General features: G+C 55.9%; 44 protein-coding genes, 2 tRNA genes and 1 pseudogene (1 of these 47 cut by a window edge). 32 read left to right on the top strand and 15 right to left on the bottom strand.

From position 1 onward, the window contains the following. Positions 1 to 260: 260 nt before the first annotated feature. The 3 genes and pseudogenes from puuE to ACMWKK_RS17825 all read right to left on the bottom strand — a co-directional run bounded on the left by puuE (position 261) and on the right by ACMWKK_RS17825 (position 2666). Positions 261 to 1160: an allantoinase PuuE gene (puuE, locus tag ACMWKK_RS17835; protein ID WP_223239944.1), complete on the bottom strand. Its 900-nt coding sequence runs from the start codon at positions 1158 to 1160 to the stop codon at positions 261 to 263. Then, positions 1078 to 1950 (bottom strand): annotated as a pseudogene (gene hpxA, locus ACMWKK_RS17830) (allantoin racemase). The gene puuE and the pseudogene hpxA overlap by 83 nt, the downstream one beginning before the upstream one ends. After that, positions 1950 to 2666, bottom strand: coding sequence for a GntR family transcriptional regulator (locus ACMWKK_RS17825; protein ID WP_045326883.1), 717 nt, complete (start codon positions 2664 to 2666; stop codon positions 1950 to 1952). The pseudogene hpxA and the gene ACMWKK_RS17825 overlap by 1 nt, the downstream one beginning before the upstream one ends. A gap of 144 nt (positions 2667 to 2810) precedes the next feature. Here ACMWKK_RS17825 and ACMWKK_RS17820 point away from each other — a divergent pair, with 144 nt between their 5' ends. Together ACMWKK_RS17820 and guaD are read left to right on the top strand one after the other, a co-directional pair. After that, positions 2811 to 4307 carry an NCS1 family nucleobase:cation symporter-1 gene (locus tag ACMWKK_RS17820; RefSeq protein WP_112781175.1) on the top strand — a complete coding sequence of 499 codons (1497 nt, stop codon included), beginning with the start codon at positions 2811 to 2813 and terminating at the stop codon, positions 4305 to 4307. Positions 4308 to 4406: 99 nt separating this feature from the next. After that, positions 4407 to 5726: a guanine deaminase gene (gene guaD / locus ACMWKK_RS17815; RefSeq protein WP_045326881.1), complete on the top strand. Its 1320-nt coding sequence runs from the start codon at positions 4407 to 4409 to the stop codon at positions 5724 to 5726. Here the strand turns inward: guaD and uraH are convergent. Then, positions 5706 to 6029: a hydroxyisourate hydrolase gene (uraH, locus tag ACMWKK_RS17810; RefSeq protein ID WP_112781176.1), complete on the bottom strand. Its 324-nt coding sequence runs from the start codon at positions 6027 to 6029 to the stop codon at positions 5706 to 5708. The genes guaD and uraH overlap by 21 nt on opposite strands. Then, positions 6026 to 6526 carry a 2-oxo-4-hydroxy-4-carboxy-5-ureidoimidazoline decarboxylase gene (gene uraD, locus ACMWKK_RS17805; RefSeq protein ID WP_045326879.1) on the bottom strand — a complete coding sequence of 167 codons (501 nt, stop codon included), beginning with the start codon at positions 6524 to 6526 and terminating at the stop codon, positions 6026 to 6028. The genes uraH and uraD overlap by 4 nt, the downstream gene beginning before the upstream one ends. A 239-nt stretch (positions 6527 to 6765) precedes the next feature. On the opposite strand from uraD, the gene hpxO reads away from it, so the two are divergent. From hpxO to ACMWKK_RS17760, 9 genes are all read left to right on the top strand, one after another. Beyond that, positions 6766 to 7920 carry an FAD-dependent urate hydroxylase HpxO gene (gene hpxO, locus ACMWKK_RS17800; RefSeq protein ID WP_045326878.1) on the top strand — a complete coding sequence of 385 codons (1155 nt, stop codon included), beginning with the start codon at positions 6766 to 6768 and terminating at the stop codon, positions 7918 to 7920. Between the two features lie 17 nt (positions 7921 to 7937). Then, on the top strand, positions 7938 to 8972 hold the full coding sequence (gene hpxD, locus ACMWKK_RS17795; RefSeq protein ID WP_112781177.1) for a molybdenum cofactor-independent xanthine hydroxylase subunit HpxD: 1035 nt from the start codon (positions 7938 to 7940) through the stop codon (positions 8970 to 8972). A gap of 11 nt (positions 8973 to 8983) precedes the next feature. After that, positions 8984 to 9919, top strand: coding sequence for a PDR/VanB family oxidoreductase (locus ACMWKK_RS17790; RefSeq protein WP_112781178.1), 936 nt, complete (start codon positions 8984 to 8986; stop codon positions 9917 to 9919). Between the two features lie 890 nt (positions 9920 to 10809). Next, the gene (locus ACMWKK_RS17785) at positions 10810 to 11121 is read left to right on the top strand and encodes a LuxR C-terminal-related transcriptional regulator (RefSeq protein ID WP_181663669.1); all 312 of its coding nucleotides are present in this window, start codon (positions 10810 to 10812) and stop codon (positions 11119 to 11121) included. A 61-nt stretch (positions 11122 to 11182) separates the two neighbouring features. Continuing rightward, a complete protein-coding gene (gene ecpA / locus ACMWKK_RS17780) occupies positions 11183 to 11761 on the top strand; it encodes a common pilus major fimbrillin subunit EcpA (RefSeq protein ID WP_045330800.1) in 579 nt (192 codons plus the stop codon). A gap of 63 nt (positions 11762 to 11824) precedes the next feature. Beyond that, entirely contained in the window at positions 11825 to 12502 is a 678-nt protein-coding gene (locus tag ACMWKK_RS17775) for a hypothetical protein (protein WP_045330710.1), read from the top strand. A gap of 8 nt (positions 12503 to 12510) precedes the next feature. After that, positions 12511 to 15045 (top strand): TcfC E-set like domain-containing protein, encoded by a 2535-nt coding sequence (locus ACMWKK_RS17770; RefSeq protein WP_161656520.1) that lies wholly within the window; start codon positions 12511 to 12513, stop codon positions 15043 to 15045. Continuing rightward, a complete protein-coding gene (locus ACMWKK_RS17765) occupies positions 15035 to 16648 on the top strand; it encodes a fimbrial protein (RefSeq protein WP_112781180.1) in 1614 nt (537 codons plus the stop codon). Before ACMWKK_RS17770 ends, ACMWKK_RS17765 begins: the two co-directional genes overlap by 11 nt. Positions 16649 to 16653: 5 nt before the next feature. Beyond that, entirely contained in the window at positions 16654 to 17355 is a 702-nt protein-coding gene (locus ACMWKK_RS17760) for a fimbria/pilus periplasmic chaperone (protein ID WP_045330714.1), read from the top strand. Positions 17356 to 17359: 4 nt separating this feature from the next. Here the strand turns inward: ACMWKK_RS17760 and ACMWKK_RS17755 are convergent, their stop codons facing one another. After that, positions 17360 to 17992 carry a LuxR C-terminal-related transcriptional regulator gene (locus ACMWKK_RS17755; RefSeq protein ID WP_112781181.1) on the bottom strand — a complete coding sequence of 211 codons (633 nt, stop codon included), beginning with the start codon at positions 17990 to 17992 and terminating at the stop codon, positions 17360 to 17362. 445 nt (positions 17993 to 18437) lie between these two features. Continuing rightward, positions 18438 to 18525: transfer RNA gene (locus ACMWKK_RS17750), tRNA-Ser, on the bottom strand. 277 nt (positions 18526 to 18802) lie between these two features. On the opposite strand from ACMWKK_RS17750, the gene ACMWKK_RS17745 reads away from it, so the two are divergent. From ACMWKK_RS17745 to ACMWKK_RS17720, 6 genes are all read left to right on the top strand, one after another. Further along, the gene (locus tag ACMWKK_RS17745) at positions 18803 to 19939 is read left to right on the top strand and encodes a D-alanyl-lipoteichoic acid biosynthesis protein DltD (protein WP_112781182.1); all 1137 of its coding nucleotides are present in this window, start codon (positions 18803 to 18805) and stop codon (positions 19937 to 19939) included. Continuing rightward, the gene (locus ACMWKK_RS17740) at positions 19936 to 20058 is read left to right on the top strand and encodes a hypothetical protein (RefSeq protein ID WP_256371422.1); all 123 of its coding nucleotides are present in this window, start codon (positions 19936 to 19938) and stop codon (positions 20056 to 20058) included. Before ACMWKK_RS17745 ends, ACMWKK_RS17740 begins: the two co-directional genes overlap by 4 nt. Positions 20059 to 20067: 9 nt before the next feature. Next, positions 20068 to 21186: an MBOAT family O-acyltransferase gene (locus ACMWKK_RS17735; RefSeq protein WP_045330721.1), complete on the top strand. Its 1119-nt coding sequence runs from the start codon at positions 20068 to 20070 to the stop codon at positions 21184 to 21186. Beyond that, the gene (locus ACMWKK_RS17730) at positions 21183 to 22616 is read left to right on the top strand and encodes an AMP-binding protein (RefSeq protein ID WP_112781183.1); all 1434 of its coding nucleotides are present in this window, start codon (positions 21183 to 21185) and stop codon (positions 22614 to 22616) included. Before ACMWKK_RS17735 ends, ACMWKK_RS17730 begins: the two co-directional genes overlap by 4 nt. Before the next feature lie 17 nt (positions 22617 to 22633). Further along, a complete protein-coding gene (locus ACMWKK_RS17725; RefSeq protein ID WP_045330727.1) occupies positions 22634 to 22852 on the top strand; it encodes an acyl carrier protein in 219 nt (72 codons plus the stop codon). Between the two features lie 156 nt (positions 22853 to 23008). Then, entirely contained in the window at positions 23009 to 23845 is an 837-nt protein-coding gene (locus ACMWKK_RS17720; RefSeq protein WP_112781184.1) for an alpha/beta fold hydrolase, read from the top strand. A gap of 128 nt (positions 23846 to 23973) precedes the next feature. On the opposite strand, the gene ACMWKK_RS17715 is transcribed toward ACMWKK_RS17720, so the two are convergent. Then, a tRNA-Ser gene (locus ACMWKK_RS17715) sits at positions 23974 to 24061 on the bottom strand. 130 nt (positions 24062 to 24191) lie between these two features. Continuing rightward, complete coding sequence (locus ACMWKK_RS17710) at positions 24192 to 25820, bottom strand: ABC transporter substrate-binding protein (RefSeq protein WP_112781185.1); 1629 nt, start codon at positions 25818 to 25820, stop codon at positions 24192 to 24194. 269 nt (positions 25821 to 26089) lie between these two features. Between ACMWKK_RS17710 and yccA the strand changes: the two genes are divergently transcribed. Further along, positions 26090 to 26749, top strand: a complete 660-nt coding sequence (gene yccA, locus ACMWKK_RS17705) for an FtsH protease modulator YccA (RefSeq protein ID WP_045330736.1) — start codon at positions 26090 to 26092, stop codon at positions 26747 to 26749. A gap of 55 nt (positions 26750 to 26804) precedes the next feature. Here yccA and ACMWKK_RS17700 read toward each other — a convergent pair whose 3' ends face one another. Together ACMWKK_RS17700 and ACMWKK_RS17695 are read right to left on the bottom strand one after the other, a co-directional pair. Continuing rightward, positions 26805 to 27281 carry a hypothetical protein gene (locus ACMWKK_RS17700; protein ID WP_112781187.1) on the bottom strand — a complete coding sequence of 159 codons (477 nt, stop codon included), beginning with the start codon at positions 27279 to 27281 and terminating at the stop codon, positions 26805 to 26807. Further along, positions 27278 to 27985: a winged helix-turn-helix domain-containing protein gene (locus ACMWKK_RS17695; RefSeq protein WP_223239935.1), complete on the bottom strand. Its 708-nt coding sequence runs from the start codon at positions 27983 to 27985 to the stop codon at positions 27278 to 27280. The genes ACMWKK_RS17700 and ACMWKK_RS17695 overlap by 4 nt, the downstream gene beginning before the upstream one ends. A gap of 373 nt (positions 27986 to 28358) precedes the next feature. Between ACMWKK_RS17695 and ACMWKK_RS17690 the strand changes: the two genes are divergently transcribed. The 6 genes from ACMWKK_RS17690 (at position 28359) to tusE (ending at position 34595) form a co-directional block, all read left to right on the top strand. After that, positions 28359 to 29102, top strand: coding sequence for a fimbrial protein (locus tag ACMWKK_RS17690; RefSeq protein WP_045330745.1), 744 nt, complete (start codon positions 28359 to 28361; stop codon positions 29100 to 29102). Positions 29103 to 29177: 75 nt separating this feature from the next. Continuing rightward, a complete protein-coding gene (locus tag ACMWKK_RS17685; protein ID WP_045330748.1) occupies positions 29178 to 29684 on the top strand; it encodes a CS1 type fimbrial major subunit in 507 nt (168 codons plus the stop codon). A gap of 74 nt (positions 29685 to 29758) precedes the next feature. Beyond that, entirely contained in the window at positions 29759 to 32461 is a 2703-nt protein-coding gene (locus ACMWKK_RS17680) for a TcfC E-set like domain-containing protein (protein ID WP_112781188.1), read from the top strand. Between the two features lie 15 nt (positions 32462 to 32476). After that, positions 32477 to 33634: a CfaE/CblD family pilus tip adhesin gene (locus ACMWKK_RS17675; protein WP_112781189.1), complete on the top strand. Its 1158-nt coding sequence runs from the start codon at positions 32477 to 32479 to the stop codon at positions 33632 to 33634. Positions 33635 to 33644: 10 nt separating this feature from the next. After that, positions 33645 to 34196, top strand: coding sequence for a LuxR C-terminal-related transcriptional regulator (locus ACMWKK_RS17670; RefSeq protein ID WP_112781190.1), 552 nt, complete (start codon positions 33645 to 33647; stop codon positions 34194 to 34196). Positions 34197 to 34265: 69 nt separating this feature from the next. Beyond that, positions 34266 to 34595 (top strand): sulfurtransferase TusE, encoded by a 330-nt coding sequence (gene tusE, locus ACMWKK_RS17665; RefSeq protein ID WP_045330802.1) that lies wholly within the window; start codon positions 34266 to 34268, stop codon positions 34593 to 34595. Here tusE and yccX read toward each other — a convergent pair. After that, positions 34592 to 34873, bottom strand: a complete 282-nt coding sequence (yccX, locus tag ACMWKK_RS17660) for an acylphosphatase (protein ID WP_112781191.1) — start codon at positions 34871 to 34873, stop codon at positions 34592 to 34594. The genes tusE and yccX overlap by 4 nt on opposite strands. Before the next feature lie 92 nt (positions 34874 to 34965). Between yccX and rlmI the strand changes: the two genes are divergently transcribed. Next, a complete protein-coding gene (gene rlmI, locus ACMWKK_RS17655) occupies positions 34966 to 36156 on the top strand; it encodes a 23S rRNA (cytosine(1962)-C(5))-methyltransferase RlmI (RefSeq protein WP_112781192.1) in 1191 nt (396 codons plus the stop codon). A gap of 60 nt (positions 36157 to 36216) precedes the next feature. Further along, positions 36217 to 36534, top strand: a complete 318-nt coding sequence (gene hspQ, locus ACMWKK_RS17650) for a heat shock protein HspQ (protein ID WP_112781193.1) — start codon at positions 36217 to 36219, stop codon at positions 36532 to 36534. 37 nt (positions 36535 to 36571) lie between these two features. Here hspQ and ACMWKK_RS17645 read toward each other — a convergent pair whose 3' ends face one another. Continuing rightward, on the bottom strand, positions 36572 to 36985 hold the full coding sequence (locus tag ACMWKK_RS17645) for a CoA-binding protein (protein WP_008499920.1): 414 nt from the start codon (positions 36983 to 36985) through the stop codon (positions 36572 to 36574). A gap of 173 nt (positions 36986 to 37158) precedes the next feature. Here ACMWKK_RS17645 and csgI point away from each other — a divergent pair, with 173 nt between their 5' ends. Beyond that, positions 37159 to 37821: a curli synthesis inhibitor gene (csgI, locus tag ACMWKK_RS17640; protein WP_112781194.1), complete on the top strand. Its 663-nt coding sequence runs from the start codon at positions 37159 to 37161 to the stop codon at positions 37819 to 37821. 80 nt (positions 37822 to 37901) lie between these two features. Next, positions 37902 to 38360, top strand: a complete 459-nt coding sequence (mgsA, locus tag ACMWKK_RS17635; protein ID WP_045330803.1) for a methylglyoxal synthase — start codon at positions 37902 to 37904, stop codon at positions 38358 to 38360. A gap of 56 nt (positions 38361 to 38416) precedes the next feature. Here the strand turns inward: mgsA and helD are convergent, their stop codons facing one another. Beyond that, positions 38417 to 40471: a DNA helicase IV gene (helD, locus tag ACMWKK_RS17630; RefSeq protein WP_112781195.1), complete on the bottom strand. Its 2055-nt coding sequence runs from the start codon at positions 40469 to 40471 to the stop codon at positions 38417 to 38419. Positions 40472 to 40594: 123 nt separating this feature from the next. Between helD and ACMWKK_RS17625 the strand changes: the two genes are divergently transcribed. Then, the gene (locus ACMWKK_RS17625; protein ID WP_045330768.1) at positions 40595 to 41041 is read left to right on the top strand and encodes a YccF domain-containing protein; all 447 of its coding nucleotides are present in this window, start codon (positions 40595 to 40597) and stop codon (positions 41039 to 41041) included. Between the two features lie 19 nt (positions 41042 to 41060). Beyond that, on the top strand, positions 41061 to 43223 hold the full coding sequence (gene yccS / locus ACMWKK_RS17620) for a YccS family putative transporter (RefSeq protein ID WP_045330770.1): 2163 nt from the start codon (positions 41061 to 41063) through the stop codon (positions 43221 to 43223). Here yccS and ACMWKK_RS17615 read toward each other — a convergent pair. Further along, positions 43180 to 43806: a TfoX/Sxy family DNA transformation protein gene (locus tag ACMWKK_RS17615; protein WP_045330773.1), complete on the bottom strand. Its 627-nt coding sequence runs from the start codon at positions 43804 to 43806 to the stop codon at positions 43180 to 43182. The two genes, yccS and ACMWKK_RS17615, sit on opposite strands and share 44 nt — an antisense overlap. A gap of 217 nt (positions 43807 to 44023) precedes the next feature. Here ACMWKK_RS17615 and sulA point away from each other — a divergent pair, with 217 nt between their 5' ends. Further along, the gene (gene sulA, locus ACMWKK_RS17610) at positions 44024 to 44533 is read left to right on the top strand and encodes an SOS-induced cell division inhibitor SulA (protein ID WP_112781196.1); all 510 of its coding nucleotides are present in this window, start codon (positions 44024 to 44026) and stop codon (positions 44531 to 44533) included. A 354-nt stretch (positions 44534 to 44887) separates the two neighbouring features. Next, a protein-coding gene (gene ompA / locus ACMWKK_RS17605) for a porin OmpA (protein WP_112781269.1) crosses the window boundary here: on the top strand, positions 44888 to 45422 show its 5' portion. It continues 521 nt past the right edge of the window; the window shows 535 of its 1056 coding nt (coding positions 1-535); it begins with the start codon at positions 44888 to 44890; the stop codon falls past the right edge of the window.

Here is a 45422-nt window from a genome sequence, read left to right as displayed (position 1 = left end):
GGGATAACGCTTGCGTACTACGACCGAAAAACCCAGAGTGTGATCCGGATAGACTAAAAGTGTTACCTATGTTCCCGGTCTGATCTGTCACCTATGTATCCGGTCATACAGCAGCGCCACCGGGCAAAACATCGCACAATTATGTCTGAAACGGTTTGCTTGTGACGGCACAGGTGAGTTTGATGGTGTAACACCGCCGGGAATACGAGATTCCGTAGGCCGGGTAAGGCGCAGCCGCCACCCGGCAAAACACGGCTCAATTATTTCTGAAACGGATGCACCTCCCGCCAGTGGTCCGCAATCTGCTGGCGGGTACAGACCCACACCCGCTCGTGCTGCTGCACGTAATCCAGGAACCGCTGCAGCGCGCGAAAACGCCCCGGCCGCCCCAGCAGGCGGCAGTGCATGCCGATGGACATCATTTTCGGCGCGCGTTCCCCCTCCTCATACAGCACGTCAAAACTGTCTTTCAGATACGTATAAAACTGCTCGGCGGTGTTGAACCCCTGCGCGGTGGCGAAGCGCATGTCGTTCGCATCCAGCGTGTAGGGCACTATCAGGTGCGGTTTACGGGTGCCGTCGCTGCAGGCCACTTCCGTCCAGAAAGGCAGGTCGTCGCCATAGTAGTCGCTGTCGTAGTCGAAGCCGCCGTGCTCCACCACCAGCTGGCGGGTGTTGGGGCTGTCGCGGCCGGTGTACCAGCCCGTCGGCGGCTTGCCGAACAGGTCGGTCAGCACCTGCACCGCTTTATGCAGGTGTTCGCGCTCCTGGCTGATATCCATGCTCTGATAATGGATCCAGCGCCAGCCGTGGCTGACCACGTCGTAATCCGCCGCCCTGATTGCCTCGACGATCTCCGGGTGACGCGCCAGCGCCATCGCTACGCCGAAGACCGTCAGCGGCAGGCCGCGCTTCTGGAATTCATTGTGGATCCGCCAGAACCCGGCGCGGCTGCCGTACTCGTAGAGGGAGTCCATCGACATGTGTTTGTCCGGGTAGCTGGCCGCGCCGATGATGTCCGACAGGAACTGCTCGGAACCGGCATCGCCGTGCAGAACGTGGTTTTCCGCACCCTCTTCATAATTGAGCACAAACTGTACGGCGATGCGCGCCTGATTCGGCCAGCGCGCGTGCGGCGGGCTGCCCGCGTAGCCGCGCAGATCCCGCGGGTAATCCTGATCAAAAAGCCCCATTGCCACCCCCAAAAAATTAAAATGGATTCAGTGCCTGAAACTGCCCGCTTAACGGTTTGTTCTCCGGGAACGCCAAATCCCCGTGCTTGCTGGTCGACAGCCCCAGCGCCACCAGCGATTCCACCATCTTCACCGCCGCGCTGACGCCGTCGATCACCGGCACGCGCAGCTCGCGCGTTAGCTCCTGCGCCAGGGTCGCCATGCCGCCGCAGCCCAGCACGATGGCGCCGCAGCCGTCCTCTTTCAGCGCCTGGATACAGCGCGCGCGCACTTTTTCCTGCGCCTGACCGCTGCCGTCCTCCAGCGCCAGTACCGGAAGGTCGATGGCGTGCAGCGCCGCGCAGCGATCGTGAAAGCCGTACTGATGCAGCAGATGACGGGCAATAATCAGCGTGCGCGGCAGCGTGGTGACCACCGAAAAGCGCGTCGCCACCAGCGTCGCCATATGCATCGCGGCTTCGGCGATGCCGATAACCGGCCCCTGCGCCAGCTCGCGCGCCGCCAGCAGGCCCGGATCGCCAAAGCAGGCGATGACGTGACCGTCCACGCCCTGCTCCCTGCCTTTTTTGATCTGCTCCAGAACACCGACGGCGGCGATGGCCTCGTCAAAGTGGCCTTCTATAGACGGCACGCCCGCGGTTGGGCAGACGGCGATGATTTCGGTTCCCGGCGCAGCGATCGCGCGGGCCGCCGCGCCGATGGTTTCCGTCATCGCGATGCTGGTGTTGGGGTTGATCACTTGTATACGGACGGACATTACGACTCCTTGTGGCCGGCAAACAGCCGGGCAAAATCAGGCAGACACTCGCCCGCCCGCTCAAAGCAAAGGCTGGCAACAATATGTTCAAAATGGTGCATGAGGGCATCGCTTAATGGCTCAAGCGCCTTCTGGCGCAGCAGATCCACCAGCTGTTCGTGATCGTTGCAGCGGCAGCCCTGCCGCCAGGGCGCGCCCCAGGTGGCAATCACCAGCGACGAGCGCTGGCTCAGGCCGGTCACCATCTCGGTGAGCACCTGGTTGCCGGAGATGGCCTGCAGCTGAATATGAAAACTGGCGGAGTGGCGGATCGCCGCCGGGCCGTCGTACGCCTCGTGCGCCTGCTGCTCCTGGCGAATAATGGCCTCCAGCGCGGCAAGGTGCGGCGGCTGGCAGTGGGCCAGCACGTCCGGCAGGTTGGCGACCTCCAGCAGGGCGCGGGTGCGGAAGATGTGCCGCGCCTCTTCTACCGTCGGGCTGGCGACGTGTGCACCACGCCTGGGCGATAAGGTGACCATTTGCACTGCGGCGAGTCGTTGAAGCACCTTGCGGATGCCCGTGCGGCTCACGCCAAAGACCTCGGCCAGCGCCTCTTCCGGCAGTTTGCTCCCCGGCAGCAGCTGATGTTCGACAATCGCGGTCATCAGCGCCTGAAAGATCGATTCGTCTTTGTCATGCAGGTCTGGCGCGGTCTGCAGGGCATTTAGGTTGTTCATTTAACACTCCATATTTAACTTCGCGTTATCGAATCGTATACATAAAAATAAAATATTGCATACAAGATTTATTATTTTGGCCTGGATCCTGCAACCCCCTCTGCACGCCCACTCAAGGGGTTTTCATTCACAGGAGCAGGTTTCATGCCAAACAGTCAAAACGCGCAGCAGGGTACGGCCGCTGATTCCGATGCGGCTTACAGCCCACGTCTTTGCAATGAGGATCTGGCACCGACGCGTGACCAGAACTGGAGCTGGTACAACATCTTTTCGTTCTGGATGTCGGACGTGCACAGCATGGGAGGATATGTTGTCGCCGCGAGCTTCTTTACGCTCGGGCTGGCAAGCTGGCAGGTCCTGCTCTGCCTGCTGGTGGGGATTTGCATCGTGCAGCTATGCGCCAACCTGGTGGCAAAACCGAGCCAGATGGCGGGCGTGCCCTATGCGGTGATCAGCCGTCAGGCGTTTGGCGTCTTCGGCGCCAATATTCCGGCGGTGATCCGCGGGCTGATTGCCTTCGCGTGGTACGGCATCCAGACCTATCTGGCCGCCAACGCCCTGATGCTGGTGGCGCTGAAGTTCTGGCCGTCACTCTCTTCGCTCACCACCGGCGCGTTCCTCGGCCTGTCGCATCTGGGCTGGATCTGCTTTGCCATTATGTGGGTTCTGCAGGCGATGGTCTTCTGGCACGGCATGAGCGCCATCAAGCGCTTTATTGATATCGCCGGTCCGGCGGTCTACGTGGTGATGCTGGCCCTCGCAGGCTGGATTGTATACAAGACCGGTTTCGACGGCATCTCCTTTACCCTCGCCAGCAAATCCCTGAGCGTGGGCGAGCAGACCTGGCAGATGATCACCGCGACCGCGCTGGTGGTCTCCTACTTCTCCGGCCCGCTGCTCAACTTTGGCGACTTCTCCCGCTACGGCAAAAGCATGGGGGAGATCCGCCGCGGCAACCGCTGGGGGCTGCCGTTTAACTTCCTGCTGTTCTCCATCGTCACCGTGGTGATTGTCTCCGGCACGCAGTCGCTGTTTGGCCGCATGATCACCGACCCTATCGAAACCGTCAGCCGCGTGGGTAACGATCTGGCGGTGGCGATTGGCCTGCTGACGATGATCACCGCCACCATCGGGATTAACATTGTGGCGAACTTCGTCTCACCGGCCTTTGATTTCTCTAACTGCTCGCCGCAGAAAATCAGCTTCCGCACCGGGGGGATGATTGCCGCCGTCGGCTCGATCCTGCTCACCCCGTGGAACCTGTTCAACTCGCCGGAGCTTATCCACTACACCCTGGACGTGCTCGGGGCATTTATCGGCCCGCTGTTCGGCATTCTGATTGCCGATTTCTACCTGATTAAGCGCGGCAAGGTGTCGGTGGACGATCTGTTCGACGACACGCCGAAGGGCAAATACTGGTATCGCAACGGCTTTAACCCAAAAGCCATCGGCGCGCTGATCCCCTCCGTTGCCGTGGGCCTGGTCATTAGCTTTATCCCGGCCCTGCATGAGGTGGCAAACTTCAGCTGGTTCATCGGCGTCTTCCTCGGCGGCGTGACCTACCGCTGGCTGGCGCGGGAAGATCGCGAGACGGCAGGTGCGACGACGTTCAGCTCCCGCGTAGCGACGCAAAAAGAGTAACCCTCCCCCTCGGGCCGCAGCGTAACTGCGGCCCGTTCATTCTGGCACCGTTCTTGCTGAGCCTTCTTACCCCGCTACGCAAACACCAAGGCAGGAACCATGATGGAATACCAGACTGCGATACGCGGTGCATTTTTTGACATTGCCCAGGTCTGCGACAGCGCGGACGCGATCGCCGAACACGCGCGCTACCTTGAGGACGGGCTGCTGTTTATCCAGAACGGCACCATTCTGGCGCACATGCCGTGGCAGGAGGGCGAGCAGTATCTTGACCCTCACAAGGGCTACACCGATATGCGCGGCAGGCTCCTGCTGCCCGGTTTTATCGATACCCACGTCCATTACCCGCAGACGGAGATGATCGGCGCCTTTGGCGAGCAGCTGCTGGAGTGGCTGACCACCTACACCTTTCCGGTGGAGAGCCAGTTTGCCGATGAGGCCTACGCGACAGAGATCGCCGAATTTTTCATTAACCAGCTGGTGAGCAACGGCACCACCACCGCGCTGGTGTTCTGCACGCTGCATCCGGAATCGGTCGAGGCGCTGTTTGCAGAGGCGCTGCGCCTTAACATGCGCCTTATCGCCGGAAAGGTGATGATGGACAGACACGCGCCGGACTACCTGAGCGAAGACGCGAAGCAGAGCTACCGGCAGACGCGGGCGCTGATCCAGCGCTGGCATCATCGCGGGCGTCTGGGATACGCCATTACACCGCGCTTTGCCCCGACGTCATCCCCCGAGCTGCTTGCCGCGGTCAGCCTGCTCAGAGAGGAGTTTCCGGATACCTGGCTGCAGACCCACCTGAGCGAAAACCCCAACGAAGTGGCCTGGGTGAGCGACCTCTGGCCGGAGCACGAGCGCTATCTGGACGTGTATCACCACTACGGCCTGACCGGCGAGCGCAGCATGTTTGCCCACGCGATCCATCTTCACCACAGCGAGTGGCAGTGCCTGCATGATACCGGCTCGGCGGTGGCGTTTTGCCCCACTTCTAACCTGTTCCTCGGCAGCGGGCTGTTTCGCCTGCCCGCCTGCTGGCAGCACAGGGTGCGGATGGGCATCGGCACCGACGTCGGGGCGGGCACCACCTTCAGCATGCTGCGCACGCTGGGGGAAGCCTACAAGGTCGGCCAGCTTCAGAGCTACCGCCTGCGCGCCAGCGAGGCGTTTTATCACGCCACGCTGGGCGGCGCGCACGCCCTCCGCCTGGACGATAAGATTGGCAACTTCACGCCCGGCAAAGAGGCGGATTTCGTCGTCATCGACCCGGACGTGACGCCGCTGCAGCGCCTGCGCAATCGCCGCTGCCAGGATATCTACGAGCAGCTTTTTGTGCTGATGACCCTCGGTGACGAGCGCAACATCAGCGAAACCTGGGTCAACGGCGAGCGGGTGTGGTCAACTGCCCCGGTAGGTTGACCACCCGCCGGGCGCAATCACAAACGGCAGATGAAAGTGCTCGTCTGCCGCTCCTCCCGTCACAAAATCAATCTGCGCGCAGGGATAGATCGTGTCGCGGCCACTGTTGCTAAACCATTGGCCGATCTCCGCCACCAGCCGGTAGCGGCCTTTTGGCAGAGCGGGCACGAAGGCGGCAATGCGCCCCTGCGCGTTGGTGACGCCCGTGGCCAGCGTGTTCCCGTCCTGCTGCAGGTGAACCGTCACGCCCTCTGCGGGCTTGCCCGTCGAAATATCAAGAATATGGGTGCTGAGCGTGCTCATTCGCCAATCACTCCTTCCAGCCTTAGCAGCGTGATGTCCCGCAGCTGTTCCAGCGCGGCGTGTACCTCCTGCGCATCGCTGTTCTCCAGCCGCGCGTGCAGGGCCTGTAAAATCTCCTCGCCGCTGCGCCCCTTCGCGCGGATCAAAAAGACGCGTCCGAAGCGGGCCTCGTAGCGGGCATTGCCCTCACGCAGCGCCCGGGCAAGGGCAGCATCGCGATCGTTCACCGCCCCCTGCTCCTGGCGCGACAGCGCCGCCTCCGCCTGTGAGCCCGTTGGCTTTTCTCCGATGCGCGGATGGGCGCTCAATGCTTGCGTTAATGCCGCGTTGTCCCAGGTTTGCGTCAGCGATTTTGCCGTACTGAACAATTCGTCCCGGCTGGCGTAAGGCCGCCCGCGAACCAGCGCATCGGCCCAGTCGGGTAGCGCCACGCAGGGGTGAACCAGCGCGAACGCCTTTTCGTGGGAAAGATGATTGAAGTCGTGCAGTCCGATCATAGCGTCTCCTTTATTGTCCTTCTCCGGGGTATTGCACAAACCACGCCACTCTGAGCGAGGACGTGAAACAGTCGATTCCGCATAGCTCAACGGGAAATTTTTGATTCAAGAAAAGGCACGCTCACGGCGTTTTCGCACCTTAGCAGTGCAAACGCCTGCCCCACAATGCCGTTTTCGCCACTCTGCAGCCTGGTACGCAAATTGCTGAATGTCTTTACACCCTGCAAAAGGAGAGAAGCATGAGAGCAATCGTTATTGGCGCGGGTATTGGCGGCCTGAGCGCCGCCGTCGCGCTGAAGAAAGCGGGCATCGACTGTACCGTATTTGAAGCCGTGAAGGAGATCAGGCCCGTCGGGGCAGCCATCTCCATCTGGCCGAACGGCGTGAAGTGCATGCAGCACCTCGGCATGGGCGACATCATCGAGACCTACGGCGGCCCGATGCGTTTTATGGCCTACAAGGATTACCGGCGCGGCGAGACCCTGACCCGCTTTAGCCTTGCCCCGCTGGTCGAACGCACCGGCGGGCGTCCCTGCCCCGTCTCGCGCGCCGAGCTTCAGCGCGAAATGCTGGACTTCTGGGGCCGCGACAGGGTGCAGTTTGGCAAGCGCGTCGAACGCGTCCGTGAAGACGACGCGGGCGTGAGCGTCACCTTTACCGACGGCACCACGGCAACCGGCGATTTCCTGATTGCCGCCGACGGCAGCCACTCTGCGGTTCGCCCGTACGTGCTGGGGTACACGCCGGAGCGCCGCTACGCCGGGTACGTGAACTGGAACGGGCTGGTGAAGATTGATGAAGAGATCGCCCCGGCGCACCAGTGGACCACCTTCGTTGGCGAAGGCAAACGCGTGTCGCTGATGCCGGTTTCCGGCGGTCGCTTCTATTTCTTTTTTGACGTGCCGCTCCCCGCCGGTCTGGCGGAAGATCGCACCACCCTGCGCGCCGATCTCACGGGCTACTTCCGCGGCTGGGCCCCGCCGGTGCAAAAGCTTATCGCGGCGCTCGACCCCGACACCACCAACCGGATTGAGATCCACGACATCGAACCGTTCGACACCCTGGTACGCGGCAACGTCGCGCTATTGGGGGATGCCGGGCACAGCACCACGCCGGATATCGGTCAGGGCGGCTGCGCGGCGATGGAAGATGCCGTGGTGCTGGGCGAATGCCTGCGTGAAAACCACAGCATCACGCTGGCGCTGCGGCAGTACGAAGCGCTGCGCTGCGACCGGGTGCGCGACCTGGTGCTGAAGGCGCGCAAGCGCTGCGACGTCACCCACGGGAAAGACATGGCGTTGACCCAGGCCTGGTATCAGGAGCTGAAAGAGGAGACCGGGGAGCGCATCATTAACGGTCTGTGCGAGACCATTCAGGGCGGCCCGTTAGGCTGAACGTAAGAGGGACAACGATGAAAAGAGAACCGACTCCACCCGCCCACTGCACGTTTGAGCCAGAGGACTGGCTGCGCCTGGCGAAATGCTGGCATCCGGTCGCCCGCGCCTGCGACGTCGGCCCGGCGCCGGTCAAGGCGACCCTGCTGGACGAACCGCTGGTGATTTACCGGATTAATGACCAGGTCGTGGTCGCCCGTGACGTCTGCCCGCACCGCGGCGTGCCGCTGACGCTCGGCTTTCATGACGAGCACGGGATTATCTGCCCTTACCACGGCTTACGTTTCGGAGAGGACGGGCGCTGCAACCGAATCCCCTCCAGCCCCGACCAGCCCGTGCCGGCGAAGCTGAACCTGATTAACTACGCCGTAGAGGAACGCTTTGGCCTGATCTGGACCTGCCTGGCCTTTGACCCGGAAAATCCCGTGCCGCTGCCCACCATGCCGCACTGGGATGATGACGGATTTCAGCAGATCAACTGCCCGGCGTTTGAGGTGAACGGCTTCGCCGGGCGTCAGGTGGAAGGGTTTCTGGACGTGGCGCACTTCGCCTGGATCCATACCGATACCTTTGCGGATCCGGATAACCCGCTGGTGCCCCACTATCAGCCGCAGGAGACGCCGTTTGGGTTTGTAGCCGATTACTGGAGTTCCGTCAGCAACTATCCCGCCAGTTCACCCGTGCAGGCGCCGGAAGGCTTCCAGTGGCTGCGCCATTTTGAAATGCATCTGCCGTTTACCGCCACCCTGACGATCCATTTCCCGGGGGAATCCCGGCTGGTGATTATGAACGCCGCGTCGCCGGTGTCCTCGCGGGTAACCCGAATGTTCGCCCCTATCGCCCGCAACTTTGATCTGCATATTCCGGTAGAGGACGTGCATGCCTTCAATCTGCGGATTTTTGAAGAGGATCGCCTGATGGTCGAAACCCAGCGTCCGGAAAGCCTGCCGCTGGATCTGACGCTGGAGGCCCATATTCCCGCGGATAAAAGCTCGATTGCCTACCGTCGGGGGCTGAAAAAAATGGGCTTTGGCGAATTTTTCCTGGTATGACGGAGGCCGATATGCAGAGCGTAATTGTTGACGGGCTGTGGCGCGAGGGCGACAGGAGCCTCGCCGTCAGGCTGGTGGCTGAAAACGGTGAAACCCTGCCGCGGTGGCAGCCGGGGGCACATATTGACGTGCATCTGCCCTGCGGCGTGGTGCGCCAGTATTCCCTGACCGGGGCATGTGAGGACGACGGGTATCTTATCTGCGTGGGGCGGGAAACCGCCTCGCGCGGCGGGTCGCGCTACGTTCACGAGACGCTGCGGCCCGGGCAGAAGCTGACAATCTCGGCCCCGCGCAATTTGTTCCCGCTTCAGCAGGCAGAGCGTGTGCTGCTGCTGGCGGCGGGGATCGGCATCACGCCGCTGTACGCCATGGCCCTGCAGCTGAAGGCTGCCGGAACGCCGTTTACGCTGCACTACTACGTTAAACACCGGGAAAGCGCGGCGTTTGTTCGGGAACTTTCACAGTTCGGTGAGTGCACTATTCATACCGACAGCCCGCGCGCCGCGCTGGCAGAGCATCTTCCGATAGCGCAGGCGGGGCTTCACGCCTGGGTCTGCGGCCCGGCGGGCTTTATGGAAAAAGCGCGCGAGCTGGCAACCGCGAAAGGGTGGGATGATGCCCAGCTTCACAGCGAGGCGTTTCAGCCCGTGGCCCCGGTCACAAGCGGCGTCGCGGGCGAGATCTTTATGGTCAAACTGGCCTCTACCGGGGACCGCTGGCCTGTCCCTGCGGATAAAACCATCGCCCAGGTCCTGCTGGAAAATGGCGTGGCGGTTCCGCTCTCCTGCGAGATGGGGATCTGCGGGGCCTGCCTGACGCCGGTGATTGACGGCGTGGTGGATCACCGGGATAGCGTACAGTCTGAGGCGGAAAAAAACGCGCCGGAGCAGCAGGTGGCGCTGTGCTGTTCGCGGAGCCATTCCGGGGAGCTGGCGATCGGGCTGTAGAGTGAAAAATCCTGCGATAGCCCTATCGCAGGGTTATCGTTGAGCATTTGTGAACACCTCAGTCGGCGCGTGAATCTTTCACAGGTCGTTAACGTTTGGTGCCTCTCGCCAGGGGGATTTCTGCAGCAAATCTCTGCACGAGATCAATTATTGAACGTCAATCCTTCCAGCGGAATTTGTTTAACCCCACCCTTTCGCGTCAAATTAAACCATTTAAATACGCATATTTAACAAATAAATAACCAAAAAATCACAACCCAAAAACAAACATCGTGCTCTTGATTCTTTTTTTGATTAATCGTGCTGTTTTTTTTTAACCAATTGCCTCACTGAGAAAGCGAAAATTCCTATATGAATGCGTAAAATTCCTGGTTCATTTCAAGAACAAAAAACCACCAATTAAGACAATTCTCATATAAAATAGCCATTTAGCCATTTCTCATCGTCTAAGAAAATCCAGGAATATACAGATATTTATTTGTGGACACATTTAGAAATTAAAGTTGTCACATTTTTACGCTAGCCATAATATAACGACATCACAGGACAACAGGGTAAATAACAACAAGGAAATAAATCGGCATATGCCATCGCAGAAATATGAAAAAGTATGCTGTATGAGTTGTCATTATCATTGCGAGCTTAGACCACAGCCCACGATAAAGATGATAAATTGCATTGAAAATCAATACTGCTTATGGCCCGACAAAAATACGTATTTGAAGACAGGGATTAAGCTTGCCCTCGTGAATACGCATTATAATTTTGTTCATGCCGGGTTCATTTTCGTTGATTTTTCTCGCTATAACGTCAGATTGTTTACTAACAGTAAGTGGATTGAGTACCTGACTCAATCAGGATTACGATTAATACTCATCTCTGACAGATCAATGCAACCGCTGGCCTTGTACTGGAAAAAGCGTTGTCAGGAGATATTTTCCGTTATTAGCACCAGCGATACCAAAGCTGAAATAGAAAAGAAAATAAACGTTTCTTTTCTCGGGCATCGGGATGAGCGCTCACATCGTAAAAGGCTCAATGATAAAGAGGTGCGTGTTTTAGATCTTATGCTCGCCGAGAAAAGCGTTAAAGAAATAGCAAAAACATTGTCAGAGACTGAAAGGAAAGTCTACGCAATAAGACTCAGCCTGCAAAATAAGATGGGAGGCAGAGGGAGATTAAATACCATAATCTCCGGATAGAAAGTAAACATCGCAGTAACTCCATTAATGGAACTAACTTTATACTTTTAGGAAAATGAAAATGAACAAAATCGTATTAGCGGGTATTGTGGCAGCTGCTCTTATTTCTTCCAATGCAATGGCTGATATTACAGCCTCTGCCACTGCAAGCTGGGATGCGAGCGCAACCAAAGACACCACCAGCGCACTGGTTGTTACCCCTCTTAAATCGCTGACATTCCAGTATGCAGAGGGAATTAAAGCGTTTAACACTCAAAAAGGCGCATTTGATATCACCATCGAAGGCCAGTCCGGCGCGACTGACTTCATGCTGACCTCTCAGATCGTGAGCAACACCCTGAGCCGCACCACTGATGCCTCCACTCTGGATGTTGGCGTGAACTGGAACGGCAACGCGCTGAGCAAAACGGCTCCGGTCACCATGATCGACACGGCAAACAACATTTCCGCCGGTCTGGATGCACTGGCGGTGAGCACCGCGTACGCCGGTAGCGACCGTACCAGCGCCCAGGGCAACTTCGATTTCAACATCGAATCAGCCACCTCTGACGGCAGCACCACCGCTCAGTTTAGCGATCTGACAGACGGTTACTGGAGCGGCGACGTTCGCGTGCAGTTTACCGCAGTCTGGACCGTTTAATTCCCGGATTGTAAACCCCCGGGCATCTGCAGGAGGCTTCGGCCTCCTGATAAGGACACACTTATGAAGCTCAATCCCCTGCTGATCTCACTCCCTTTGCTGGCTCTATCACTCTCCACCCAGGCGATTAATGTCGGTGACGTCACTGCCATTATGGGGCCTGAATCAACAAGTTTGTCGAAGGAAATAGCCAATACCACGGATACTGCTCGTTACGTTAGCGTGAGCGTAGAACGCCTTTCCTCTCCCATGGCGGATGGAACTATTATACCGCTCGAGACGAAATCAGAATTATTATCCACGCCTGCAAGTTTAATTTTACCCGGACATGCCAAAGAGAACTTTCGGTTCTTTTACAAAGGGCCGCAAGATGATAAAGAGCGTTATTATCGGATATCCTGGACTGATGAACCGGTAACCGAATTTGGCGCAAGTAAAAATAGAAAACAGGGTGAGGCCACCACCTCAGCCATTATCGGTACAATTCTGGTGGTAGCGCCTCGCAATGAGAAGTTTGATTACCGCCGTAGTAATGACACCGTCACCAATACAGGAAATGCCTCTTTTCGTGTTATTTCCTACGGACCGTGCAGGGACAAAACCAAAGATACCGGACAGGGTTGCCGGGAGCGCTATTACCTGATGCCCGGTGTTAGCGTAAAAATAAAACACACCGACCTCACCAACAAAAAGACACGCATTGGGATCTGGCATGGTGAGACCTATATTAATGTAAACTGAGAACCATTATGGATAATCTGGATTATGTCAAAGGGACGTTGCTTGCTGGATTATTGCTGTCGATAAACCATGGTTGGGCCGCCAGTTCTGCAATGCCCCTTCGCGTCAGCAATTATGTTATCCCTCCCGTATTCGCCAATGCATTATATCAAGGTATGACCGTCCCTGTTTTTATCCGCTATGAAGGTGACTACAGCACTCAGCGCAGCCAGCAAAAAATCGCGGATGCCATTTTGACGGTTAAGGATAATGAATTTCGCGTTACCCAAATTACCCTGAGCGAGTTACCGAACCGTACCGAGCTGTCACCGCAAATCAAATCACTCCTGGCGGGTTTACAGGATAAGAGCATTGGAGACGGTCAGCGCGTCTATATCAGTAAAGATGCGTCGCTGTCCCTTGACACCCGCTCCTTTTATCTTGAACTGACCGTTAATCGGGATGCAATGCAGGCGGCTATTTTACCGCGCACCAATATGCTCGGCGAATCCTCTGCCCAGCAGCTTTCAAGCGTGCTGAATTATTCCATTGGAAGCTACTACAACAAATACGAAAAAAATGACAACGCCAGCAGCTATCTTACGCTCGATAATACCTGGGCACTGCGCGAACACCATCTGAACATCAACGGTTCCGTATATGGTATTGGCACCGGCAATCAGCATGGCGAGCTGTATCGGACCATGTATGAACGGGATTATCAGGGCCGTCGTGTGGCAATGGGGATGGTCGATACCTGGAACCTACAGTCCATCGCCAGCATGAGCGCTCTCAACTCCAGCCGCATTTACGGCATGAGCTACGGCAACAAAAGCAGCTCACAGATTGATGACAACACCCTTGCCCTGGTGCCGGTCACGGTATTCCTGCCAGCCGCCGGGGAGGTTCACGTCTATCGCGACGGCAAACTGCTCAGTATTCAAAACTTCTCCATGGGGAGCTATGAGCTTGATACCTCGCGCCTGCCATTTGGCATTTATAACGTTGACGTTCAGGTCGTGGTGAATGGCCGCGAAGTCAGTCGTCGCACGGCAAATATCAACAAAACCTTTGCCCGGAAATCCAGCGTCACCGGCGATTTGTCGTGGCAGATGTTTGGCGGTGCCCTTGAATACAACAAGATGGATTATCGCCGTCACGGTAACGTTAACTATGGCGAAAAAGAGACATGGATTGCCGGAGTGGCCGCTTCGACAAGCCAGCCCTGGCTTTCGGGTGTAAACCTGAAAACCACGCTGTATGGTTTTGACAGTAACGCCGTGAACGAAACCGAAGCGAATGCTATCTTTAACAACGCCTTTAGCGTTAACCAGCAGGTGCTGCTGGGGAATGACGGCAGCTGGCAGAGCATCTCTACGCTCAATCTCAGCATTCCTGAAGGCTACGGTAACCTATGGGGCTCTCGTCAGTTCAGCCACATCGGCAACCAATTACCTCTCCAGCAAAGCGACTACATGACTATTGGCGCGACGGCCAATATGCGCAAAGCCGCCCCCTTTCTCGGCACGCTGACGGTGAGCCGCACCAACAATAAATACACGGGCAGCACCTATACCAACGTCGATTATAATCAGTCGCTTTTTTCTAATCGCTACGCGACCGTTTCGCTGCGTGCAGGCGTTCAGAACTACCAGTACGAAAACAACGAAAATCTACGCGATAAGTATATCAATATCGACGTATCGATCCCCTTCTCTACCTGGTTCAGCGCTGGCGTTTCAAGTCAGAACGGCAACATGCTGGCGAATGCCACCGTGCGTAAACGCTTCGATGACAGCGTAATTACTCAGGCGGGCGCGTCGCTCTCGAAACGGATTAAACAAGGCAACGATGATAACAGCTACCGATCCGATGACTATGCGGCGAACGGTTTCCTCAGCTACGACACCAAATATAACGCGGGTACGGTATCAATGACCCGTACCGCGCAGAACAGCTCAAACTACAGCCTTAGCTCTCAGGGAAGCGTTGCCTGGACGCAGAAAGATCTGTACGTCGGTAAAGGTACCCAGACAGCAGGTTTGGTCGTCAACACCAACTTCAGCGAACAGGGGCGAATGACCGCACAGATAAACGGCCAAAACTACCCGCTAACGGGTAAGAGTAATTTCATCAGCCTGCCTCCGTACGCGGAATACAGGGTGGAGTTAATGAACGACAAAAATGCGGAAGACAGCGTGGATATTGTCAGCGGTCGCCGCAGCAAAGTCGTGCTTTATCCCGGCAACGTCAGCGTGCTCAACCCGGAAATTAAACAACTCATCACCGTATTTGGCCGCGTGAAAGACGGCCGTGGAGGCTATTACGCCAATACGGATATTCATAACCACATCGGTAAAACCCGCACTGACGAACGCGGCGAGTTCGCCATGGATGTCGACAAGCGCTATCCGGTCATCACGCTGATGGATAAAGCTGGCGGCATCTGCGAAGCGGACCTGGATTTAAATGAGGCCAAAGGCGCCGTATGGCTGGGGGATATCCCATGCGAAATCCAACAACAAACGGCATCACGGACAGGAGACGTTGAAAATGTTTACTAAAGCGCAGAGCGTATTGCTGATGGTGGGCGGGTTGCTCGCCACTCCCGCGCTGGCCCTGACCGCCAGCAGCAGCGGAAGCGGCAGCAATACCTATTTGTTTATCGACAACGCCGTCGATAACGAATACTTCATCACGTCTGGTTCACTCTCACCTCGCTTTAGCGGAGCCAACGTCTGGACGAAATACAAAACGAATCAGCGCAGCCTGGGGTATATGGGTAACTCGGGCTGGAGCTACACCAACCGCTATTTTGACGTGTGGATCGATAACTCACCGATTACTCAGCCGTTTCTCGGTATTCGCTGTATGACCACCGGCGCGAATTGCCCGGCATCAGGCTATATCGCCCCGGACGTTCTGGATAAAAATGGTTTTTATCATGCGATGTCCGGAAGCAGCGTGGAAAATGGCAGCTACGGCGCAGGGACGCTAAGCCCGGCTGCGTATGAGTATTTCCGTAGTCAACCGGTGGGCGCCACCGATACTTTTCAGTTCAACCTGTGCTACATGAATGCCAGGACTGACTACGACTTTGCCTCCGGCGAGCGCTGTAAAGATCTCGCCACCGGCGGCACGTGGCGCTACTACACCATGAGCTTTGAAAAAGTCGGTCACCTAACGCTGAACAGCACCGGAGCAATGGCTGAGATTTGGGTCGCCAGCGACGGCACGCCGAGCGTGAATATGGGTTCTGATTTGTGTCAGGTAGGGGTGGTATCGAACAGCACCGGGCTGATATGTAAAATGGTCTCTTACAACCTGCAGCAAACCAAAACCGTGACCACCTCGCTCGATTTCCAGATGGTTATCGACACGGCGATGCTCGGGTTCTCTCCTGCATCGGCTGATGTGAAATACAGCGGGGACGGTAAGACCTGGACCAACTTCGGAACGTCCAGCACCTATACAAAAGTGTTCAGCACGACCGGGGAGTATGTGTACGTGTTCCTGTCGAACGCGTTTTTCAAAAAAGCACTTGCTGCCGGGACCGACCTGACCAACAAGGATTCGCTGTTCACCTTCTACTTCGACAACTCGGTGACACCGCAATCCGGCTATTACCAGTTCACACCCTCGACGCTTATCAACATCACCCCTCGTGAATATGGCATCAGCATTGTTTCCAGCGATGGGAACGCCGATCCCAAAGCCTCCGGGAAGATTGGCAGTGACGAGCCGATCGCCTTCGAGTACAAGGTGACTACCTCTGCGGCACGTCAGGCTGACAGCATTACCGCGCAGGTTGTCGGCGATTCAACCTCGCTGAACGGCGTGCCGTACTGCCTGTTTACCTCTGCGGACAGCATGCTCAGCGTGCCGGTACCGGCGTATCTTTCGTGGATTTCAGCCACCGGCCAGGAAGTGAAGGTCCGTAATAGCTGCAGCGAAAACCCGGTCGACATGACCGACGCTGCCTGGGTGCAAACCGCATGGAATGCCAACATCGACGACGGATTCTTCTTTACCACCACACTCAAACTGCTGTTTCCGATGAATGATTCCCGCTCAAAACTGACCGTCGATGGGCATGACTGGATGGGGACCGTCAGCGCCAGCGGAGAGGTGAAAGTCACCGCCACGTGGGTGGGCGTCAACCGTTAGGAGAAATGATGAAGAAAAGCCTTATTACGCCCGGTCTTTGCTTTGCTCTGGCAGGGGGAATATTCCCCTGCCCCGCTTCGGCGGTGTATTTCACCTCGATCATATTTGATATGGATGCCAGCAAAAATTTCATTTCAAAGCCTATATACAATGATACAACGCGCAATAATTTATACACGATGTCGGCGTATCAGATTTTGCGCCCGGGTGACGGAAATGAAGCAACGGTGTCCCGCGCCAGCAAAGATTTAGTCTGGTCCCCCCTTAAGTTTACGGTTCAGGCCAACGGCAAGGAGTATTTTAAACTCTATTATCATGGCCCAAACGACGACATTGAACGCTACTATCGCGTCATATTCAAAGAAACACCTATTACGCTGTTCCCATGGCGCGAAGACCAGAAAAAGATGGATATCACTCCGGTTGTCGCCATGAGTACCATACTCATCGTTCGGCCCCGTAAGACGCAGTTAAAATATGAGATTGATGAAGCAAAAGGCATTATTCGCAACACGGGAAATACCTATTTTCGGGTAGTCCTGCAAAAAGGGTGCAATGGTGATGATGAAAGCTCGACGCAATTTTATATGCTGCCGGGCGAAAGCTGGCAAGGACCTGAAGCCCGTAGCGGTAATAAAAAATATGTTGTCGCACTGGGCCGTTACAATCGTTTAGGCAGCGGTTGCTTTGCGGATTCACAGCCGTAAAACCCTAGCCTGGCGCAGTGATAGCATGCCTGAAGCGCAGTTCTCGCAGCCGATCCATTCCACCAAATTTCTTCCGCAAAGAGTACTGAAAGCGGTAGACATTCCGGGCACCGCACTGCATCACGAGGGCAATATCCTGGTTGGAGTGCCCTCTGGCGAGCAGCCTGAGCGTGGTCATTTCATGGTCTGTGAAGGAGGGGGTACGGCGGCACTTTGGGATCCGTCCAAGCATCAGGCGTTTGATCTTTTCGACAAAGCCGTGAACGCCATTATTGACGACTACCGCGCCGAATAACTCGGAGCGCGACATCCAGAAATTAGCCATCGGGAGCATACTTTTTTCAACCACCAGAATGATTTTTAATCCCGTCATCCGCAACTTCTCAATCCATTCTTTATCTAAAAAAAGCAGGATATGATCTAAAGAAAAATCCACAATTATAATGCCCCTGGGGATAAAGCAGGTAAGTTCTTTAAATACCAGATCGTTAATTGCGCGTTTAAAATAGTGATTTCCATCTGGCCATATTGCAAATTTCCGCTCCCCACACTGTAAATCGTTGCTCTTACTCTCATACTCAATAGGACAATTTAATCCACACCTCATACAGTGAATCCCAGAAACATTAGCAGACATATTATCACCATCAAATTTTGATTAGACATTTAAACATCATCAGTAACATATAGAAACAACGATAAATATTCAATAAACAAGGCACCGCGGAAATCATTAATTTACGATAAATAAAAAAATAACAGATTACTTTATGATGTGAATTAAACGCTGAATTTGTTATTAGGTTGTACAGCTAAAACTCAGGAATAATAGCCTGACTGTCGTTGGCGGCATTGAACCTACTGAACGGCTTGATGGGGGCTGTGAGAGTGATTACCGACGTCACGGGGCGAACAACCACAAACGCTACGGATTGAAGATCTGCTCCCGGCTGATGTCATATTCATCGACATTCAGTGGGATACGGCGCATAAGTTAACGGACAGACAGCGACTTTAGCCAAAAGCGAGGGTGCATCAGAAACGAAAAAGCCCAGGTCGCATAACGACCTGGGCTTCGAATTTGGCGGAAGCGTAGAGATTCGAACTCTAGAACCCTTTCGGGTCGCCGGTTTTCAAGACCGGTGCCTTCAACCGCTCGGCCACGCTTCCAAAGTGAGGCGCACTATAAACATCTATTAGCGCCTTGTAAAGCAGGAATTTTTCGTTTTTTGCCCATAGCCGTTTAACTGCGCAAAAAGTCACCGAGAAGCATTCCCGCCTCACTCTCTGCTCCCTTGTACATACCGTAACACAGCAACGCTCATCCTTTTAAATCGCTCTGGTATAGAATGCCACCAAAATAGACGGCCATTTGTTGTGTAATTGTTATAAATCTGAGTTCCCACAGATTATAGAAATTACTGCCACGTAGTCTTACTGGTTGATGATGAAAATCAAAAATACGCTTTGCTTACATATCCTGATGGCGACGCTGGCGATTGCGTTCCTTTGTGTTCACCCTTTGGTGAGGAGCCTCAATCCCCCGCTCACCTTCCAGCCGCTGATTAAATCCATGGCGGGCACGCCTAAAGAACAAGCGGAAAAAATTGCAACTATTTCCCATGCCTTACAAGGGAATGCCATTTTCTTCATTGGCGCGTCTGAGGTTGCTACCTCAGAAGATGAACATTACGCGGTATATAATTACTTTAATAAGCAATTGCACCAGCCCGTCGTGGCCTATGGCGATGCCTTTGTTGATGATGAAACGCAATTTTTACTGTTCTCTCGTTTTAAAGATAGCCTTAACGCAAACAGTAAAGTGGTGCTACTTCTGGCACCTGACAGCTTTTACTCAAAAGGGCTGCCGCCGGCTATTTATGCCGATAATTTTCCGGGATCTGTCTTTAATCCGCTGATGAAAGATCCGCAAGCGCGTCCATTACTGGTTAATTACTTAAAACATATTGATGCGAAAGGAATAAGCCATTTAACCTTCGGCCAGATGCGCGTCTTCGGCTGGCACCCCGATCTGATGTGGAACGAGCTGAGCTTCCAGTTTGCCAACATCTGCACCCAGATAAAAAATGACTGGCTGGCGCTGCTCAACGTGACGCCCGAGACGATGCAGCCCTGGCCGCAGCAGCCAACCACCCGCATTTCACCGGACTGGGACAAAGAGCTGGCGAATGCCCGCGAGTTAAATAAAAAACGCCAGCAGAGCGCAGCCACGCTGTGGATGGACAAAACGATTTACGAAGAGGACGGTAAGCCGCAGCAGTGGGATGACACGCCGGTCGTGCCTGCGCAGATCGCCGCTTTCCGTAAAACCGTTCAGCTGCTGAAAGACCGTCACGTGCAGGTGATTGCTATTGTCGACCCGGTTAACCCCTGGGCGCTTTACAATACCGACACCTTCCGCCCGGTTGATAAGCAAATTAAAACCATTCTGGAAGAGAACCAGATCCCGTATTTAGATATGTACGCCATGCCTTATCAGAATGGCTGGAACTGGGATCGTTTGCACCCTTCCGAACTGGCCTGGGTTCCTATGATTCGTTTTATTGCACAGAGTTTTAAATGATGAAAATCGCGATCCGTCTTTTTTTTCTTTATCTCCTGCTGGCGATCACCGTCGTCGCGTGGACCTCTGTCGATGACAGCATGAGTATGCAGCTGCATTTTGAATATCAAAAGTTCTGAGGCCGAATGATGTACAGCTCAGGAATGTTTTTTGTCTATTTATTTTCATCCGCCCTGGCGTTTGCGCTGGTCAATCGCCTGTTGCGCCATCGTCTGACCTATTTATCGGCGTTATCCGTCCTGGCCGCATTAGGCTGGGGCTATATTTTTCAGGGTGATTACCGCGTTCCCGCGGCCGTATTTTTCAGCTTTTATCTTGTCGCCACGTTAAAAGAAAAGGGATGGTTAAAAACCTGGCAGGCTATCGTGTTAACCCTGCTTCCTTTATTTTTGGTTAAATTGCACGTTAATCATCATCTCGGCATGATCGGCCTCTCCTTCATGACGTTCCGCGCGGTGGACGTGCTGCTCTATCGCAGTAAAAAAGAAGGGCAGAATTTCCTGCACTATTTCTGCTATCTGTTTATGCCCTTTATTATCCTGGCAGGCCCGATGTACCGCTGGCGGACATGGATGAGTGACGTCAGCAAGCCCGTATTTGCCCTTAATCGCGAACAGTTTTTAGTGGCGCTAGAGCAAATCATTACCGGCATTGTCCAGAAGTTCCTGTTTGCCATGCTGATTGATTCGCTTGTCGTCCAGCCGTGGAGCCATAAGCCGTTTACGCTGACCGTGGGCGTGGTGATGTCGCTTGCCTATAGCGCCTACCTCTACTTTGATTTTGCAGGCTACAGCAATATGGCCATCGGCGCGGGCCGCCTGTTTGGGCTCAACATTCCGGCAAACTTCAATATGCCGCTTCTGGCAAAGAACCCGCAGGATTTCTGGCGCCGCTTCCACATCAGCCTGTCTGAATGGCTGCGCGATGTGGTCTTTATGCCCGTTTACATGAACCTGATGAAGTTCAACTTTTTCCGTCAAAACAAAACGCTGGCGCAAAATATCGGTATTTTTTGCACCCTTTTCTGCATGGGGGCATGGAATGGTCTGGAACGCCATTACGTCATCAGCGGCGCGCTGTTTGGCGCAATTTCCGTTGCTCACAACATGCTGCTGTGGTCAGCCAAACGCAGCCCGGCACTGCACCGCGGGTTGCAGTATCCGGCTGTTGCGTTTTTAGGGCGAATTCTGACGCTGGCAAGCGCCGCAGGATCCCTTTACATCTTTAGTGGAATGTCACCTCTATGAAAAATCACTCCGATCTTCAGGAACTGCAGGATTTCTTACGCGCGGCATTATGCGATCCCGCTTCTCCGCAGCAGCTGGCCATCAGCGGCAGCGATGAAGCCTTAAGCTGGATGCAGCTTTCCACCGCCGTGGCGGACTGGGCAGAGCGCTATCAGCGTTGCCAGCCCGTTGCCGGTACGCCGGTCGTGTTATATGGCCACCAGCAGGCCGAGTTCGCCGTGGCGATTTATAGCTGTCTGCTGCACAACATTCCGTACATCCCGGTGGACTGCATCTACCCGCAGGAGCGCCTGCGGGAGATCTGCCACCTGGCCAATGCGCCTTACTATTACGACGTCGCGACCCGACAGTTCATCGCCACCGGTGAACCCGGCAAGGTGCTGGAAGAGCAGGATCTGGCCTACATCATGTTTACCTCGGGCAGCACCGGCAAGCCTAAAGGCGTGCAGATTGGCCGTGAAAGCGTATGGCACTTTATGAAATGGGTCAGCCAGGACTTTTCGCTGCCGGAAAAACCGGTCCTGATGAACCACGCGGTATTCAGTTTTGACCTCTCCCTGATCCCTTTGCTGGCGAATCTGGCGATGGGTGGGCATATCGTCCTGAACGCCAAAGACGATATTCAGAAAGAGAACTGGCTGGAAAGGCTGAAAAGCAACGCGGTCTCCGCCTGGGTTTCCACCCCCTCTTTTGCCTACCAGCAGCTGCTATCCCCGCAGTTCAACAGCGAGTATTTGCCTGAACTCGGCGTCTTTATCTTCATTGGCGAAGTGTTAAACAAAGCGCTGGTGAAACAGCTTCGACGCCGTTTCCCGCAGGCAAAAATCATTAACTCCTATGGCCCAACGGAAGCGACCATCGCGACAACCGTGGTCGAAATCACGGATGAGATCCTGAACAGCGACAGCGCCGTGCTGCCGGTGGGAGTCATGATGCCTGAGAGCAAAATGGAAATTTCCGCCGAGGGCGAACTCATTATTTGGGGGAAAAACGTCATGCGCGGCTACCTCGGCCTGCCCCAGGAGAACGCGGCGAAATTACTTCATCGGGAAAATGAAGCGTTTCGCGGCTACCGGACCGGCGATCTGGGCTATGAAGACGGGCTGATCTACTGCCAGGGCCGCAACGATAGCCAGGTCAAACTGAACGGCTACCGCATTGAAATCAACGAGATAGAAAACCGCCTGCTGGCGATGTCCGGCATCAACGAAGCGGTGGTTCTGCCGCTGATGAAGTCCTGCGGCAGCGTGCTGCGCATTGCCGCGTTCTGCGTGACGGAGCTGGCGCCGGATACCATCAAAACCTCGCTGTCGAAGGTGGTTCCGCCCTATATGGTGCCGTCACAAATTATCGTAAAAGACGCTTTGCCGCTGAATCCTAACGGCAAAATTGACCGCAAGCTGCTGGACGCTTACGCCCGCACAAATTAATGATTTCAGGAAAAATTATGGAACAAGAAATTCTCGCCATGTTCGAAAAAGTGTTATCCCGTAAGGTGGGGTTCCACGATGAGCTGATTGAATCCGACATTCTCGACTCCATCCTGGCGGTCGACATGGTGCTGGAAGTGCAGGACGTTTACGGCTGTATGATCCCACCAACCGACGTGGCGACGGTGCTGAAAACCCCGGCCGATCTGGCCCGCTATATCGAAGAAAACCGCTAAACACCTCTGATTTAACCCCCTCCCTGATGGCTCTGGCGCCTCGCGCCAGAGCCCAGAACGCCAGATGAATATCCTTCACCAGAATGAAGCCAACCGCTTTTATGATTTCTCCTACACTTTAGGGGTCGTGTTGTTTTTAACAGAGGAGTCTGCGGTATGGCATTCGTAATCACGAAAGACGGCGTCAATATTTTTTATAAAGACTGGGGTCCGAAAGAAGCTCAACCTATTGTATTTCACCACGGCTGGCCTCTCAGCGCCGATGACTGGGATAACCAGATGCTCTTCTTCCTCGCAGAGGGCTATCGCGTTATCGCTATCGATCGTCGCGGTCATGGGCGTTCGGACCAGGTGAGTGACGGCCACGATATGGATCACTATGCGGCCGATGCGTCGGCCGTGGTTGAAAGCCTGGATCTGCACAATGCCGTGCACGTGGGCCACTCCACCGGCGGCGGCCAGGTCGCCCGCTACGTTGCAAAGTATGGCCAGCCGCAGGGGCGCGTGGCCAAAGCGGTGCTCGTCAGCGCCGTACCGCCGCTGATGGTCAAAACGGACAATAACCCCGGCGGAACGCCCATCGAAGTTTTCGACGGCTTCCGCAGCGCGCTGGCGGCTAATCGCGCCCAGTTTTATCTCGACGTCGCCAGCGGGCCTTTCTACGGCTTTAACCGTGATGGCGCCGAGGTTTCACAGGGTACTATCCAGAACTGGTGGCGTCAGGGAATGACTGGCAGCGCCAAAGCGCACTATGAGGGGATTAAGGCGTTTTCAGAGACCGACCAGACGGAAGATTTAAAAGCCATCACGGTTCCCGTTCTGGTGTTGCAGGGCGACGACGATCAGGTCGTGCCGTATAAGAATGCGGCCCTGCTGCAGGACCAGCTGCTGGCGAACAGCGTGCTGAAAATTTATCCTGGCTTCCCGCACGGGATGCACACCACCCATGCGGATACCATCAACGCGGACATTCTGGCGTTTATCCGCTCATAACGCGGTGTTTGTTGCCGGGTGGCGCTGCGCTTACCCGGCCTACATTTCTTTATTCGTTTATAAAGTCAGGTTTTACATTCACGCCAAAAGAAAAACCCCAGGTTAACGAATAACCTGGGGTTTATATCTGGCGGAAGCGCAGAGATTCGAACTCTGGAACCCTTTCGGGTCGCCGGTTTTCAAGACCGGTGCCTTCAACCGCTCGGCCACACTTCCTAAGTGAGGCGAACTATAAACACCTCCCCGCGTGCTGTAAAGAGTGGCGTCACTCGTTCGCTGTAAAAATAGTCAAAACGCGTTTAATCGGTTGAACGGACAACACATCGACGATTTTATCAGCACAGGCTTAGTGCTTCTTGATGTACATGTCCTTCGTGTAATAGTACCCCAGCTTATCCGGCGTAAATCCCCCTACCCACGGTTTCACCAGGTGCGTGCGGACGTAGTGATAAACCGGAATGGCCGGCACATCACGCCCCAGCAGATCTTCCGCCTGCTGGTAGAACTTGCCCCGCTCCTCCGCTGTTTTGGCTTTGGCGGCATCGATCAGCGCCTGGTCGTAGTCCGGATTGCTGTACTGGCTGGTGTTCTCACTGTCGCCCGTGCGGAAGTTGTTCAGGAAGGTCGCCGCATCGTCATAATCGGCAATCCACGCGTACCGCACCGCATCAAAGTTGTGGGTGTGCATGGTATCCAGCATGGTTTTCCACTCCTGGTTTTGCAGCTTTGCCTCCACGCCGAGGTTTTTCTTCCACATGGAGCTGGCGGCAATCGCGATGCGCTGGTGCGATTCAGAGGTGTTGTAGAGCAGGTTAAAGCTCAGCGGATGGCTTGCGTTATAGCCGGCTTCGTTCAGCAGCTTTTTCGCCTCCGCGATGCGCTTGTCCAGCGGCCAGCTGGCGTAATCCGGGTTCTGAAGCTTAACCCCGCCAATATCCGGCTGGCTGATGAGCCACGCCGGGCGCTGCCCTTGCCCCAGAACTTTCCCGGCTATGATCTCTTTATCCAGCGCCATGTTCAGCGCCTTGCGTACCCGCGCATCGTTGAACGGCGGACGGGTGGTGTTGAACTCGTAGTAATAGGTCGCCAGCTGTGGAGAAACGTCCAGCTGGCTGCCGAGGGTTTTCTTCAGCTGGGCAAACTGGTTAATCGGCACCGTGTACACAATGTCAATTTCGCCCGCTTTATAGCGGTTCACATCCGAGGCCTCGGAGGTGATGGGTAAATACGTCACCTTGTTGATTACCGTGTGCGCATTATCCCAGTAGCGCGGGTTGCGCTCCGCCACGATGCGTTCGTTGACCACCCACTGCGACAGCTTGTACGCCCCGCTGCTGACGAAATGCTCCGGCTTGGTCCACTTATCTCCGAATCGCCCAATCAGCACTTTGTCCACCGGCACCAGCGACGGGTGCGCCAGCATCGCGAGGAACGCCGCGTTGGGCTGCGTGAGCGTCACTTCCAGGGTGGTGTCGTTTATCGCTTTTACGCCCAGCGTGTCGGGCGCTTTTTTGCCCTGGGCGATATCGGCCGCGTTAGCGATATGCATGTTGCCGGGATAGCTGGCATACGGTGATGCCGTTTTCGGATCGATCAGGCGCTGCCAGCTCCAGACCACATCCTCTGCGGTAATCGCCGTGCCGTCGCTCCAGGTGATGCCCGGACGCAGATGGAACGTCCAGACGGTGTTGTCCTTGTTCTCCCATTTTTCTGCCAGCCGGGGTTGAATCTCTCCTGAAGGAGAGACGCTGACCAGCCCCTCGAATAAATCACTGATAATATTGAATTCGACATCGCTTTCGACTTTATGCGGGTCGAGCGAGGCCGGTTCACTGCCGTTATTCCTGACCAGTTCCTGCTTATCGGCCAGCGCGGTTCCTGCCGGCACGTTAGCCGCCCAGGCTGCCGTGCTGGCGCACAGGATCCCGGCGGTGAGTAAAGAAAGCGTAAAGCGCGTGCGTGTTTGTGGTTTCATATCCTTCGCCTTATTGTCTGTTTTGTGACGATCCGGAAATAACTCTTAGCGCTCGAATGGCAATAACGCAATATTTTTCAGTAACCTATAAGAGGTTGATCTGGTAAATTTCCTCAAACCGCTGTTCATACTGATGAAGCGCATTTCTGCAGAAGAAATAACCACCTCCGGCGCTAAGCGCCTGAGTAAAGATGGGTAAAACCACTTTGAGACTGGCGTACGGTTTCCTATTCTTTCCGCTAATTACATCTGTCATAAGAGAGTGACTCATGGATCGTATAATTACTTCGTCGCGCGACCGCACATCGCTACTCAGCACCCACAAGGTGCTGCGCAATACCTATTTCATGCTCAGCCTGACGCTGGCGTTTTCGGCCATCACCGCCACCGCCAGCACCGTGCTGATGCTGCCGTCTCCGGGGCTGATCCTGACGCTGGTGGGGATGTACGGTCTGATGTTCCTGACCTACAAAACCGCTGACAAACCGGTCGGTATTCTGTCCGCGTTCGCCTTCACCGGCTTCCTGGGCTACATCCTGGGACCCATCCTGAACGCCTATCTGTCTGCCGGCATGGGCGATGTGATCGGCATGGCGCTGGGCGGCACCGCGCTGGTGTTCTTCTGCTGCTCGGCCTACGTGCTGACCACCCGTAAGGACATGTCCTTCCTCGGCGGCATGCTGATGGCGGGTATCGTGGTGGTGCTGGTGGGTATGGTAGCCAACATCTTCCTGCAGCTGCCTGCTCTGCACCTGGCGATCAGCGCCGTGTTTATTCTGATTTCATCCGGCGCGATCCTGTTTGAAACCAGCAACATCATTCGCGGCGGTGAGACGAACTATATCCGCGCTACCGTGAGCCTGTATGTGTCGCTGTACAACATCTTCGTCAGCCTGTTGAGCATCCTGGGCTTCGCCAGCCGCGATTAAGCCCACCCGCTGAAACAAAAAGGAGAATGCCACGGCATTCTCCTTTTTTTATGCCTTACTCACCCCGGCAAATATAGGTAGGATAGAGCCGATCCTGAATCAGCCAGACCGAAGGTGAGAGTTCAGAGAGCGTAAGATAATAGCGTGCCGTCGGGCGAGCAAAACTGCCCCACTGCGTATCGGGCGTATTATCATTATGCCGCCGCCAGGTTTTGGTATAGGTGAGTACAATAACGTTGTCATCGTCTCGACGGTGCCAGTTAAAATCTATGTCTCTGTCGATGATCATATTGCGCCCTTCCGCCGACGCGGCACCTTTATACGTTGTCAGCCCCGTCCCATCCTTGTGGAAATAAAACTGCGCGATCGCGTTCACCTTCACCTCGCTTGCCCTTCCCTGATTGCGAATAAAATTGAACTCCGTGCTGCAGGCCAGCGCATCCCCTCTGTGAGAGAGAAATGTACAAATAGCGAGCCCCACGACGCCCCCCACCAGCGCACAGCCCAGCGCGGATAAAAGCCTTATTTTCATTGCTCTGCCCCGCTTTTATAACGAATGGTTTTACAAAAGCTGGTTGGGCTTACCGGGCAGGCGCCGATAAATACCTCGTCCGCGGCGGCGATCGTAAAGCGCGCGCTGAAATAGTAGATATTGTAGGCCTCGCGGTGGCACGCAACGTTGTTAGCCTCCAGCAGCGGTTCCATTTTTGACAGCACCAGCGGTCGGCCGTGATCGTTGATAAGCCAGATGCTGCACTGACCCATTTTCTCCTTCACCGGCTTGAGCATCGCGGGTACGGTCAACGCCCTCGGGCTGAAGACGTAGATGACAAGCCCCATCGTCACCGCGGCGATGGCCCCCAGCGCCGCATGCTTCTTCCCCCAGGCAGGCCAGCGCCCGATCGGCGGTTTCGCCACGCTGGCGTTCGGCTCAGGAGGAGGTTCGGCAGGCAAAAATCGCTTTTTGGGCTGGCAGCTGACGTCCGCCTCAAAGCGGAATCCGTAGCGCGGCACGGTCACGATAATGTCGTTGTGCTCGCCGAGCGACTGAAAGCCTTTGCGTAGTTCACTCACGGCTTTGTTCAGATTATTCCCAGATGGCGTGAAGCCAAACGCCTCCCAGACGCGGGTAATTAATTCCTCCCGGCTGAGGTCTTTACCCTTATTACGAATAAATTCCTGTAAAAGACGCGCGGCGGGAGCTGAAAGCGTAATTGCCGATTCAGGTTGATTCACAGGACTAATTACGTGTGTTTCCGGATCAAATATCAGCGAATTATTGCATATAAAAAACATATTTTATTCTCAGGTTATACCGTGCACCTGCGCTGTATTCATAGAGAACGACAGGCGGCGAAAATAGCGCATTAACTCGCCTGTTTTCGCATCAGGAGGATCTTCCTGAACACTCACTGTTACGGCATTTTCTTTTAACTAAAACACTATAAACCAGGCAAGACAGAATAAAAACCTGTACATAGCAAGTTAAGCAATACAAGTATTCACAACGTTCTGTTCTGGTTAAAGTTTCCCTGCCCTGAAGCACGACGACAGCGGACGGACACGGGTGGACAACCGCCGTGAATGAACCAAAAGCAGGCAGGCAAACTTGAAGCAGAACAAATTAATGAATATGACCAACACGTTTTACGCAGCCGCAATTTCATTGTCATTTTTCTCCGAAATGACAATGGCCAATATGAGCGTTTATCCCATGGAACTGAATGTGGAAAGTTCCGGTGCAGCGCAGATAAAAGTGGCATCTAAAAGTGATGATATTCAGTTCATTCGGGTGAGGCAAAAGAAAATTCTTAATCCGGGAACGCCGCAGGAAAAAGAGATCGACGTGGCCGCGTGGAAAGAGGGTGGCATTGTCGTCACGCCGGAGAAATTTGCCCTTGCCGCCGGTGCATTGCGCGTGGTTCGCCTGGTGTCGCTGACCGCGCCTGCGAAAGAGAGCACGTGGCGCGTCTATTTTGAAGGCGTCAAACAGCCGGAAAGCATTCTCCCTTCCCCCTCGGGCGGCCCTGCGGCCAGCGCCAGGCTGGGCGTGAACGTCATCTGGGGCGCGCTGGTGCACCTCGCGCCGGAAAAGGTGGTGGTCTCACTGCACATCGATCCCGCGCGGGGGGCGTTAAAAAATGACGGCACCGTGCGCGTGCCGCTCAGGGAAATAGGCGTGTGCGACGCGGCTGATAATTGCAGGTGGATTAAAGAAGACGCGACGATTTATCCCGATACGGAGCGTCAATTAAAAACGCTCGCACAGGCCAAGGGCCAGAAATACAAATTCCGCTACTTCAACTGGATCAATAAAACGGCTGAAGAAGCAGATTTACCCGTCGTGCAATAACGCGACGTCACTGTAGAACCCCTCGTGGTTTGTTTAAAGGGCTTATGGAGCTCGTCTGTAAATATGGAGATATCAATGAAAAAGTATATTCAACCTCTGATGATCGTTGCCGCGATGTCCACGGCGTTCAGCGCAATGGCTATTCAGAAAGATATTACGGTCAACGCCAGCGTCGATTCGCAGCTCGACATGACGCAGGCGGATAACACCCCGCTGCCGGCCAGCATCGACATGCAGTACCTGCCGGGTCGCGGTCTGGAAAGCTATCGTCTTAACACCAAGGTGTGGTCTAACTCCGCCACCAGCAACGTCAAAGTGCGCCTGGTGAGTGCGGCTAAGCTGACCAATGCCGACGGCAATGAAACGATCCCGATGACCGTGAAGCTGGGCGACAAAACCCTGAACACCACCGATGCCGAATTTACCGGCACCGAGCTGTTCCCGGGCAGCATTGAAAACGGTTCTGCCGTGCTGCCGCTGACCATTTCTCAGACCACGAAAGGCATCGTTAAAACGGGCCAGTACAGCGGCGTCGTAAGCCTGATGCTGACTCAGGCGACCACTGCGGAAGGCGGTGCGTAACACCACAGCGTATACAAGGAAATACATCAGAGGGTTTCCGCCCTCTGATGTCAGGATGACGTCGAGGCTCGTTCATGGCTTTTCACAGAAATACTCTCCTTTTTGCCGTTTTGTTACCCGCTTCCGCTCCACTTGTTCATGCCGATATGGTTGTTCCTTCGGGCTTCGAGGATCTGGCGAAGACGCAGCGCCTGTGGACCGAGGTCAGCCTGTACGGTGATTCGCTCGGCCTGTTCGAAACCGATATCAATCTTGAAACGGTCACGTTTGTTGCGCCCGATGCGCTCATTGCCGCAATTAAGCGCCGGTTTAACGACGATCCGGCGCTGATTTCCTCCGTCAGCGCAAGCTTATCCGCCCCGCTCGCGCGCAACGGAAACCTGGCGTGCAGCAGCAATGGCTCCGCCAGCGGATGCGACTATATCGACACCCGCAGCGCGGCGATTATTTACGATGAAAACAACGCGCGAATTAACCTGTTTTTTGATAAAGCCTTTTTGCCTAAACCCTCCGAGGAGAGCCGGTGGTATCAGCCCACCCACGACGCTGAAAATGCCCTGATCCACCAGCAGAATATCAACTTTGTGGCCGACGAAAATTATCAGTCGGCCACCGTTCAGGGCAACGGCGCGCTGGCGGTGACGCAGGATGGCTATCTCAACCTGGACTGGACCTGGCTGGGGCAGCGCTCGCGGCACCGGCAGCAGCAGGACTTCACCCTCAACAACGCGTGGTTTCGCCAGGATATCCTACGCCAGTACTACCTCCAGGCGGGCGAAATGGACACCCGCGATCTGTTTAGCAACGCGGGCGGCAACATCAACCTTAGCCAGCTCCCGCTCGGCAAGATCCGCGGCCTGCGCGCAGGCTCCACCCGCGCGTGGATCAATCCTGTCCAGCTGTCAAAGGGCACGCCGATTACCGTACTGCTGTCCCATGACGCGCGCATTGATGCGCGTCGCGGCAACCAGCTGTTGGCCAGCTTCTACCTGAACGCCGGGGCGCAAACCCTGGATACACGCGCCTTCCCGGACGGCAGCTACACGGTGACGCTCTCCATTTATGAAAACAACCGCTTAACGCGCACCGAGCAGGTGCCGTTTACCCGCACCGGCATTACGCCGTTTGACCGCGTGGAGTGGTTTGTGCAGGCGGGAGAAACGGACAATGACGGTACTGACGCACCCCGTTCAGCCGTGGCGCAGGCGGGCGTTCGCCTGCCCGTTACGCCAACGCTGGCGCTGACCAGCGGCGCGACCACCACAAAACAGCACCGGTTCATAGAAAATGCGCTCGACTGGAGCCGCGGGTTCAACGCCGGTCCCGTTGACGGGGTATTGAGCACCCGCTTTAGCTACCTCTATGGCAGCAAAGGCGAGCGCGGCAATATCCAGCAGGTGAGCTACAACGACGGCTTTTCGCTGAGCGTCTACCGCAACGCGCTGTCGGCAGATAGCTGTGATTCCTCCGGCACCGGTTTTGACGCGATTGGCGGCTGCTACCGCTCGCTGTCGGTGATGTTTTCCGTGCCCATCGGCAGCTGGTACGCAAGCCTGGGCTACTCGGATAACCGCAACGAAGGGCGCTACGTCTCGCGCCGCGAACTCCCGGATCGCGACGACCGCCACGACCAGGGGCTTCCGTGGGACAACGTCTACACAACCCGCTCGCGCTCGCAGGCGTGGCAGGGCGGGCTGAGCAACGCCTTCAGCGTGCGAGGTCTGAACGTTAACAGCAGCATCAACCTGTTTATGCGTAACGACCACGCTCAGGCGGGGCGCGACAAGGGCGGATTTCTCAGCGTAAGCGTCTCAATGGCGCACAGCCGCCAGGACAATGCATCAAGCTATACCTCGCTGGGCGCAACATGGCAGCACCAGCAGCGTCAAAAAGACCAGTTGACCTACAGCGCCTCGCATAACTGGTACACCGACGCGCGCGGGGAAAATGAGTTTGGCCTCAGCGCCTCGGGCATCAACAGCGACTCGGTCAACGCCTCGGCGTATACGCGACAGGCCGGCCGATACGGCAACGGCAGCCTGACGGTCAGCGACGCGTGGGATCGTCAGGACAATAAGCATACGCTTAGCAGCAGCGGCAGCTACAGCTCGACGCTTGCCCTGGCGCGCTCCGGGCTGTGGTTTGGCCGCTGGAGCGACGGGCGCCCTGCTTCCGCCATTGCGGTGGACGTTCTCACGCCCGAAGAGACGCCGGATTCACGCATCGCCGTGTCGCTGGACAACGGCGGAAGCGCGGACGTTCCGGCCAACGCGCGGGCGCTTTTCGCCCTGCCGGGCTACCAGCAGACGACCCTGACGGTGAACGAATCGCTGGACGTCTCCCACGGAGCCAGCAGCGAGATCGTCCAGGGGTCCGGCAGCCGCACCGTCTTTATGGTGCCGGGAAAAATGCTGCGTCGCGACGTGCAAACCACGACCCGCTACACCTGGCTGGGCCAGCTGACCGACGGACAGCACACCCCGTTCGTTGGCGGCGTGCCGCTTAACGTTAACGGCTGGAGCGATCTGGGCAACGGCGGCTTTAGCGCGCAAAGCGACGCCCTGCTCCACGCCCTCTACCTGGTCAAACAGCACCAGTTCTACGAATGTGCGCTGCAGGTAAAAAGCATGCGCGACGTGGTGCGCTACGTGGGCGCGGTGACCTGTCAGGAGCTGACCTTCTCCGCGCTGCCGGAAACCGTTCAGCAGCAGGCGCAGCTGATGCTTGCCGGACGCGCGCCGCTTGCCGGCCCAACGGCGATGAACGCAGAAAAATAATGACAGGAACGTGATGTGAAAAAATTACTCTTAGTTTTACTGCTGTTAAGTGCAGGCTCCGGCCAGGCGCTGGCGGCCAGCGCGGGCGGCAGAAACACCAGCGTCGGGATGAGCGTCGATCGCATGGCCTCCCCGGCACGCCTGGACATCTGGCTGCACGAGTCGGGCGGTTTTATCGCCAGCGATCCGCAAAAGTGGGGGCGAAATACCCTCACCTGCCAGTCGCGCACCGATCCGACCTACGGCGCGTGCATGACCGCACCGGTATGGTTTACGGCCAACCCGGCATCGCCTTATCCGATTAACCTGCGCTTTACCCATTCGGTGACTAAAAAAACGGTGGACGTGAAGGTTTACGGCGAAAAGCACATGTTCATGAACGGCAAAACCTACGCCTTCGCCAGCTACGTCACCGGCGGCGCGGGCGATCTCGCGGCGTGGGACAGCGAGCCCTATTTTGATTACTACATCGTGAAAAGCGAGCTGAACAAGCTCAATCAGGCCGGCATCTGGACCGCCACGCTCAGGCAAAACCTGCGCGAATGGGGCAGCGCCGCCTGCGGCGGTAATTTTAACGACGCCAACGTGGGCTGCCCGGGGTATCTGACCATTGCCAGCTGGCAGGCATCGATCCGCATCGAGGTGGTCGATCCCGGCAATCAGCAGATCTATCTGCCCGCCTTCCCCCACTCGACGCCGATCGTTAACCTGAACCTCACCAACTTCCCGGGTCGCCCCGGCGGCAGCGAGATTCAGGGCGAGGCCTCCCTGGACATGTGCCTGTACGACGGCAATAACGCCACCAGCCCGCGCGCGTTTATCCGCTTCGAGGACGACGGCGCGGCCGCGACCGGACGCGCGGAAGGCGCCTTTTCCATCCGACGCCGCGGAGGGAGCCCCGCGCAGGCGCGGGATCGCCTCGACTACCGCGTTTCGGTCACTAACCCCATCACCGGCGCGAAGGAGAGCGTTACTAACGGCAAGGCGATCGTCTGGAACGGCACCAACAATCCTGATTATTTACGTCAGGTCGTCCTGCCCGGAGGCCGCGAAACCGTGCTGTGTATTCCAGCCCCCATTACGTTGACGACGCCCGCCTTTGCCGTCAGCAGTAAAAACGCCGGGGACTATACCGGCACGCTGCGCGTGATCTATACCCCCAGCACGCTATAACGAGGGAACCGTGAGCTACGCCATTCTTGATAACAACCGATATTATGCCGAAGGCCTGCGCTTTTCCCTGCTGCGCCGTCACCCGCAGGCCGGGGTGGAAAGCCAGGACATTCGCTGGCATAGCGCGCTGCTGGCGCGCAACACGCTGGCGATCCGCTGTCGTTTCTCCATTACGGCGGCCCATCACTCGCTGATCACTATTCTTCTCCGGCTTGAAGCCGCGCGCTGGGAGGGTTCACTCTATTTAGTGTGCAATGAAAAGGGCTGGGCGCTGGCGACGCACCTGCGCAAGCGCTTTGAGATGCTGACGATTTACATCATCGACGACAGAATTGCCGTTGCGGACGCGCCGTACGTGCTGGACAAAGAACCCCGCCGCACGCGCAGCCTGGACAGCTGCCTGACGGGTACCGAGTTTAACGTGCTTGACCTGCTGATTAGCGGTATACCCGTGCGCCATATCGCGATCCTGACCAATATGCCGGAAAAGCAGGTTTCCAGCCACAAGTGCAACGCGCTGAAAAAGCTCAACGCAAACAACCTGCTTCAGCTGCTGCTGTAGGCGACTATTTATTCCACGGCGGCTATTTTGCTACACTTCGAAGGTTTTTTGACTAACGTGTGAATGATTATGTTGAGCTTTGAAGGTAAAGAGATCGAAACCGATAACGATGGCTATCTTAAAGACAGCGGCCAGTGGAGCGAAGCGCTGGCAGAGGTGATTGCCGAAAAAGAGGCGATCGCTCTTACCCCGGAACACTGGGAAGTGGTGCGCTTCGTGCGCGAGTTCTATCTCGAATTTAACACCTCCCCTGCGATTCGTATGCTGGTGAAGGCGATGGCGAACAAATTCGGCGAAGAGAAAGGCAACAGCCGCTATCTGTATCGTCTGTTCCCGAAAGGCCCGGCCAAGCAGGCCACCAGGATTGCCGGCCTGCCAAAGCCGGTGAAGTGTATTTAATAACGAATCCCGAAGTTAACGTACTCCCGACCGGGTTGATGCGGTTCCGTTAAGACCTTATCAACCCGCGCGCTGCGCGGGCCGCCCGCTTTCAGCCACGCCACCAGCCTGTCGACCTGCTCCGCTTCGCCGCAGGCGACCACCTCAACGCTGCCGTCATCCATGTTGCGCGCGTATCCCGTAAGCCCAAGCTCAATCGCTTCACGCTGGGTGCTGTAGCGAAAACCAACGCCCTGAACAACGCCGTGAACCCAGGCAATGGTGCAGACTTTTGACATCTTCCTTCTCCTTATCCGTCTGGCGCGTTGCATTTCCCCACTGAACTCGGGAAAATGGCGGCCATTTTCTTGAATCGACAGAACAGCAAATTATGAGTGTACGTTTAGTGTTAGCCAAAGGGCGCGAGAAGTCATTACTGCGCCGTCATCCCTGGGTCTTTTCCGGTGCGGTTGCCCGTATGGAAGGCAAAGCCAGCCTCGGTGAAACCATTGATATCGTTGACCATCAGGGCAAATGGTTAGCGCGAGGCGCCTACTCGCCCGCCTCCCAGATCCGCGCGCGCGTCTGGACGTTCGATAAAGACGAAACCATCGACATCGACTTCTTCGTCCGCCGCCTGCAGCAGGCGCAGCAGTGGCGCGAGTGGCTGGCAAAACGCGACGGGCTGGACAGCTACCGCCTGATTGCCGGTGAGTCCGACGGCCTGCCGGGCGTGACCATCGACCGCTTCGGCCACTTCCTCGTGCTGCAGCTCCTGAGCGCCGGGGCGGAATACCAGCGCGCTGCGCTGATTAGCGCGCTGCAAACGCTGTTCCCGCAGTGCGCCATTTATGACCGCAGCGATGTCGCGGTGCGCAAAAAAGAGGGTATGGAACTGACCCAAGGCCCCGTCACGGGTGAGCTGCCGCCAGCCCTGCTGCCGATTGAAGAGCACGGCATGAAGCTGCTGGTCGATATTCAGGGCGGTCACAAAACGGGTTACTACCTTGACCAGCGCGACAGCCGCCTGGCGACGCGTCAGTACGTCGCCGACAAGCGCGTGCTGAACTGTTTCTCCTATACCGGCGGCTTTGCCGTTTCGGCGCTGATGGGCGGCTGTGCCCAGGTGGTCAGCGTGGACACCTCGCAGGAAGCGCTGGACGTGGCTAAACAGAACGTCGAGCTGAACAAGCTGGACCTGAGCAAAGCCGAGTTCGTGCGTGACGACGTGTTCAAGCTGCTGCGTAAGTATCGCGACCAGGGTGAGAAATTTGACGTCATCGTGATGGATCCGCCTAAGTTTGTGGAAAACAAAAGCCAGCTGATGGGCGCCTGCCGTGGGTATAAAGATATCAACATGTTGGCCATCCAGCTGCTGAACCCGGGCGGGGGGCTGCTCACCTTCTCCTGCTCCGGCCTGATGACCACAGATTTATTTCAGAAAATCATCGCCGATGCCGCAATAGATGCTGGCCGTGATGTACAATTTATAGAGCAGTTCCGTCAGGCAGCCGATCACCCCGTGATCGCTACCTACCCGGAAGGACTGTATCTGAAAGGGTTTGCCTGTCGCGTCATGTAACTTGAAAAGAGAAATATTGCCCGCACATAACGTGTAAGTAATGTTTCCCGGGAGGTGACTATGATTGCCAGCAAATTCGGTATCGGCCAGCAGGTCCGCCACACTTTGCTCGGGTATTTGGGTGTGGTCGTGGATATCGACCCGGAGTATTCTCTTGATGAACCGTCAGCAGACGAGCTGGCGGTGAACGCCGAGCTTCGCGCCGCGCCCTGGTACCATGTGGTGATGGAAGGTGATGATGGACAACCCGTTCACACCTATCTGGCCGAAGCGCAGCTGAGCGGCGAGCTGCAGGAAGAACATCCGGAGCAACCCACAATGGATGAACTTGCTCAGACTATCCGCAAACAGTTACAGGCTCCGCGCCTGCGGAACTAAGCGTGTAAAAAAAGCCCGATGAACGGGCTTTTTTTTATTACTTCGCCAGCCCCAGCCGGGGGATGTCGATTGCCGGACAGCGGTCCATAACAACGTTCAACCCTGCATCCCGCGCCAGAACGGCGGCCTGTTCATTAATCACGCCCAGCTGCATCCACAGGGTTTTCGCTCCGACGGCGATAGCGTCCTGCGCCACTTCCCACGCCGCCTCGGAATTACGGAAAACGTCGACCATATCAATTTTTTCCGGCACGTCCGCGAGCGTGGCATACCCCTGCTGGCCCAGTAAGGTTTTCCCCGCCACTTTTGGCGATACCGGAATGACGTGATAACCCTGATCGAGAAGGTATTTCATCACCCGGTAGCTTGGACGATCGGGTTTATCGCTCGCGCCCACCAGCGCAATGGTACGCGTGGATGTCAAAATCTCGGCAATGTCGTTCTCTTTCATGGCTTTTCTCCTGGCTTTTTTAAAAGTGTACGCCAAACCGCACATCTCAACCATCCATCCCATACCGATGCATGAGGGCAAAACGGCGAAATATGTCTATATGTTAGTAAACGTGATTATCGAAAAATTTAGATACATTAATGCGGCGACAGGATTTCTGACGGGAGCCTTCTATGAAAACCGGTATTGCCACTGCTCTGATTGCGTTAGTGATGCCGGTCTGCGTTTTTGCTACCACGCTCCGGCTTTCCACCGACATCGATCTCCTGGTCCTGGACGGAAAAAAGGTGTCCAGTTCGCTATTGCGCGGCGCGGACAGCATCGAGCTGGATAACGGGCCGCATCAGCTGGTCTTCCGGGTGGAAAAATCGATCGGTCTGGCGAATCACGAGCAGCGGATGTACATCTCCCCGCCGCTGATCGTCAGCTTTAATACGCGGCAAATCAGTCAGGTGAATATCACCCTGCCTCATCTTGAAACGGAGAAGGACTCGGCGGCCTTCGACGCGGCACCCCGCATTGAACTGCTGGACGGGGATGCGATGCCGATTCCGGTGAAGCTGGATATTCTGGCGTTGACAACCTCACCGAAAGGTCCGGACTACGAGGCCGCGACCCAGACCTATAACAAAGCAGGCAAACGCGCATCGCTTCCGCAGTTTGCCACCATGATGGCGGACGACAGCACCCTGCTCTCAGGCGTCTCTGAACTGGACGTCATTCCTCCCCAGTCCCAGACGCTGACCGAACAGCGCCTTAAATTCTGGTTCCAGCAGGCCAATCCCGACACGCGGGCCCGGTTTTTACAGTGGGCAAAACAACAGCCGTCATCATAAGCCACATTTTTTACGCCTCTCTCTTGCAGCATCAGGCGGTTCCCGTCATCGTGTAGTCAGTTAACCTGATGGATATGATTATGGAACTGACAACACGCACGCTGCCTGAACGCAAACACATTGCGCTGGTGGCGCACGATCACTGTAAACAAATGCTGCTTAACTGGGTTCGCCGCCATCAGTCTTTGCTGGAAAAGCACGCCCTGTCGGCGACCGGCACCACCGGCAACCTGATCCAGCGCGAAACGGGTCTGCAGGTGAATGCCATGCTGAGCGGCCCGATGGGCGGCGATCAGCAGGTCGGCGCGCAGATTTCCGAAGGGAAAATTGATGTGCTGATCTTCTTCTGGGATCCGCTCAACGCGGTTCCGCACGACCCTGATGTGAAAGCGCTGCTGCGCCTTGCGACGGTGTGGAATATTCCGGTGGCGACCAACCTGTCGACGGCGGATTTCATCATCGAATCGCCGCAGTTTAACTCGCCGGTGGATATCCTGATTCCGGACTATCAGCGTTATCTTTCCGAGAGATTGAAGTAGCTTTTTTGCCGGGTGGCGGCTACGCCTTACCCGGCCTACCCTTTTTCCCGTCGTCGTTATGGCTTGCGCGCCACCGGCACATCAATACTCTTCAAAATATCGACAAACGCGGATGGCTCCTCTTTATTGAACAGCAGCCACACGCGATGGCGCGCGCGGGTCATTGCCACATACAGCAAACGCCGCTCCTCGGCATCCGGGAAGTCTTCCGGCACCGGCAGCAGGGCCTCTTCCATTACCGACTCGCGAGCCGGGGCCGGGAAACCGTCGCTGCCCTCTTTCAGTCCCATCACAATCACATAGTCAGCCTGCTGCCCTTTGCTGGCGTGAATGGTCATAAATTCAAGCTGCAGCTTCGGCCAGCGGGTGGCCGCTTTTTCCAGCGCCGCGGGTTTGAGGTGGTGGTAGCGCGCCAGCACCAGGATACGTTCATCGGGCTTCGCGTAGCCGCTAAGCTTGTCCAGCAGCGGTTCCAGCTGGTCATCCGCCAGCAGGGTCACGGCTTTTTTATCCCCCGGGCGCAGGCTATTGAGCGGCTTCGCCAGCTGGTGCGGGTTCTGCTGGATAAAGCGGTTGGCGATTTCACCAATCCGGGAATTGAAGCGGTAGGTCGTGTCCAGATCGCTGCGGTCCCCTTCGCCAAAATAGTGGTGGAACGCGGTCGTCAGCGAAAGCTGTGCCCCGCTGAAGCGATAGATGGCCTGCCAGTCGTCCCCCACCGCAAACAGCGACGTATGCTTATTTTGCGCCCGCAGCGCCGAAAGCAGGGCCGCACGCTGCGGCGAGATATCCTGGAACTCATCCACCAGAATATGCTTCCACGGGCTCACAAAACGTCCCTTCTCAAGAATGATGATGGCCTGATGGATCAGGCCGGAGAAGTCGACGGCATTTTCATCCTTTAGCGCGGTTTTCCAGGCCTTCAGCAGCGGCGCCATCAGCTTGACCCGCTTCGAAAACAGATCGCGGATCGCCTCCGGCGCGCTTTCAATCATCTCTGCCTGCGTTCCACCGTGCATTCGCATCAGGCTGACCCAGCGGTCAAGCCGCGAACCAAGCCGACGCGCCAGCTTGTCATCCTGCCAGAAGCTCCCTTCCGGCACCTCCCAGTTGAGCTCTTCCTCCAGCCACTGGCGCCACCCTTTCGCCTGCGCCTTTTTCTCGCTGCACTGCTGGCGCCACGTTTTGATGAACAGCGCCTGACGCGCCTGCGCGTCGTTTTCCAGCTTGCTGATGGCAGGCACTTTTTTACTGCCCTGCTGAATAATATGCAGCGCAAGGGCATGGAAGGTTCTGGCGGTAATATCCCGGGTATGCAGACGTTCCTGGATCCGTTCGTCCATCTCCTGGGCTGCCTTGCGGCCAAAAGCCAGCAGCAGAATCTGATCGGCTACCGCCTCGCCCGTCGTCAGAAGCCAGCCGGCTCGCGCCACCAGCACCGACGTTTTACCGCTGCCGGCGCCCGCCAGCACCAGCACAGACTGCTCGCCGTTGACCACGGCGCGCGCCTGGGCCGGATTGAGCGGTGACGACTCCACCGTACTGAAAAAATCGGCGTATTGGGTAAGCATGGCGTCCGTCCAGGCCTGGTTATGGGCAAGACGGCTTTTATCCATATCATTCAGCCAGGCCTGACACTGGCGCCAGGCGTCGCGACAGTTGTCAAACTCGTCGAGGCGCGTCACCGATAACGGCAGCGCCGAGAGCGCCTGGCGGATCTTTTGCTGCAACCCGGCGGTCTGCTGACGGGTGAGCCACGAATGCTGCGCGTTGCTTTGCGCGATATCGTCCAGCACCTTCTGAAGCACCCCGGCGGCAATCACGCTCATCTCCTGGCTCCACTGCTGCCAGAGCGCGTTCAGGTGATGATGGAAACGCTGGGTTTCCGCCCACTCGGTGCCGTGAAGGCGCACAACTTTATCGTCAGGCAGGACGAACTCCAGCTCGCCCCACACCAGACCGCGTTTGCAGTGGATAGCCAGAAGCTGATTAAACGGAATAAGGTATTCGTGGCGTTCCCCGGAGACTTTCACTCCGGCATTAAGGAGAACCACCCTGTCGTACGGGTGTTGCGCCAGGCGTTTGCCCAACGACGTTGCTTTCAGTTCCATGTTCCGCCAAATCCACGAAGAGATAATTTACCTGACAGTTTAACTGCCAGTTTTAAGGTGCTCCAGCCTAAAAAAACGTTACAATCATTGGGCGTTAATTTTATCGAAAGGAAGTGAGGGTTTATGCGTACCGTTCTGAATGTGTTGAATTTTGTGCTGGGCGGTTTTGCCACCACCCTTTCCTGGCTTTTTGCCACGCTGGTGAGCATCGTCCTGATTTTCACGCTCCCCCTAACCCGCTCCTGCTGGGAAATCACAAAACTCTCCTTAGTCCCCTACGGGAATGAAGCCATCCACGTTGACGAGCTGAACCCGGAGAACAAAAACGCCCTGATGAACACGGGCGGAACCCTGCTGAACATTCTGTGGCTGATTTTCTTCGGCTGGTGGCTGTGCATCATGCATATTTTTGCCGGTATTGCACAGTGCATTACGATTATTGGTATTCCGGTGGGGATCGCGAACTTTAAGATCGCCGCTATTGCCCTCTGGCCCGTCGGGCGCAGGGTTGTTCCGGTTGAAGTGGCCCAGGCGGCGCGCGAAGCAAACGCTCGCCGTCGTTTTCAGTAAATAAGGACTGGCCGCGTTTATGCTAAGCCCACTGCTTCGCCGTTATACCTGGAACAGCACCTGGCTTTATAACGTCAGGATATTTATCGCGCTTTGCGGCACGGTTGCCCTGCCCTGGTGGCTGAATGACGTCAAGCTCACCATCCCACTTACGCTGGGGGTGGTGGCCGGGGCGCTGGCGGACCTGGACGATCGCCTGGCCGGGCGTTTACGTAACCTGGTCATCACGCTCGTCTGCTTTTTTATCGCGTCAGCGTCCGTTGAGCTGCTTTTCCCCTGGCCCTGGCTGTTTGCCCTTGGCCTTACGCTCTCAACCAGCGGGTTTATTTTGCTGGGCGGCCTTGGGCAGCGCTATGCCACCATCGCGTTTGGTGCATTGCTGATCGCCATCTACACCATGCTGGGCGTTTCCCTGTACGACCAGTGGTACCAGCAGCCGGTACTGCTGCTGCTCGGCGCCGTCTGGTACAACCTGCTAACGCTAACCGGTCATCTGATCTTCCCGGTTCGTCCGCTGCAGGATAATCTCGCCCGCAGCTTTGAGCAGCTAGCCCACTATCTCGAACTGAAATCCCGACTGTTCGACCCGGATATTGAGGAAGACAGCCAGGCTCCGCTTTACGATCTGGCGCTGGCCAATGGCCAACTGGTCGCCACCCTGAACCAGACAAAAGCCTCGCTGCTGACCCGCCTGCGCGGCGATCGCGGTCAGCGTGGAACCCGAAGGACCCTACACTACTATTTTGCTGCTCAGGACATACATGAGCGCGCCAGCTCATCGCACGTTCAGTATGCCGCCCTGCGCGAGAAGTTCCGCTACAGCGACGTGATGTTCCGCTTCCAGCGCCTGCTGTCCATGCAGTCCCAGGCCTGCCAGCAGCTCTCGCGCTCCATCCTGCTGCGCACGCCCTATCAGCATGACCCGCGCTTTGAACGCGTATTTAGCCACCTTGATGCGGCGCTCGATCGCGTTCAGGCCAGCGGAACGTCGCCGGAACACATCAAAGCACTTGGTTTTTTGCTGAACAACCTGCGGGCGATTGACGCTCAGCTGGCGACCATTGAGTCCGAACAGGCGATGGCGCTTCCGGGCAGCGAGGCAGAAAACCAGCTTGCTGATGACAGCGTGCACAGCGTCAGCGATATGTGGCTACGGCTGAGCCGCAACTTTACGCCGGAGTCGGCGCTCTTTCGCCACGCTGTGAGGATGTCGCTGGTGCTGTGCGTGGGTTATGCCTTTATCCAGATAACCGGGCTGCACCACGGCTACTGGATCCTGCTCACCAGCCTGTTCGTCTGCCAGCCGAACTACAACGCCACCCGCCATCGTCTTGCGCTGCGTATTATCGGCACGCTGGTTGGCGTCGCGATTGGCCTTCCGGTGCTCTATTTTGTGCCCTCCATTGAAGGTCAGCTGATTCTGATCGTCATTACCGGCGTGCTGTTCTTCGCATTTCGCAACGTGCAGTATGCCCATGCCACCATGTTCATCACTTTGCTGGTGCTGCTCTGCTTTAACCTGCTGGGTGAAGGGTTTGAAGTCGCCCTGCCCCGCGTGATCGATACCCTGATTGGCTGCGCGATTGCCTGGGCTGCGGTCAGCTTTATCTGGCCAGACTGGCGTTTCCGCAATTTGCCGCGGGTGGTAGACAGGGCAATGAACGCCAACTGTCGCTACCTTGACGCCATCCTGGAGCAGTACCACCAGGGGCGCGATAACCGTCTGGCGTACCGGATAGCCCGTCGCGATGCGCACAACAGTGATGCAGAACTGGCCTCCGTTGTCTCGAACATGTCAACGGAGCCTCGCGCCACGGCGGAGATTCGTGAGACGGCGTTCCGCCTGCTCTGCCTGAACCATACGTTCACCAGCTATATTTCGACGCTGGGCGCCCACCGTGAGAAGCTCACCAACCCGGGTATTCTTAATCTGCTCGATGACGCCGTCTGCTATGTCGATGACGCGCTACATCATCGACCCGCCGATGAGCCGCGCGTTCAACAGGCGCTGGATGAGCTGGCTCAACGCATTGCGCATCTTGACCCAGGAAACGACAGCAAAGCGCCGCTGGTGCTTCAACAGATCGGCCTGCTTATCGCTCTGCTGCCTGAAATTTGCCGGCTGCAACAGCAAATTGCTACCTGGAGGAGTGATTCTCCTGTGGCTCAGGCAGCGCATTAAACCACTCCGTCAGCTCCCGGCGAATGCCTGCCGGGAGTGCCGCCTCATGCAGCCCTTCGATTGCCCCCTCAAGCGCGAAGAGAACTTTAATACTGAGCGCTTTATTCTTTGCCCGCATCTTTAGCCAGCTCGCTCTGGCACCCAGCGCCCGCAGCGTTTCTTCATTGGTAATGCCTGCTTCAAAGAGCAAAACCTCAATCTGAAAGGTCAGGTTTGGCAGATCTTTTAGTCGGTTACGCTGATGGCGCTGATAGCGCTCTTTTCTTGCCGCGCTGAGCGCAAACGAAGAGAGCTCAAGCAGCCGCTCCCTGTCCTGCCATAATCCGTCATCCACGCGGTAATAGTTGAGCAGCACCGGGCGGCCTCGCTTCATCAACGTTAAAAATGAAGAGGCATTTTTGACACAGTATTTGGCACTCTCCTCACAGGCCCGCAGGTAAAGCTCGCCATCAGACACCATGGCAAAGACGGCATCATCCACCGCCAGGGTGTAGCCTCCAAACAGCGCGCGATGATGGATCTCGCCCAGTGGTGAAAGGTATTCCTGGGATTTATAAATCCGTTCATAAGATATCTTTTTCATGATATTTCCCTTCAAAATCATAAAGTAACAACGAAATTTCTTACTAGCGGATCCGTTAGCAGGAAAATAGGCAACTTATCTCCGTTGAGCAAGATGAATTTGCAAGGGGCATCAAGATTGAATGAATTTTGCGAGTCGCTTTCCGAAAATGAGGTTGATCTTTATGCATACAGGAGTTACTGTATATCCATACAGTAACTACAGGGCTGGAATGAATATGCACACTTCAGGCTATGCAAATCGCTCAACCTCTCTCTCTTCTACCGCAGGCAATGCCGCGCAGAAATCCGTCGAGCGTGTTTCCACGGGGCTTATCAGTGAAGTGGTTTATCGTGAAGACCAGCCCCTGTTGACGCAACTTTTGCTGTTGCCGTTATTGCAACAGCTCGGGCAGCAATCGCGCTGGCAGCTTTGGCTCACGCCTCAGCAAAAACTGAGCCGTGAGTGGGTGCAGTCCGCAGGCCTTCCGCTGACCAAGGTTATGCAAATTAATCAGCTCGCACCGTGCGATACCGTTGAGTCGATGATCCGCGCGTTACGCACCGGAAATTACAGCGTGGTGATTGGGTGGTTATCGGAAGAATTGACGGAAGAAGAACATTTCCGTCTGACTGAAGCCGCCGAAGAAGGGAATGCGATCGGGTTCATCATGCGTCCAGTTCGATCGGATTCTTACCGCAAAGGACAACTTTCCGGGCTAAAAATTCACTCAAATTTGTACCATTGAGTGAAATTAAGATTTTTCCTGGAATTTTTTTTGACAGCAAGATGAGATTTAAGTTCCCAATCTCAAAATTGCGGAAAGGCTTGTCTGGTGCGGTTCTCCTTAATTTTATTGCACAAAATTCGTTCAAAAAATGTTAAATAATCGGTATACGGAACTTTTTTTTTCATATGCCTGACGGACTTCACACTTGTAAGTTTTCAGCTACGTTGTAGACTTTACATCGCCAGGGGTGCTCGGCCTAAGCCGAAGATATCGGTAGATTTATATTTGACCACGCCCCCCGGTGAAGGATTTAACCGTGATTCTCAGTTGAGACATTCATGGCGAATTTTGGATGATAACGAGGCGCAAAAAATGAAAAAGACAGCTATCGCGATTGCAGTGGCACTGGCTGGCTTCGCTACCGTAGCGCAGGCCGCTCCGAAAGATAATACCTGGTATGCAGGTGGTAAACTGGGCTGGTCTCAGTTCCACGACACCGGCTGGTACGACAGCGCAAACAACAATGATGGCCCTACTCACAAGAGCCAGCTTGGTGCAGGTGCGTTCGGTGGCTATCAGGTTAACCCGTATGTTGGTTTTGAAATGGGTTACGACTGGTTAGGTCGTATGCCATACAAAGGCGACAACGTAAACGGCGCTTTCAAAGCACAGGGCGTTCAGCTGACCGCTAAACTGGGTTACCCAGTAACTGACGATCTGGACGTGTACACCCGTCTGGGCGGCATGGTATGGCGCGCTGACTCCAGCAACAGCCGTGCTGGCGACGATCATGACACCGGTGTTTCCCCAGTATTCGCTGGTGGCGTTGAGTGGGCTATGACCCGTGACATCGCTACCCGTCTGGAATACCAGTGGGTTAACAACATCGGCGACGGCAACACCGTTG

This window comes from Enterobacter sp. 01-M-03-SI-ECC (genome assembly GCF_047530215.1).
GTDB classification, from domain to species: Bacteria; Pseudomonadota; Gammaproteobacteria; order Enterobacterales; family Enterobacteriaceae; genus Enterobacter; species Enterobacter chengduensis.
Note: the sequence above shows the minus strand (reverse complement) of the source record. Positions and strands in the feature narration are given on the sequence as shown.

Coding starts and splice junctions, on each gene's coding strand:
- ACMWKK_RS17625 (WP_045330768.1), top strand. CDS start 40,595: ATGCGTACCGTTCTGAATGTGTTGAATTTTGTGCTGGGCGGTTTTGCC.
- guaD (WP_045326881.1), top strand. CDS start 4,407: ATGATGGAATACCAGACTGCGATACGCGGTGCATTTTTTGACATTGCC.
- ACMWKK_RS17770 (WP_161656520.1), top strand. CDS start 12,511: ATGGATAATCTGGATTATGTCAAAGGGACGTTGCTTGCTGGATTATTG.
- ACMWKK_RS17740 (WP_256371422.1), top strand. CDS start 19,936: ATGATGAAAATCGCGATCCGTCTTTTTTTTCTTTATCTCCTGCTGGCG.
- ACMWKK_RS17820 (WP_112781175.1), top strand. CDS start 2,811: ATGCCAAACAGTCAAAACGCGCAGCAGGGTACGGCCGCTGATTCCGAT.
- ACMWKK_RS17825 (WP_045326883.1), bottom strand. CDS start 2,666: ATGAACAACCTAAATGCCCTGCAGACCGCGCCAGACCTGCATGACAAA.
- rlmI (WP_112781192.1), top strand. CDS start 34,966: ATGAGTGTACGTTTAGTGTTAGCCAAAGGGCGCGAGAAGTCATTACTG.
- ACMWKK_RS17725 (WP_045330727.1), top strand. CDS start 22,634: ATGGAACAAGAAATTCTCGCCATGTTCGAAAAAGTGTTATCCCGTAAG.
- ACMWKK_RS17745 (WP_112781182.1), top strand. CDS start 18,803: ATGAAAATCAAAAATACGCTTTGCTTACATATCCTGATGGCGACGCTG.
- ACMWKK_RS17680 (WP_112781188.1), top strand. CDS start 29,759: ATGGCTTTTCACAGAAATACTCTCCTTTTTGCCGTTTTGTTACCCGCT.
- uraH (WP_112781176.1), bottom strand. CDS start 6,029: ATGAGCACGCTCAGCACCCATATTCTTGATATTTCGACGGGCAAGCCC.
- hpxO (WP_045326878.1), top strand. CDS start 6,766: ATGAGAGCAATCGTTATTGGCGCGGGTATTGGCGGCCTGAGCGCCGCC.
- ACMWKK_RS17615 (WP_045330773.1), bottom strand. CDS start 43,806: ATGAAAAAGATATCTTATGAACGGATTTATAAATCCCAGGAATACCTT.
- ACMWKK_RS17765 (WP_112781180.1), top strand. CDS start 15,035: ATGTTTACTAAAGCGCAGAGCGTATTGCTGATGGTGGGCGGGTTGCTC.
- ACMWKK_RS17785 (WP_181663669.1), top strand. CDS start 10,810: ATGCAACCGCTGGCCTTGTACTGGAAAAAGCGTTGTCAGGAGATATTT.
- helD (WP_112781195.1), bottom strand. CDS start 40,471: ATGGAACTGAAAGCAACGTCGTTGGGCAAACGCCTGGCGCAACACCCG.
- ACMWKK_RS17775 (WP_045330710.1), top strand. CDS start 11,825: ATGAAGCTCAATCCCCTGCTGATCTCACTCCCTTTGCTGGCTCTATCA.
- yccX (WP_112781191.1), bottom strand. CDS start 34,873: ATGTCAAAAGTCTGCACCATTGCCTGGGTTCACGGCGTTGTTCAGGGC.
- yccS (WP_045330770.1), top strand. CDS start 41,061: ATGCTAAGCCCACTGCTTCGCCGTTATACCTGGAACAGCACCTGGCTT.
- ACMWKK_RS17730 (WP_112781183.1), top strand. CDS start 21,183: ATGAAAAATCACTCCGATCTTCAGGAACTGCAGGATTTCTTACGCGCG.
- yccA (WP_045330736.1), top strand. CDS start 26,090: ATGGATCGTATAATTACTTCGTCGCGCGACCGCACATCGCTACTCAGC.
- uraD (WP_045326879.1), bottom strand. CDS start 6,526: ATGATCGGACTGCACGACTTCAATCATCTTTCCCACGAAAAGGCGTTC.
- sulA (WP_112781196.1), top strand. CDS start 44,024: ATGCACACTTCAGGCTATGCAAATCGCTCAACCTCTCTCTCTTCTACC.
- ACMWKK_RS17790 (WP_112781178.1), top strand. CDS start 8,984: ATGCAGAGCGTAATTGTTGACGGGCTGTGGCGCGAGGGCGACAGGAGC.
- ACMWKK_RS17685 (WP_045330748.1), top strand. CDS start 29,178: ATGAAAAAGTATATTCAACCTCTGATGATCGTTGCCGCGATGTCCACG.
- mgsA (WP_045330803.1), top strand. CDS start 37,902: ATGGAACTGACAACACGCACGCTGCCTGAACGCAAACACATTGCGCTG.
- hspQ (WP_112781193.1), top strand. CDS start 36,217: ATGATTGCCAGCAAATTCGGTATCGGCCAGCAGGTCCGCCACACTTTG.
- ACMWKK_RS17645 (WP_008499920.1), bottom strand. CDS start 36,985: ATGAAAGAGAACGACATTGCCGAGATTTTGACATCCACGCGTACCATT.
- ACMWKK_RS17700 (WP_112781187.1), bottom strand. CDS start 27,281: ATGAAAATAAGGCTTTTATCCGCGCTGGGCTGTGCGCTGGTGGGGGGC.
- csgI (WP_112781194.1), top strand. CDS start 37,159: ATGAAAACCGGTATTGCCACTGCTCTGATTGCGTTAGTGATGCCGGTC.
- ACMWKK_RS17755 (WP_112781181.1), bottom strand. CDS start 17,992: ATGTCTGCTAATGTTTCTGGGATTCACTGTATGAGGTGTGGATTAAAT.
- ecpA (WP_045330800.1), top strand. CDS start 11,183: ATGAACAAAATCGTATTAGCGGGTATTGTGGCAGCTGCTCTTATTTCT.
- tusE (WP_045330802.1), top strand. CDS start 34,266: ATGTTGAGCTTTGAAGGTAAAGAGATCGAAACCGATAACGATGGCTAT.
- ACMWKK_RS17760 (WP_045330714.1), top strand. CDS start 16,654: ATGATGAAGAAAAGCCTTATTACGCCCGGTCTTTGCTTTGCTCTGGCA.
- ACMWKK_RS17720 (WP_112781184.1), top strand. CDS start 23,009: ATGGCATTCGTAATCACGAAAGACGGCGTCAATATTTTTTATAAAGAC.
- ACMWKK_RS17735 (WP_045330721.1), top strand. CDS start 20,068: ATGTACAGCTCAGGAATGTTTTTTGTCTATTTATTTTCATCCGCCCTG.
- hpxD (WP_112781177.1), top strand. CDS start 7,938: ATGAAAAGAGAACCGACTCCACCCGCCCACTGCACGTTTGAGCCAGAG.
- ACMWKK_RS17710 (WP_112781185.1), bottom strand. CDS start 25,820: ATGAAACCACAAACACGCACGCGCTTTACGCTTTCTTTACTCACCGCC.